Source organism: Vibrio sp. MED222, assembly GCF_000153005.1.
Taxonomy (GTDB): domain Bacteria; phylum Pseudomonadota; class Gammaproteobacteria; order Enterobacterales; family Vibrionaceae; genus Vibrio; species Vibrio tasmaniensis_A.
Genome location: NZ_CH902608.1, coordinates 617439 through 675109, shown reverse-complemented (window position 1 = coordinate 675109; position 57671 = coordinate 617439). Strand labels below are relative to the sequence as shown.

Below are 57671 nucleotides of genomic sequence, written 5' to 3'. Positions count from 1 at the left end.
CATGGTGTATTCGAGATTCTGCTGAATAGCCCTCGTGTGTCTGACTTGATACGTCGTGGTGAACTACACGAACTGAAAGCAACCATGGTTAAATCGAAAGAGATAGGTATGCAGACTTTTGACCAAGCTTTGTATGATTTAGTGATAGCAGGCAAGATCAGCGAAGAGGATGCGTTCCACAGTGCTGACTCCGCTAACGACTTGCGCTTAATGCTCAAAACCAGACGTGGCGATGATGACTACGGGACCGGTGCTTTGGCTGGCGTTAAGATTGATATGGGCTAAGTCACGGCTTTGTTGATAAACACAAAACCCGCTTCTGTGGCGGGTTTTATTCGTTTATAACTTAATGCATGTTAGATGAGTGCATGTTGGAGCGATGGTTATCATATGAGTAACCGCGCTCCTTTTCTAATTTGATTTTTGACGGGTACTGTTGACCGTCGTAACCCGCGGAACCGCTTCCCATTGAGCTGCATGCCGTTATAGATAACGCTATGAATATTGCTAGAAAAATTTTCATATGAACTCCCAAGTTCTTTTCCTTTATCGCTCCTCCATTACGCAGTTAAAATGGCAAGGGATCATAAGCTTGCTCGAGTTTGCTAAATAAATAACTTAGCCATATTGTGCTTCAAACCAGCTCTCTAGAATTACAACGGCTGATTGATTATCGACGTTACCTTTACTTAGCGCTTTATAGCCGCCCATTTCAAAAAGGTCGGCCCTTGCTTCTGTCGTAGAAAGTCTTTCATCATGCAGTTCAACATCCACACCAAAGCGTCCTTTAAGACGGTTAGCGAATTTCTTCGCTCTGGGTGTAATAGCTGCTAGATCTTTACCATGAAGGTCGGTAGGAAGGCCAACCACAATCAGATTCGGTTGCCACTCCTTAATTTGCTTCTCGATATCGTCCCAGTTTGGGATGCCATCTTTGGCTTTAAAGGCTTTCAGGGGGCTTGCTGTGCCTGTGATTTCTTGTCCAATCGCACTGCCGATACTTTTTGTACCGTAGTCAAATGCCATAATTGTTCGTGACATGGGGCTTCCAAATTAATCTGTGTTTGAGTGTTTACTTTATTGAGCTGAGCTGAGCTGGGTTGGTTTAGGCGTGGCCTGCGTCTGCTGAAAGCTGAGCGGCATTAATACCTAACATTTGTACCGCAACTTTCCAGCGGTCCGAGATCGGTGTGTCAAAGATGACCTTTGGATCGGCTTCAACGGTTAGCCATGAGTTCTCGGTCAGTTCTATCTCCAACTGGCCAGGCTCCCACCCAGAATAACCAAGTGCAACCAGATAATTGTTCGGTTCATCTTCAGTCCCTAACACCATCAAGATATCTTTTGATGTTGTTACTGAGATTTGATCCGTCATGTTGATGCTGGATTGATAACTGCCTTTGGGTTTATGCAAAATAAACCCACGATCTTCTGCAACTGGCCCACCATTAAGTACTGGCTTATCAAGACTTGCTTGGTTGGATTTCGGCTGTTCAGAATCAACCTCAACTTGTTTGAGCATGCTGCCGACAGTGACATCAATAGGAGCGTTGATCATCAGACCCATTGCGCCTTCGTCATTATGCTCACAAAGGTAGATCACCGAGTTTTGAAAGTATGGGTCTTTCATTCCGGGCATAGCGACCAGAAAGTGGTTCGTTAAATTCATAGAGCCTCCTGCCAGTGTGTTCCCAGTAAAGGAAAAAGAGCGGCGTAAAGCCGCTCATTGATTCTGTGTCTAAATGTTTGCGAATAGCTAAGACTTTCTTAAGTTTAGGCTATTTAGCGTTAACGCGACGCTCGATTGCATCCATTAATTTACCCGTAACAGAAATATCAAAAGCAGCTTCAATTTCACGGATACAAGTTGGGCTCGTTACGTTAATCTCAGTTAGCTTGTCACCGATAACATCAAGTCCTACAAAGATTAAACCTTTCTCTTTTAATGCCGGTGCAACTGCTCTTGCGATAGCCCAGTCTGTTTCACTCAGCGGGCGAGCTTCACCTGTACCGCCAGCAGCAAGGTTACCTCGAGTTTCCCCTTTCGCAGGAATACGCGCTAGGCAGTAAGGCATTGGTTCACCGTCAACCACAAGAATACGCTTATCACCATTGCTGATGTCTGGAACAAAGGTTTGTGCCATTGCGTAGTTTTGACCGTGGTTGGTCAGTGTTTCAATGATTACCGATACGTTAGGATCGCCTTCCTTCACTCGGAAGATTGACGCGCCACCCATGCCATCAAGTGGTTTTAGAATCACGTCACCGTGCTTCTCGCGGAACGCTTTAATTTTTTCAGCTTTACGAGTCACGATGGTGGTTGGTGTCAGTTCAGGGAACCATGCCGTGAACAACTTCTCGTTACAGTCACGTAGGCTTTGTGGCTTGTTGACGATAAGTGCGCCGTTCTCTTCAGCTCGTTCAAGAATGTAAGTCGCGTAGATGTACTCAGTATCAAACGGAGGATCTTTACGCATCAGAACCGCATCTAAATCGGATAGCGCGATAGTCTGTTCTGATTTGAACTTGTACCAACCGTTTGGATCTTCTTTTAGTTCAACAACCTTAGTGTCAGCAATGGCTACGCCTTGATCTAAATGTAGATCATCCATTTCCATGTAGTGGATTTCGTAACCACGACGCTGAGCTTCAAGCATCATGGCAAAGCTAGAGTCTTTTTTGATGTTAATGGATGAAATTGGATCCATTACGATGCCAAGTTTGATCATTTCTTTCTCCTAGCCTAGATCGCCAAAACGAACTTGTAAGGCGGTAATTGCGGTTAGAGCAGCAGTTTCGGTACGAAGTACACGTGGGCCGAGTAGCGTCTCTTCAAATTTGTATTGTTCTGTCATACCGATTTCTTCAGCGGACAGTCCGCCCTCAGGACCGATCAATAGGCGTACCTTACTGATGGGTTCTGGAAGGGTGTTAATTGAGTATTTTGCTCGAGGGTGCAGGTTTAGCTTCAACGCTTCACTCGGTTCGCTGCACCACTCTTCAAGCTGCATGATTGGGCGAATAACCGGAACCGTATTGCGACCAGATTGTTCACATGCAGCGATAGCAATCTTTTGCCACTGCGCGAGCTTTTTCTCGAAGCGTTTAGTATCAAGCTTAACGCCACAGCGCTCTGAAATCAGAGGGGTAATGGTGTTTACACCAAGCTCAACCGATTTCTGAATCGTGAACTCCATTTTGTCGCCACGTGAAATCACTTGGCCTAAATGTAAGTCTAACGGAGATTCGCTGCTACGTTCGATACGCTCAGTAACATTAACTGTGACGTTCTTTTTTGATACTTCAGCAATTGTCGCAGGGAATTCAGCGCCACTGCCATCAAATAGAAGAATATCTTGACCTTCTTTCATACGAAGGACTCGACCAACATGACCCGCGGCATCTTCGCCTAAAGCGAGTGAACCTAACTGATGAATGCGTTCTGGGTGATGGATACGAGGGATTCTCATGCTGGTAAACCTATAAATAGTGTCATTTGGGTATTTTGTCTCTGCCTAACATGGATGCTTTTAGTTGAAAAAACAAGGGTAGCGCAAGAGTTTCAGGGGCAATTCTGAAACTCTTGTTTGAGATGGAGGCAATTGGAGATGTTGGTTGCCTGAGTCGTGTTATTTACAAGCAGGGAAAACAAATGGGTTGTGATTACCTTGGATCGAATAGATTCGCTCATCACGAGTACATTCCCACTTATCGACAGGGAATTGCTTGTTCCACGCCATCATCAGGTTAGTCTGTTGCTTAGAGAGCTTGAAGCCATACTCTTGGCTCATGTAAAGATAAGTACGCGCGATAGAGCCTTTTGCTCGGTCTGGCGGCATCACTTTGCGCTGCTTGAAGTTGACCTGCATTTCACATTGACCATAGCCAACGCCATCCATTCCATTCCACTGACTGAAATTGTAATTAGAGCGATCACCGTTAACCTCGCCAATTGCCGGAGTTAGATTATGAAGGTCGGCTTCCATCGATTTGAATATTTTGTCATTGCGAGTGCAGTTCTTACGCCCGCCATCTTGCCAGCACTGACGCTGGTGGCCGAATTGCCAAGCTGGAACCACGTGTTCCCACTCAATTCGGGAAGCGCGCTTTTGCTGTTTTCTCACTTGATAACCACAGCCGTCGAGGTCGGGGATACCTTTCTTTTTGTCTTTCCAAGTGATGTCACAACCACAATAAAATGAAGTCGGGTGATCGAGATAAATCTTCACCGCTTCTTTTTTAGCTTTGGAGAACGAACTTGGTGGAGCGGCGAAAACGCTTTGGGTTACCAGTAGGCCAAATACTATTGATAGGTAAAAGGACACCGATAGGCCAAATACTTTTGGAGAGGTTTTTTGCATAGAAAAAGACTGATGAAAGTATGATAAACAACAGTCTAGCACTCAAATGTTAGTTCACTCTATTACATTTATTCGCGTTATCTTATGAGCTCAAGACTTAGCTCAATTGAAGGCCGGTAAAAGCTAAGGTTTGTTGGCATTGTTGGCAACGATACGTTGATTGGTTGCGGATGACTTTGTTGTGTCGTCTTATCGACAGGGGGTAAGTGGTGCAATCACAGCGGTACTCAAAGGTTTTTCCCTGCACTGAGGTGATTTCCAAGCTGTGGGTGGTTCTGGCCGGTACATTGAATACCTTTTCCATTACGTATTTCCACTCATTGCCGTGAGGCCTAACTCGTCCGAAGACCTGATATGTGATCAGATGCGCGAGTTCATGAGGCACGACTTCGTTAATAAAGGCGTCTTCATTTTCGCTGAATAGCACCTGGTTGAGTTTTATCTCGTTTAACTGGAGGTAGGCTTTTCCCGCAGCCTTTCCTCTTAACTTGTAAGTGACGGCTGGGCATGAAAATTCACGAGAAAAATGTTGATTAGCAATAGCTAGGCATTCGCCCAATTTTTTATTTACTCGATGTTGTTGTGGGGTGTAAGACAAGCGTTGTTAACTCCAAAAAAAGCCTCAGCGTTTAAGCTAAGGCCTCATCATAACATTGCTCATCGATCGTGAAACGATTTAAACGTGATGTTTCTTTTTGATGACTTCGTGGTAAGCATGCCATGTTCCGTAACCAAGTAATGGCATCGTTACAATCATCCCCACACCGTAGGTCGCGAAGCCGACTAAGATACCAGTACCAATGATACCAGCCCAAACGACCATCGCAGGGATGTTTGATTTAACAGCGTTGAAGCTAGTAAAAATCGCACTCATTACATCTACACGTCTCTCCATCATAAGTGGAATTGAAAATGCTGAGATACTAAATATCAGGCTAGCGATAACAAAACCAATTACAGACCCTGTAATTAAGAAGGGAGCAAATTCGGTCAATGGTGCCCCTTGTACTGAAGGGTAAAGTGCGTGCAATAATGCAGCGATACGCATCCAGAAAATCATCGCAACCATTAATACAATCGCAAACGCCCATTGGTGGGTTGAGTTGCGTGTGATGGCTTTCATCGAGTGCAGTAGGCTAGCGTTGTGCCCCTTTTCTCTTTCCCAGGCTGCGTCATATAAGCCTAGGGCAAGAAACGGCCCTATCAGCATGTACACAATCAAGCTTGGCATAACGACTAAATGTGTTCCTTGCCATTGGACAAGTTGAACAATGGCGATGGCCGCACCCATAAAGCACAAACCGTAAAATGCGCTGATTAATGGCATTCTCACTAAGTCGTGCAGAGCAAGCGACAACCAATGAAAGGGCGCTGAAATGCTCACCTGATTACATGGTATTGTACGAGCGTATTCTGAGTCTTTGATTTCTTTTTGTTTATCGTCGAAGTCTTGTGTATTCAATGTACGAGGCATAGATCCTCCTTGATCGGTTTTCTACCTGCGCTGCAGTTAAATTGCAGCGAACGAAACTCGATGCCCGACTTGGCGACGTCTTTGATGTAAGCGCGCATCAGCTAAAAAGTTCACGAAACAAAGTCTGATCTTGATTTGTTCGTTAACATTATTTTAACTATTGACCGTGAAGCGGCAAATATCAACTTTTGACAGGCTGTTCTTAGTCGAAGCGTTCAAGGCGTATTTTTTCGCCCATACTTAATAAAGTGCTCCTTTGAATATTTTCGCTACCAAATCAGGGTTATACGGGAAGTACCAATGTGCATAAGAAGCGATGGTGCTTTGTTTTATCCAAACAGGATCGGTTGGCCTACCATATTGAGATTCAGGTTGAGTTAGCACGGTTTCTTTACTGTCTGTTTTTGAATAATGGAAAGTATGACCACGCAGCATTTGACCATTGAAATTAGCTTCTAGGATCCCTAGCGCGGCTAGCTTTTTCTGCATAGTCGCTTTGGCATTTAACGCGCCAACCATGTTTTCTGTTTGGCTTTCTGTATCAGTCAATGCTTTGTTGAGGTATAGCATGCCACCACATTCGGCTAGGCAAGGTTTTCCTTGTTCAATGTGTGTGATGATTTGCTGCTTCAACGCATGATTGAGCGCTAGCTTATCCATATGTAATTCAGGATAACCTCCTGGTAAATACAAAGCGTCACACACTGGTAAATCATCATGTGCAAGCGGTGAGAAAAATGACAGTTTTGCCCCCAATTCGATCAACAAATCAAGGTTGGCTTGATACAAGAAAGCAAAGCTATTATCACGAGCTACTGCAATTGTATGACCAGTCAATGATTCATGTCTGGCTGGTAGTGCTTGCTTTGGTTTTTCAAATGCTTGTGCTGTTGGTAATGGGATATCACCATGTTCTAGTAGTAGCTTGGCTGCGTGATTAAGTCGCTCTTCTATGTCATCTAACTCTTGTGCTTGTACTAAACCTAAGTGGCGTTCTGGCAGCGACAAATCCATGTCTTTTGGTAACCAACCACAAAACTCGGTTTCAGGTTTTAGGCTTTCTTTTAGCATTTCAGCGTGACGTTCAGAACCTACGCGGTTTGCAACTACACCAAATACATCCACGTCATCACGGAATGTCGATAAGCCATTTACAATGGCTCCAAAGGTTTGTGCCATTGCGCCAGCATCGACAACAGCTAACATCGGAAGGTTAAATTTAGCGGCAATATCAGCACTTGAGCATTTGCCATCAAACATACCCATTACGCCTTCAATTAGAATCACATCCGCTTCTAGGGCTGCTTGATAAATTAAGTGTTGGCATTCCGCTTCACCACACATCCACAAATCCAATTGGTAAGTGGGTGTATCTGATGCAATAGATAGAAATTGTGGATCAATAAAATCAGGCCCAGTTTTGAATACTCGAACTTTCTTTCCTTGTTGAACCAAAGCTCTTGCTAGAGCGGCGACCACGGTTGTTTTTCCGCTTCCAGAAGAAGGTGCGCCTACCACTAGGGCAGAACAATAAGCTGTAGACATAATTATTCCTTGAGTTGTTCGAGTGCGCGAGTGAGCGCTTGCCATTGTGATTCGTTGGCGGGTAACCCGAAACGAAGTGCATCGTTTTCATCACAATGACGAGTAAAAACCCCTAACTTGGCGAGCTGATGGTGCCATGATGCCGAATCTGAAATTTCAACTCGGTGAAAGAGTATCTGTGATGTTATTTTTACCGAGCCCGCCATTTGGCCAAAATGTAGTTGTAAGAGTTGGTTCATACGCTGAGCCTCTTCATGTAGGCGTTGGCGGTTTTTCTTTTGCCAATTGGAGTTGAGTAAGGCATGTGTGGTGACATAGCGAGTTGGGCCACTGAGTGTCCAAGGTCCAAGGTGTTGTTTAAGAATATTTAAACGCAATGGCGAGGCAAAACAAAAGCCTGCGCGAATCCCTGCCAGCCCAAAAAATTTACCCACTGATCGCAGGACTATTAGATTGTCAGGTACTCCTGTTGGGAAACTTGGTAACACTGAAAGCTCAGGAGTACAGTCTACAAACGCTTCATCAATCACGAGCGTTGAATGATCTTGGATATGATTTAGCCAAGTCAGTACTTCACTTGGTGGCACATTCAGTGCGGTTGGATTATTGGGATTAATCACTACGACCACGTCTGCCGTTTTCAGCTGTTCGATTGTCGGTTTGTGTAGGTAAAAGTCGAATATGACGGCTTGTATGCTTTGTTCTGCGTACTGCTGCCACGCATGTTGATGTTCTTTGTAACCCGTATGAGGCAATAGGATGTACGTCAATGTTGGCTGTGTCTTTGCAATCATATGAGGTAGCGATTGAATGGCTGCCTGACTGCCAGCTACGGGTAACAAGGCATCACTTTGATAGTAGGTTTGCGCGGCTGTGATTAAGCCATCATCGTCTTCTGGTAGCCGATTCCATACCGATGCAGGGATTTCAGGTATAGGGTAGTGGTGCGGGCTTACTCCAGTTGAAAGGTCGACCCATTGTTTGATTGGCCTTTGATAGCGCAATGAAAACTCGATTAACTTACCACCGTGATGCGGAAGTTCGTTTGAGGTTGAGTGTTGTTTAATCGTCATTAGCGTACTTAAAGTAAAGAGTTAAAATAGACATGAAATCAAAATAAACAAAGAGTTAAAAGAGAAAGCAGTAGCATTACGATGGCCCAAAGCACACTGGTTTTTTGGACCAAAGATATGGCTCGTGGAATATCTTCTAAAGTCGCAATATTACCTTTTCCCATCGGACGTTTTTTCACAAGTTTTCCGTGGTAATAAGTATCGCCACCTATGATGATTTGTAGTGCGCCGGCACCTGATGTCATTACGGGGCCACCGTTTGGACTCGAGCAATGTTTAGCTTGTTCTTTCCAGCATTTCAGAGCCAACTTAGTGTTGCCTAAAAGGCTGTAGCTAAGTGCGGTTAAGCGCGCAGGTGCCCAGCCCATCACATCATCTACTTTTGCTGCCACATAGCCAAATTCTAGCCAGCGTTCATTTTTGTAGCCCCACATCGCATCAAGTGTGTTCACTAATCGGAACAGTAATGCCCCTGGAGCCCCAAGCAGTGCAAACCAAAATAGAGTGCCGAAGATCGCATCGTTACCATTCTCTAATACCGACTCAATCGTCGATGACGTGATCTGGCGTTGATCCATGGCTTCAGTATTACGGCTAACGATCCAACCGACTTTCTCTCGCGCTAAATCAAGATCACCTTGGCTCAGTGGCTGGTGGATCCACTGGGCGTGCTCAAGCAGGCTACGTTGACCTATCGCGATATACAGAACCACGATATTAAATAGCCAAACGCCTAATGTGTTCCCCATGCTTAGTAGCGTATGTTGTAGCCAAAAGCTGAGTAAGCACAATGGAACAGTCGCAGTTATCCACGCGATCAAACCTGAGAGTTTAGTGGCTCGGTTTAACAGCTTCTCGATTTTCTGAACCGCATTGCCAAAACCGATCAAAGGGTGAAATCGTTTAGGCTCACCCAATAAGTGATCAAGCACCAAAGCGGCGATCATCATTAGCGAGATCGCTAAACTTGAATAACCAAAATTTAAATCAAAAAAGATCATTATGTCTGCCAAATAATGCTGCTGACTGGATAGTGAAAATGAATAAACGCACAAACCAGTCAACAGCTAATGAGCGAGGTTAGTCTGCGCTCTTATCGTCTTCCAATGTTCCAGTTTCAGCTACACCCTCTTCAACGACACGTGCTTTTCGGCAAGCGTGTGAGAAGGTCGGATCGTAGAGTTTAGAGTCAACAAAATCATTGTCGCCTAGCACTTTACTGACGATGATCATCGCGGTGGAGCGAATCCCTTCATCATGCATAACTTGGGCGATCGTACCCAATGTAGCACGAAATATTCGCTGTTCAGGGTGGCTGGCTTTTTCAACGACAGCCACTGGCCAATCTTGCGGGTAAACATCCGATAATTCACGAACCACTTTACGAATCAATGTTGCACTAAGAAATAAACACAGTGTTGCTTCGTGAGAGGCAAGGGCTCGTAGATTCTCTTTTTCAGGAACAGGCGTTCGACCTGATGCTCGGCTAAGAATAATGGTCTGGCACTTTTCAGGTAGCGTCAGTTCTTGGCCAAGAGCAGCGGCACTCGCTTGGAAAGAGGACACGCCCGGAACCACTTTCCAATCAATGCCAAGTTCGTTCAAGCGACGTGTTTGTTCTGCAAGCGACGAGTAAATCGAAAGATCGCCAGTTTGAACGCGTGCAACGTTTTGACCTTTTTCGTGTGCGGTTAGGTACACATTGGTCAGATCATCAAGATCCATGTCAGCAGAGTTATAAACCAAAGCGTCTGGATGAGCGCGATCGATAACGGCTTTTGGCACTAAACTGCCTGCGTAAACAATCACAGGACACTCTTCAACTAAGCGTGCGCCTTTCACTGTGATTAAATCAGGGTCACCCGGCCCTGCGCCGATAAAAAATACCGTCATACTAGTTTGCCTCTTCCGTCACTGATTCTGTTTTAGGTTCAACTTTTAATGAATGGCCACGTTTTTGACCTTCTAGTACCTTGCCGTCTTTTAGTTGATATTTATTGGTGTAGCCACGCGGTGTTACGATCCAATCACCAAATCGGTAGCTGTTGCTGTTGCCTATCACGACCGCGGCGTTCATACCAAATTCCACTTTGGTGAATTCAGCCAGTGTTGTCAGTGTGACTTTTTGCTCATCACGATACGCAGCATTCACGATAGCAACGGGAGTATTTGGGTCACGATGTTCCAAAAGGATTTCACGTGCAGTTTCAATGTGCTGAGTTCGCTTTTTAGAGCGAGGGTTGTAGAAGGTAATCGCAAAATCAGCCATTGCCGCAGCTTCAATACGTTTAGTGATTACTTCCCAAGGCGTTAATAAGTCAGACAGAGAAATGGTGCAGCTATCGTGACCAAGAGGTGCTCCAACTAAAGAAGCACAGGCGTTAGCTGCAGTGATGCCCGGAATAATATCCAGTTCAACTTGTGCGTTTAATTCTGCGTTTTGCTCCAATAATTCAAGCACTAAAGGCGCCATCGCGTACATGCCAGAATCCCCAGAACATACCAATACGACTTCTCGACCTTTTGCTGCTTCTTCTACTGCGGCTTGAGCGCGGTCCCATTCGCGAGTCATACCACTTTGAATGACTTCTTGAGTGTCGATTAGTGTGCTGATTGATTCTACATACGGTTTGTAGCCTGCAACGACATCTGCATTCTTTACGGCTTGTTGCGCTGCGGGGGTTACTAGATCAATAGCGCCAGGCCCTAAGCCTACCAGTGTTAGTTTTGCCATGATTATTTCTCTTCCTCTGGTGCGCCTAAACGAATTAAGCCTTCTTTAATTTGCTTATCGATAATCTGTAACAGTTCTGGCATATCGAGCATGCAGAACTTGTCACCTTGGATTGGCTCTGCCACTTGAACGTCAGCGTCTTCTGCCAGCATCTCTTTAATTTCTTTAAGATCGTTGATGAAGTGGTTACCCGATACAAGCAGTAGTGGAACTAGATTAAGAAGCGGTCGGCCTTGGCCTGTATGTTGCTCTTTAATGCGGCGAACCATTTCATCTTTCACTAACTTAAATGGCCATGCGCCTTCGAGCGAGCAAGTGAAGTTACGTTGCGATAATTTGCCGAGTAGATCATCACAGTAATGGATCGATTGGTGGCCCGGGTTATCTAACATAGGCGCACCGTGGTGAACAAACACGTTGAAATGATCTTGTGGAGCAAAACGATCATGGAGGGCTGAAAGCAAGTTGGTCGTCAATTGGCTGTGATGCATAATCGCTGGTGTTTGTTCGATACGTGCAAATGAGAACTGCTTGAAGCCATCAACTATTGATGTCATGTAGCGATGTTCATCGGTGGGGAATAGGTACACTGAAACAATCAAAATACGTTCGTAACCTTGAGTGTCTAGATCGGCGAGTACCTGAGGTAGGCTGAAACATGGCGTGTCTTTACGAGCCAGCTTCTTGATCACCATCTTTGAGCTGGTGGCGATACGCACTGGCACATCTGGGTAACTTTGACGTACGCGCTCTGCTAGAGTTTCATAACGTTGTTGTTCTACAACGCTACCAAAGCAGCTCAGTACAATGGCTGTGCCTTGGTTATAATGACGAAGTCGTTTCATAATTGTCGCTGTCCTTATCAAATCTATATCACAAGATAAACGGGTTATCTCATGTTGGTAATGAGGTTAAAGTGAGCTTTGAAATATCATGTTCATAGCTTGCAAAGTATTTGGCCTACTATGTTCCTAAAGCTCAGTGGTGCCGTCTGCATTTTCAATTGGTGCGATAAACTTAGGATCTAAATAAGCTTTTAATGATTTCCGCTCGACTAGATTTGTGAACAAATCTTTCCAGTCTTGCTCGGTAAATTCTTCGATACCTCGAATCCAAAGCCCGTTGTTAACAGGTGTTTCATGTTCTAGTAAACGTTCGTAAATCACCATTGCAGCGCGGTTTCTGCAGGTGCCCGCACAGTGTGTACGGCTTATCTTGATGCGCTGTTCACCGTCGGAAAAATTGAGCGCTTTAAGTACCTGTCTAAGATCGTGTGCAAGGTTTTTACTGCCTTCTTTCGCGCAGCGGCCACCTTCACATAGCAATACGTGATGGCGGTGGTAGAGCATCGGGCGGTTTAAATCGACATGCTTAGGCTTACACTGAAAACCATCTACCACTTCATTACCGTGAAGGTTGATTTTGACGTTTTCATCTAGCCAGTTTTTCCACTTCTTCTTGGCGAGGGGTTCATCGTATTCGATGCGAGTACAAGATAAAGTCATGTTGAAACCGTCTTGTTTGAACTTCCACTTAGGAACCAATAGTTGATCTCGCTGACCGTGCTTTAGCGCGGCCGCTTCAGAAACCGATGATACGCCCGTAATTTTTTTTACGTATTCTGATGGGTTTTCAATCCCTTCAACGCCGTCGAGTTGCTCGGCTGAATAAGTGTGGAAAGGAATTTGGCTTTCAGACGAGAGTTCTAAAATACCTTTTTCATCCGCTTTTAAAGTGATACTGGCGAAAGCTGAAACACAGGCTTTTGCTAGGTTATATTCAGTCAGGAAAACATCGATACCTGCTTTCAATACATGGAAAGGAGTATTGCGGTCACAGCCTATTCCAAGCACAAGCGATTTTGGTCGCCACAGTACGGTTTTATTTTTTAAGTCGGCGTAACCTTTTGGTTGTGCTTCATCTGAAATCAGAACTAAACCATCCCAATCATCAGCACTGATTTGAGAAAGGTCTGTATCGCTTAGTGCTGGGTGGGTCATGATGTGTCTTGGCATGGAACGTTTGTTCTGCCACCAGTTCTGTTCGCCAGCGTGCTGCACTATTAGAATGCGTTTTTCATTTACAACCGCTGCGCTGGTGGCGGTGATCGCGGGTTCGCATTGTGGATCAAGTGTCCAACCAAATGGCGATCCGAGCATATCAACCGACAAACTGCCGGCAGCGTCAGAAGCGGTGGTGATTACAGGAGTCGCGTTGAGTGCTTGTGAGACTTGTAACGCGATCCCATTTGCGCCACCGCGATGACCAGATAGCATAGGGATCACGAATTGGCCGTGATCGTCAATGCAGATCACGCCGGGGTCGGTGCGTTTGTCTTCTAGCAAAGGGCCGATCATTCGGCTGACAATACCCGTAGCAAAAAAGCAGATATGGTGATCATATTGCTTAAATTGAGGAGGAAGAAAACCAGAAAGCGGCAGGGTTAACTCATCGGCTTCTGGGTATTCTTCTTGTCCAACTGGTGCAATAAAGACATCAGCAAACGGAAACGTTTTAGCTAAGCGTTTGGCTTGCCTTGCTCCGTGTAGCGTGATGGCATAAATGGCGATTTTCATTACGCTTTACCGGCAATAGTTTTATCGATGCCATCTTTACCACTATCAGCTTTACCATCATCAAGAACGGCACATTTCTTTGATTCATTAGTACCACGTAGTACGCCACGACGAGCGCGAACAGAAAGCTGAACCATAGAGAAATAACGGTTTTCATTCGGTACATCACGTAGGTCAGAGTAAAGTTCTTGTTTCTCTGTGGTGGCATGCGACACGTAGGTTGCACAATCCAACATATTCATCGACTCAAGTTGAGTGATCAGCTTAGGGATAACGCGACCTGCTTTGATTAGCATGATGGTGTCAAAATCTTCGACTAGCTTTTCTAAACACTCGATACCCCATGTCGCAGGTACAACACAAAAACGCTCCTGACCGTCAGCAAGTGGAATTTTTGTTTGTGATGGAATAGCGGTAACTGAAGTGATACCCGGAATGATCACCGGATCAAGTTCAGGAAGTAGCTCTGTCAGTTCTTCTTGGATGTATGCCCATGTGCTGTAAACCGATGGATCACCTTCGGTTGCAAATGCCACGTCTTTACCTTGCTTTAATAGTTCAACAATTGTGACGGCGGCTTTACGCCATGCAGGAACGTTGATGCTTGGGTCACGCGTCATTGGGAAGTGCAAAAATAGGTATTCGCCTTTCATGCTTTCAGGGCTAACAGAACCCGCTGCAATTTGTTGAGCAAAAGAGTGGTTACTGCCCGCGTCTTTTTCTGGAAACGCGACAATGTCGACGGTGCTGAGTAGTCGGTGAGCTTTAAGTGTTAATAATTCTGGGTCTCCAGTGCCGACACCAATTGCGTACATAGTTCCTAATTTCATCTGTGCTTTCTCTAATTATGTTTTTATTTAATATGTTGAGTGGCGCTTAATTAAAAAATTAAGCGCTTATTTCTGAATAAACGGCTTGGTAAAAATAAATAAGTGAATCGGATTTTCGGATTGATAACGGGTGTAGTGAGCGAGTGGTACGCCTGTTGATATAGAGACCAGTTGAACCTGTGTCGGAGCATTGCTGTCTTTACTCCATTGATGAAGTTCGCAAACTGAATCGACAGTCACTGCAGAACCGATCACAACGCCGCCCGGTTTTATTGCTGACCAACAGAAATCTAAAATGGTGTGCATGTTGCCGCGGCTTCCACCAATAAAAATACTGTCTGGCTGAGGCAAGGTGTCGAGCTGTATTGGGGCTTTATCTCGAATCAGTTGCACGTTGTCGGTACCGTGCGCTCTAAAGTTAGCCTCGACCGACTCATAACATTCTTGGTTTGATTCAATGGTGAAGACTTGTCCTTGATAGCACTGTTTAGCGGCTTCTATCGCAATAGAACCTGAGCCTGTGCCTATATCCCACACCACAGATCTTGGCTGAATACGCATACTTGCTAACGCTAAGTGACGAACGGGCTGTTTGGTAATTAAGCCGCGCTTAGGCATGCGCTTCATGAAGTCATCATCGTTGGCGTATTGGCCCAATTCACCCCACGCATGAGGTAGCGTTCGGTGCAGTACCATTACATTGAGCGTAGAGAAGTCGTCGGAACTTTTTAGTGCGAGGTCTTCGAGAGTCCACTGGCTTATCTTTTCGTCGGTGCCACCTAAGTTCTCACATACCCAAGCCGTCGAACCTTGTTGATTAAAGTCGACTAAGTGTTTCGCAATACGAGCTGGGTTGTTTTGAACATCGGTTAGCAAGCAGTAGCTAGTTCCCCATTGCATTTGGCTTGCGATACCTTTAATGCCATCGTAATGCTGCTTTCTTCCATGTAGTGAAATTGCTTTGGTTTCTTGCCATGCAATGCCGACTCGGCTGCAAGCGAGTTGCATTGAACAAGGGGAGGGAATAAAGCGTACTTCATCATTAGGCAGTTTTTTTAACAACGATTCGCCGATGCCAAAGAACAATGGGTCGCCAGAAGCTAATACGACGACGCCGCCTTCCTCGCATTCATCAAGTAACTTAGCGAACCAAGATTGATAGCCTTCTTGCATCGATAAGCGTTGACCTTTGAATTGGGGGAACCAATCCAATAGTCGGTCGTTACCTGCAACAACGCGTGCAGATTCAACTGCATTAACAGCTCGACTGGTTAGGCTTAAACACCCATCTTCGGGTACTCCGACTACCGTGATAGCCGATTGATAGCAATCGATAAGCTGAGAGTGAGTACTTACATTGTTCATTTTACTGACTCAGCAAGTAGGGCGTGAATAGTCGATACCACTAACGGGCTGCCACCTTTACGGCCTAGGCTGGCAATGTAAGGCACTGTGTTTTGTTCAGTTAATGCTTGCTTCGATTCATCTGCTTTTACGAAACCAACAGGAATGCCAATGATCAATGCAGGTTTTGCTTCGCCTGCTTCTATCATGCGCAATAGCTCAAGTAATGCGGTAGGCGCATTGCCTACACCTATGATAGAGCCGTCGAGTAGGCCGTTATCGCGGGCATAACGCATTGAGTGAATAGCACGTGTTTCTCCTGTCTCTTTGGCCGTGCTAATGACGTCTGGATGACTAATGAAGCACTGTGCTTTATTGCCGTAAGCGTTGAGGCGAGTTTGATTTAAACCTGTCACGATCATGCTGACATCGGTAATGATGTTGGCACCGTTTTTTAAAGCGGTAATGGCAGACTCAATCGCGTTGTCGCTGAATTGATATAATTTAGCGTATTCAAAATCACCCGTAGTATGAATGGCACGACGAACCACATTCCATTCACCTTGATTGAAGTTATGTCCCCCATGGAGAGTTTCTATTTCTTCATCGATGATAGAGAAAGAGTCACTTTCAATTTGACGGCCTTGCTTGGTCATTTGACGCATATCGTTAGTCATGGAGTTTTCCTTGTTCATGCTTATTCATCATGAAAGTGAGTATTGGTATCACTTCCTTTTGAGCAGAGATGTTCTGCTAATAGATCGCCGTTAAAATCGATCAATTTGAATTCAATGCTGACGTGATGTTTGACATACACAGCAGCGTGCTCTGCAGCTTGTTTGCAGAGCAAGGTAAGAAAGTCGTAATTGGGAATCTCTTGGCCCGATTGGGCTTCTTTCCATGTGTCGAGTACGTGGCGGCCTGTGTTGGCTTGGCTAACAGCTTCGGTAAACTCACTCGATGCACCCGATTGAATGGCGAGGTCGGCCAGCAATGAAAAGTCGATAGCTTTACCGGATACGTGAGTCATCATGTGCCCAGCGACCATCTTGCCGAGTTTGCCTATCATGGCGACGACGGTGATTTTGCTTACTTGATAACGTTTTGCTGCGCGCAGTCCGACCCCAACAAAATCACCCGCTTGGATAAAACACATCGAGTCATAACTTGGTAGCATGGCCATCGCTGATTTTTCGGTTCGAGATCCTGTCGTGAGAACCAAGTGGTTTTGGCCATTTTGTTTCGCTATTTGTACCGATTGACGCACTGATGCTGAAAACGCTGAAGTGGAGTAGGGTTTTACCGTTCCGCGTGTCCCGAGAATGGAAATACCACCGATTAAACCGAGTCTTGGCCCAATGGTTTCCTTGGCTCGCTCTTCTCCATCTGGGACGCAAATTTCCAGTGATATACCGACGTGTTTTTTCTGTTGACTGGTCGCTTGGTTCCATTCCAAAGTCACCATATCGAGAATGTTTTTTCGAGGAACGGGATTAATCGCCGCCTGACCGACGGGAAGTTCTAATCCGGGTAGAGTCACACGAGCTACGCCAACACCCCCATCGATGTGAAAACCGGGCTCTGAATGCCAGCGGGCAATACTCTGAATATGGGCTTCGTGGGTACAATCAGGATCGTCCCCTGCATCTTTAACAATGCTGGCGGTCACCGCATCATTGGATGTTTGGATAAACGCAACCTTAAACGTAGCGGGCTCACCATTAGGTAGAGTGATGGAGATATAGTCAGGCTTTTTTCCGGTCAATAGTGTTTGAACTGCCGCTCTGCTTGCTGCAGCTGCGCACGCTCCGGTGGTAAACCCACTGCGGAGATCGGACTTATTTTTGGAACGTTTAACTTTTGTGACCACAGTATTCTTCATCTACGTTTGAGGTATTGACGAATACAGAGCGTTCCCTTGTTAGACAAGGTATGGATGGGTGTTGAGTTTTCCCGCTCGATATTCATGTGTGTCCAGGTATTCTGACTTACGATGTTGAGGTTCTCATTGCGCTTTACTCCTTCCCAAGTCGTGTGACTCAGTGGCTTGTAAAGGGCTCATCGCTTACAGCTGCGGGTACAGTTCAGGAGTTACACCTGATTCCCTGATGTGACGTTATACTTCGATATCTATCCTGAGGATTTCTCCGTTGTTTGGTGTTTCTATTATTTGCTTTGGTGTCCCTAAACTGGCTAATGTTTTTATCCAGTCACCATGTCCGAGCAGCAAAATAGGGTTCTCATTGTTGTGGTGATGAGAAACTCGTTGGATCCACTGAATCGCCATTGTTCTTCGTTGCTGTTCTGAATCGAACTCACTGAGCTCCATTTGAGAAATGACGGGCACTTTCAGGTAGCGTGCGATGGTTTTAGCACTGGAAATAGCACGGCCTAATTGACTGGTGTAAATAGCATTGAGGGTCAATGATTTTTGAGTTGCAAGATAACGACCGACGTTATGCATCTGTCGTTTGCCTTTCATTGTCAGAGGGCTATCCAGTTGATTCTGTGCTTTGCCTATTCGATTCCATTCGGTTTCGCCATGACGAATCGCAATGATGGTGAAGCGTTCAGCTTTCATTACTTTTCTCCATCAGAATGGAAACAATGAATAGGGCGCCAAACGCGGTGGTGACAACACCAAGAGGCAGTTCTTGAGGAGCAACTAAGGTTCTCGCCAAAATATCACTTAATAGCATAAGCAAAGCCCCAATCAGCCCTGAAGTGATGAGTAACTTTTTGTGTAATGGGCCGATGATTTTCTTCGCGATATGAGGAACCATCAAGCCAATAAATCCGACAACTCCGATGATAGAAACAAAACATGCAGTTGCAAAAGCGCAGACAATAAAGACACCGCTTTGCAGGCGTTTTGTGTCTACGCCCATGGTTTGTGCTACGTCGTCTCCTGCAAGTAAACAATCTAACTGGCGATGTTTTAATATACCTAGGACTATCAAGGCGATAAGTCCAGCAAGCACAATTAGCACATTGTCCCAGCGTGCGTTTCCTAGGCCTCCTAGCGACCAAAATAGGATCGAATGGGCTGCTCGTTGATCGCCGTGGAAGACTAAAAAATTGGTCAAAGCTGTAAATAAGAATGAGATAGCCAGCCCGGCTAAAACAATTTGAGAAGACGCTTGCCCATCCACTTTTCTGACTAGAAATAGCACTGCCGAAGCCGAGATTATTCCACCGATAAAAGCGGCGAGTGGAAGTGTCCAAATGCCGATAGCGCTGCCGATGACTGTAATCACAAAGACTGCTCCAGTTGCGGCACCGGATGACAATCCAAAAATGAAAGGGTCGGCAAGATCGTTTTTTGTCACGGTTTGTAATAACGCCCCAACAATACCTAACCCAGCACCGCAAATAATAGCGATGATTGTTCTAGGTAAGCGCAGGTGCAGTACCACTTGATCTATCGGTGAGTCGATCTGTTGACTCATCGCCGCTGAAAAAATCGTAGCGACTTGTGCAAAAGATAGCTGAACGCTGCCTAAACTCAGAGAAAACATCGCTAAGAGGGCAAAAACAGAACTGAATACGCAGGTGTTCAGTGCGGTTCGGTTCAGGTTAGTACTAAGACTTGTCATGGATTTCTTGGATGCGCTGTGCCAATTTTTCAATTGCAGCTATGTTTGCTGGCCCGGGAGTAATTTCCTCATAACGCAGAGGAAGATATTGGGTGGTCTTTACCGCTGTGGTCAGCTTCATCGCTGGGTGCTGTTCCAAAAAGGCTTGCATGCCTTTAGCGCCTGTCCCATTTTGATAATCGAGAAGAATAATGACATCAGGGTTATGCATCGCAACTGACTCCCATGATGTGGTTCCCCAGCTGATATCCAGATCGTTCATTACATTGGCGCCACCCGCTGCTTCTATCATGGCGCTCACTGTCGCGTACTTTCCTGCTGTGAATGGTTTCTCTTCCCCTGAATCATACAGAAAGACTTTAAGCGGGGTTTGATTCTGGGTTTGCTGTTGAATCAATATTAATTGCTCTCTCCAAGTGGAGATAAGAGTTTGAGCTCTGTCTTGCTGACCGAATAAAGTCGCAAGGCGTGTCACGTCATCGAACATCTGTTCCATGTTAGCTGGCTGCTTATCTTTACGGATATGGCTGCAACTCTCATTAAGAATCAGAGTATTGATACCAAACTCTTTCAGAGAATCAGGCGTGACTGAGCCGCCCAACCGCATACCGTAATTCCATCCTGCAAAGAAAACATCAGGGTTGGCATTAACTAACACCTCTAAAGAAGGATATTTCGGTGCGAGCTCCGGAATGCTGCCCTGGAGGCGATTAAATTCAGGGGTCGTTTTGTAGTACCCGCTAATACCGGTCACTCCGATCATATTCTCTTCAAGCCCGAGAGAAAATGCCATCTCAGACATATTGATATCGTGAGTGATTAAGGTTTTCGGCGCTTTATCTAAGGTAAGTGTAGAGTCGCAGTTTTCTACCATAATTTGGGCTTGTGCGGACACGGTAAGTAATAAAGTTAATGCTGATAGTTTTTTCATGAAAGCTCCTGTCCTTGGTCGAGTTCAATGTCGAAAAATTTGCTTGTTTTCTGTGTGCGCTTATTGGTCGTGCTGATTAAATCGACTTCAAAGATCGGCTTAAGTTGATTGTGAGTTAGTAGTTCTTCTACCTTTCCTTTCGCGACTACCTGGCCGTGTTCCAAAATCGCAATGTGCGTCGCGAACTTGGCCGCAAGGGAAATATCATGCAGTGAGCAAATCAGTGGTTTTTCTTGCTCTTTCAATAGTGATAAAACTTCCCCTTGAGCACATGGATCTAGATGGTTTAGAGGCTCATCCAACACCAGAAACTCGGCGTTCTGACATAAAGATCGTGCAATATGCGCTCGCTGCCTCTGGCCACCTGAGAGCTGCCCCATTCTTCGTTCGAGGAAAGTATCGATCTTTAGTGCTTTACTCATTTGGTCAAGTGAAAAGCTAGAAGTGGCTTGATTGGAAGCGGTTAGTTGAATGTACTCTCTTAGTGTTAAACGACCATCCACTTGACTGTGTTGTGGAAGGTAACTGATTTGTTTTGCTCTTTGCTGGCAAGTTAACTTACGTAGCGGCAATTGGTTTATGACGACTTCGCCTTTGAAGGGAAGCAAATTAACCAGTGCTTTTAATAACGTGGTTTTTCCGGAACCATTGCGTCCAATGACTACCCAGCGCTCACCTTGATTAATTTTCAGATCGAGTGGGTGCAGTCGTTGAGTGTTTTGTTGTTGAACTGAAAGTTTGTGGCAAAGAAGCATGAGTTACTGAGAATGGTTTGTTTTTAACAAGTGCTATTACATTAAAATTTAAACGTTTGCGTAACATTGATCTCAGCACGTAAAATCCCCACTATTATCAAAATAATCTATAAGTTAACGCTTGTGCTACGTGAAAGGGTTCGGGTTTATTAGTGAAAGAATAGAAGAATAGAAGAATAGAAAGAAAAAAGCCTCTGAGAACAGAGGCTTTTAAAATTACGTTTCAGCTAAGCGTGTTGCGTAATGCTTACAGGCCTGCGAAGTCCGCAAGGATAGCTGCTTTGTCAGTTGCTTCCCAAGGGAACTCTTCGCGACCGAAGTGGCCGTATGCAGCAGTTTGCTTGTAGATAGGTTGAAGAAGGTTGAGCATCTCTTGAAGACCGTATGGACGTAGGTCGAAGTTTTGACGAACTGCTTCAATGATGATTTCGTGCGCTACTTTCTCAGTACCAAACGTTTCAACCATGATAGATGTTGGATCTGCAACACCGATAGCGTAAGACAGTTGAATCTCACAACGGTCAGCCATGCCAGCAGCAACGATGTTTTTCGCAACGTAACGAGCTGCGTAAGCTGCAGAACGGTCAACTTTTGATGGATCTTTACCAGAGAATGCACCGCCACCGTGACGAGCTGCGCCGCCGTAGGTATCAACGATGATCTTACGACCTGTTAGACCACAGTCACCCATTGGGCCACCGATTACGAAACGGCCTGTTGGGTTGATGAAGAAGTTAGTGTCTTTATTGATCCACTCAGCAGGAAGTACTGGCTTGATGATCTCTTCCATTACCGCTTCACGTAGGTCAGGTGTTGTTACTGAATCACAGTGTTGAGTTGAAAGAACAACAGCGTCGATACCAACGATCTTACCTTGGTCGTATTGGAACGTTACTTGAGATTTCGCATCTGGGCGAAGGAAGTCAAGCTTGCCGCTCTTACGTACTTCAGCTTGCTTCTTAACAAGAAGGTGAGAGTAAGTAATTGGAGCTGGCATTAGGATTGGTGTTTCGTTAGTCGCGTAACCAAACATGATACCTTGGTCGCCTGCGCCTTGATCTTTAGGATCGGCTTTATCAACACCTTGGTTGATGTCTGGAGACTGCTTACCAATTGTGTTTAGTACTGCACAAGAGTCAGCGTCAAAGCCCATATCAGAATGAACGTAACCAATTTCACGAACTGTTTCACGAGTGATTTCTTCGATATCAACCCATGCAGACGTGGTTACTTCACCGCCAACCATAACCATGCCGGTTTTTACGTAAGTCTCACAAGCAACACGTGCTTTTGGATCTTGTTCAATGATGGCATCAAGAACAGCATCTGAGATTTGGTCTGCAATTTTATCTGGATGGCCTTCTGAAACAGATTCAGAAGTGAATAGGTGCTTAGCCATGAGAGCTCCACTTTTAGTTTAGTTTTTAGTTGCAAATAGTTAAATGCAAATAATTTATGCCGTCGCAATCGAGGAAGCGCCGCCATTCAATACAGTATATTTTGTAGGTGTTTCTACATCTAGACGGCTATTTTAAATTCCAACGGTCGAATTACAAGCTCTTTTTTAGGATATGTCATAACTAAACGTTTGCGTGTTGATAGGGGGAAGCCATTGTTAAGTGGTGTAAATGATCGAAAATTGCGGGAAATGACCGTTAAAGTACCAGTAAAACGTTTGCAGTCGCTATAGTCGTTTGAGAGAATACCCGCGCTAATAAAAATGAAAACTTTAGCATCTATCTCTTTTTTAAATCGCTTATGTATCCAGGAGCAGACATGCCTTCTCGTAAAGATCTAGCCAATGCAATCCGCGCACTTAGCATGGACGGTGTTCAACAAGCAAACTCAGGCCACCCAGGCGCACCTATGGGTATGGCTGACATCGCTGAAGTTCTTTGGCGTGGCCACTTGAACCATAACCCAGCAAACCCAGAGTGGGCTGACCGTGACCGTTTTATCCTGTCTAACGGTCATGGTTCTATGCTGATTTACTCTCTGCTTCACTTAGCAGGTTACGAGCTTTCAATTGAAGACCTAAAAAACTTCCGTCAACTGCACTCTAAGACTCCAGGTCACCCAGAGTACGGTTACGCTCCTGGTATCGAGACAACGACTGGTCCTCTGGGTCAAGGCATCACCAACGCTGTTGGTATGGCGATGGCTGAAAAATCATTGGCTGCACAGTTCAACAAAGAAGGCCACGACATCGTCGATCACTTCACTTATGCGTTCATGGGTGATGGTTGTCTGATGGAAGGTATTTCTCACGAAGCATGTTCTCTAGCAGGTACGCTAGGTCTTGGTAAGCTGGTTGCTTTCTGGGATGACAACGGCATCTCTATCGATGGCGAAGTTGAAGGTTGGTTCTCTGACGATACACCTAAGCGTTTTGAAGCATACGGCTGGCACGTAATCCCAGCAGTTGATGGTCACGATGCTGACGCAATCAATGCGGCTATCGAAGCGGCTAAAGCGGACCCTCGTCCAACACTTATCTGTACTAAGACTATTATCGGTTTTGGTTCACCAAATAAAGCGGGTACGCACGACTGTCACGGTGCTCCACTAGGCGCTGATGAAATCACAGCAACTAAAGCGGCACTGGGTTGGGAACACGGTCCTTTCGAAATTCCAGCTGATATCGCAGCTGAGTGGAATGCGAAAGAAGCAGGCGCAGCGAAAGAAGCAGCGTGGAATGCTAAGTTTGACGCATACGCAGCGGCTCACCCTGAGCTAGCAGCTGAATTCAAACGTCGTACTAACGGCGATCTTCCAGCTGAGTGGGAAGAGAAAGCAAACGCAATCATTGCTGATCTTCAAGCTAACCCAGCAAACATCGCATCACGTAAAGCATCTCAAAACGCACTAGAAGCGTTTGGTGCTATGCTACCTGAATTCATGGGCGGCTCTGCTGACCTTGCGCCTTCTAACCTGACTATGTGGTCTGGTTCTAAGTCGCTTGAAGCGAACGACTTCTCAGGTAACTACATCCACTACGGTGTACGTGAATTCGGTATGACGGCTATCATGAACGGTATCGCTCTGCACGGTGGTTTCGTACCATACGGCGCAACATTCCTAATGTTCATGGAATACGCTCGTAACGCGATGCGTATGGCTGCTCTGATGAAAGTTCAGAACATCCAAGTTTACACGCACGACTCTATCGGCCTAGGCGAAGATGGTCCTACTCACCAACCGGTTGAGCAGATCGCTTCTCTACGTCTGACTCCAAACATGAGCACATGGCGCCCATGTGACCAAGTTGAGTCTGCTGTTGCTTGGAAACTAGCAATCGAACGCAAAGATGGTCCTTCTGCACTTATCTTCTCACGTCAAAACCTTGCACAGCAAGACCGTGACACTGAGCAAGTAGCAAACATCGTTAAGGGTGGTTACATTCTGAAAGATTGTGAAGGCAAACCAGAGCTTATCCTTATCGCTACAGGTTCTGAAGTTGAGCTAGCGGTTAGCGCTGCTGCTGAACTAACAGCTGAAGGCAAGAAAGTACGCGTAGTATCTATGCCTGCAACTGACGCGTTCGATAAGCAAGACGCTGAGTACCGTGAGTCTGTACTGCCATCTGACGTTACAGCGCGTATCGCAGTAGAAGCTGGTATCGCTGACTTCTGGTACAAATACGTTGGTTTCGGTGGCAAGATCATCGGCATGACAACGTTCGGCGAATCTGCACCAGCAGGCGAGCTATTCAAGATGTTCGGTTTCACTACTGAAAACGTAGTAAAGACAGCTAAAGAGTTATTAGTTTAAACAGAACTGTATAGTTAGCGTAAAAAGCCTCTATCCTAGATAGAGGCTTTTTTTTTGTGAGGACGAAATGGAATTCTCATCAGTTCAGGGTAGGCGCTTAATTTTTTGGTTTGCTATTGGGAGCATGTTCTCTCTTTATTTTTCTTATATCGACACGATAGACCTTCTAAAAGGGGAGCTATCTAGAGGACAAATGATAGGGCGAGACTTTTTACACTCATGGACAGCAGCCAAATTAGCGATGAGTGGCGATTTTTCAGAAATATATAATGTTAATGCTTTTCTTAATCACGCGCCTATCGCTGTAAAAGAAAGCGGAGTTGCTTTTAATTTTGCATACTCACCTCAAATGCTCGTCGTTCTTGCACCATTTAGTTATTTTGATTACGTATCGGCTTATATTATCTGGTGCTTATTATGCGTTCTGGTCTTTCTCCCAACGGTTCTTATCGGTAGTAAAAGTCGATTGGACGTCGTTGTATTCATTGCCCTTTTAGCTCCTACAACAATCATCAATATTACCTCTGGACAGAATGGCTTGTTGGTTGCAGCCCTCTTTGTTGGTGGATGTCGCTTTTTACCAAAGTTTCCCGTGTTGTCAGGTGTAATGTTTGGTCTTCTAACTATTAAACCCCATTTAGGTCTACTTATTCCCATCGCCTTAGTCGCTGGAGGGCATTGGAAAGCGATCTTAAGTGCTTCACTTACAACCATAATATTTGTTGGTTTTTCAGTTGTATTATTCGGAATTTCAGCATGGGAATCATGGTGGAGGGAGGGAGCTCTTGAATATGCTAAGCACTTTATTGAAGAGGGAGAGGGAATGGGTATTCTAATGCAAGTTTCCCCTTTCATCGCAATAAAGGAGAGTTTCGGGAGTGTAGCAGCAGCTTGGTATATTCAAGTTGGAACGATGTTGATGGCTGTTGGAGTTGTTGTATATGCTTTTCGAACGACAGTCGATTATTATATTAAGATGTTTATCCTAATCACGGCGACTTATCTCGTAAGTCCTTATCTACATAACTATGATATGGCAGCTTTAACGGCAAGTGTGCTTTTACTGTTAACAAAGTATGACATTACGACCATGACCCAAATTGATGTGAGTGTAATTATCGCTGTTTGGTTGATTCCTATAGTTGGTATGTATGCCGCTCTATATGGTTTGTATGCTACTCCTTTAGTTACTGTTTTTTATATTATCTTACTGACGAATCAAATTTTACAAGGGGATAAAGGTTGGACACTAAAAAGGAGCTAGCCCTATCTGTAATTTATTCAAGGCTAGGGTGATTTTTACTAGAGTGATGGATAGAGTTGATGCGATTTCCATAGGATTCAGTTATCATCTGTTGCACGAAATTTTGGTTAGATGTACGGAACTATGCTAAAAGTCGCGATAAACGGATTTGGACGAATAGGGCGTAATGTATTACGCGCTGTCTATGAAAGTGGCAAAAGCCAACAAATCAAAGTAGTAGCTGTCAATGAGCTTGCTCAGCCTGACGCTATGGCTCACCTATTGCAATACGACACCAGTCACGGCCGCTTCGGCAAGAAAATCTCTAACGATCAAGAGCACATCTATGTTCATCATGGCATTGGTGCTGAAGATAAAGGAGAGTTTGATACGATTCGTATCTTACACCTTGCTGATATTGAGTTGTTACCTTGGCGTGACCTTGAGGTTGATATTGTTCTCGATTGTACTGGCGTTTACGGTTGCCGTGATGACGGCCTAGCGCACATTGCTGCTGGGGCGAAAAAGGTGCTGTTTTCACATCCTGGTGCTAACGATCTGGATAACACCATTATTTACGGTGTGAATCACGACACTATTACCGCTGACCATCGAATCGTTTCCAATGGTTCATGCACGACTAACTGTATTGTCCCTATCATCAAGGTGCTTGATGATGCTTTTGGTATTGAGTCCGGCACAATTACGACCATTCACTCTTCTATGAATGACCAGCAAGTTATCGATGCATACCACAGCGACCTTCGTCGAACTCGAGCAGCAAGCCAATCAATCATTCCTGTCGATACCAAATTGCATAAAGGTATTGAAAGAATCTTTCCGAAATTTTCTAACAAATTTGAAGCGATATCCGTGCGTGTGCCAACGGTAAACGTCACTGCGATGGATTTAAGTGTCACAATTAATGCAAATGTGAAAGTTAATGACGTAAATCAAACCATTGTTAATGCATCCCAGTGTACATTACACAATATAGTTGACTATACTGAAGCGCCGCTCGTTTCCATCGACTTTAATCACGATCCCCATAGCGCAATCGTTGATGGTTCACAAACTCGAGTGAGCAATGGCACCTTAGTGAAAATGCTGGTGTGGTGTGACAATGAATGGGGCTTTGCGAACCGGATGCTGGATACGGTTCTTGCAATGCAAGCTTCAGAAGGCAAGAAGTAAGACCTAGAAGCAAATGTGTGGATTATTTATTTTTTATCTTGAAATAAATGCTATGTGTCCACATATTATTAGCAGTTAAAGCATTACCAGTTGAATAATTTATAGGCTTAGCAGGGTTGCTGAGTTTCCAAAACTTTATTTTTATTTAAATTTGAGAGGACAAATCATGTCTGTGATCAAGATGACTGACCTGGAACTTGCAGGTAAACGCGTATTCATCCGTGCTGACCTAAACGTACCAGTAAAAGACGGTAAAGTAACTTCAGATGCACGTATCCTTGCATCTCTACCAACTATCAAACTTTGCCTAGAAGCTGGCGCAAAAGTTATGGTTACTTCTCACCTTGGTCGTCCTACTGAAGGCGAGTACAACGAAGAGTTCTCTCTAGCTCCTGTAGTTAACTACCTAAACGACGCACTAGACTGTGACGTTAAACTAGCGAAAGATTACGTAAATGGTCTTGAGCTAAACGCTGGTGAACTAACTGTTCTTGAAAACGTTCGCTTTAACAAAGGCGAGAAGAAGAACGAAGAAGCTCTTTCTAAGCAATACGCTGCACTATGTGACATCTTCGTAATGGATGCATTCGGTACAGCTCACCGTGCTCAAGCGTCTACACACGGCGTTGGTACTTACGCTCCTGTAGCATGTGCTGGTCCTCTTCTAGCTGCTGAGCTTGAAGCTCTTGGTAAAGCAATGGACAACCCAGCTCGCCCACTAGTGGCTATCGTTGGTGGTTCTAAAGTTTCTACTAAACTAACCGTTCTAGAATCTCTTTCTAAAATCGCTGACCAACTTGTTGTTGGTGGTGGTATCGCGAACACGTTCATCGCTGCTGAAGGCCACAACGTAGGTAAGTCTCTATACGAAGCTGACCTAGTTGAAACAGCTCAGAAGCTAATGAAAGAGTGTGCTATCCCAGTAGCGACTGACGTTGCATGTGCTAAAGCATTCGACGAAAACGCAGAAGCTGAAATCAAGCACGTTTCTGAAGTTCAAGACGACGACATGATCTTCGACCTTGGTCCAGATTCAACTGCAGCTCTAGCTGAAATCATCGGCAACGCGAAAACTATTCTTTGGAACGGCCCTGTAGGTGTATTCGAATTCAAGAACTTTGAAGCGGGTACAGCTGGTATTTCTAAAGCAATCGCTGATTCTGAAGGTTTCTCAGTAGCGGGCGGTGGTGACACGCTAGCAGCTATCGACAAGTTCGGTATCAAAGCAGATGTTTCTTACATCTCTACTGGTGGCGGTGCTTTCCTTGAGTTTGTTGAAGGCAAAGTACTTCCTGCAGTAGCTATGCTTGAAGAGCGTGCTAAAGCGTAATTGATTTAGAAAGGCGAGATACGAATCTCGCCTTTTAACGTTTGCTGCATATCACACTTATTTGCTAGAATAGCGGAAGTTGTGAGCAAACGATTGCAAACTTTTAAACTTAAGTTTTTTATCTTAAAACGAATAGAATAAATAGGACTATTTCCATGTCTAAGATCTTCGATTTTGTAAAACCTGGTGTAATTTCTGGCGATGACGTACAGAAAGTATTTGAAGTAGCAAAAGAAAACAAATTTGCTCTTCCTGCAGTAAACGTTGTTGGTACTGACTCTATTAACGCAGTACTAGAAGCGGCTGCTAAAGTTAAGTCTCCAGTTGTTGTTCAGTTCTCTAACGGCGGCGCTGCATTCTTCGCAGGTAAAGGCGTTAAACTTGAAGGTCAAGGCGCACAAGTTCTTGGTGCTGTAGCTGGTGCAAAATACGTACACGCTGTCGCTGAGTCTTACGGTGTTCCAGTTATCCTGCATACTGACCACGCTGCTAAGAAACTTCTACCATGGATCGACGGTCTACTAGACGCTGGTGAAGAGTTCTTCGCACAAACTGGTAAGCCTCTATTCTCTTCTCACATGCTAGACCTTTCTGAAGAGTCTCTAGAAGAGAACATCGAAACATGTGCTACTTACCTAGCTCGCATGGCTAAAATGGACATGACAATCGAGATCGAACTTGGTTGTACTGGTGGTGAAGAAGACGGCGTTGATAACTCTGATATGGACGCATCTGAGCTTTACACTTCTCCAGAAGACGTAGCATACGCATACGAGAAGCTAATGGCTGTTAGCCCACGTTTCACTATCGCTGCATCTTTCGGTAACGTACACGGTGTTTACCAAGCTGGTAACGTTGTACTTACTCCAACTATCCTACGTGACTCTCAAGCATACTGTGCAGAGAAGTTCGGTATTGCACCTAACGCTCTAAACTTCGTATTCCACGGTGGTTCTGGTTCTTCTGAAGCAGAAATCCAAGAGTCTATCGGCTACGGTGTTATCAAAATGAACATCGATACTGATACACAGTGGGCAACTTGGGATGGTATCCGTCAGTACTCTGCTGATAACTTCGATTTCCTACAAGGTCAAATCGGTAACCCAACTGGCGAAGCTGCGCCAAACAAGAAGTACTACGATCCACGCGTATGGCTACGTGCTGCTCAGTCTTCAATGGTTACTCGTCTTGAGAAAGCATTCGCTGACCTTAATGCTGTAGACGTACTATAATTCTTTGAATTAAGTACTCTTTAAGTTTTAAAAACCCGCTCATTGAGCGGGTTTTTTTATGTCTGATAAAAATTTGTATTAAATATGTGAAAACCCTAGCCTACGGTGAATAAATTTCGTAGTCTTTTAGTTATCGGTATTTGCGTTTATTGGTAAGTTTTATTAATTCAAAAGCTTACATAAATATGACTTTGCAATCGGTCAAAGATAGGATATCGTGCCGAAAAACTGGACCTGGTTCAGTTTATAAAAAGGACTTGGCTTTAATTTACTTTTAACACAGTGACTTAACAGGAGTTAAACTGTTTATTATTGTTAAAGTAAGTTTGGCTTAAGACAGTTTAGCTCATAGCATATTATATAGAGGATGCACATTATGGCTGATAGTTCGACAGCGCTTGAGACTCCAATTGTGGATGGTTTATCTCAGGCCGAGCAGTGGTTAACAAATAATTCAGATCTATTTATCCAATACGGTGTAAACATTATCTCTGCACTGATAATTCTATTTATTGGTAACTTGATTGTTAAAGCAGTCGCGAATAGCGTATCTAAGGTTCTTGAGAAGAAGAAGATGGATCGAGCTGTTGTGGAGTTTATCCACGGTTTAGTTCGTTATTTACTGTTTGTTATTGTTCTTATCGCTGCACTTGGTCGTTTAGGCGTTCAAACTGCATCTGTAGTTGCTGTTATTGGTGCGGCTGGTTTAGCCGTTGGTCTTGCGCTGCAAGGCTCACTATCTAACTTTGCAGCGGGTGTACTTATCGTTGCATTCCGTCCATTCAAGTCTGGTGACTACGTGGAAATTGGTGGTGTAGCGGGTTCAGTTGATTCAATTCAGATCTTCCAAACTGTTTTAACAACACCAGACAACAAAATGGTTGTAGTACCTAACGGAAGCGTTATCGGTAGCCCAATCACTAACTATTCTCGTCATGCGACGCGCCGTATTGACCTAATGATTGGTGTTTCTTACAACGCTGATCTTCAGAAGACAAAAGCGCTACTGACTAAGATCTGTGAATCTGATGAGCGCGTATTGAAAGATCCAGGTGTTCAAGTAGGTGTTCACACGCTAGCTGATTCTTCAGTTAATTTTGTTGTTCGTCCATGGGTTAGCACTGCTGACTACTGGAATGTTTATTTCGACCTTATGCAAGCTATCAAAGAAGGCTTGGACAACGAAGGTATCGAAATCCCATTCCCGCAAATGGATGTACACATGAATAAAGTTGAAGCTTAATTTCTAGTTAGTTTTTATAGCTATTAGCTTCTATAAGGAAAGGCGGATAACTTAGGTTATTCGCCTTTTTTGTTGGATGAGTAAAGTTTGTTTGATGACTAAAGAAGAATAGGTTTACCCGTATTGCTCAATGAGTCCATTGGCGAGCACAAGTGCAATAGCGAACATCATGGTTGCTACTGCGATATCGATGCCTTTCTTAACTTTAGGTTTCGATAGCGTTGGACCTAGCTTTGCTGCGCCTAATGATAAGGAATAAAACCACACGAATGAAGCTAAGATAGTCCCCATCGCAAACGCAATTCTGTCGTTGCCTTCAAACTGCCCGCCAATGGATCCTAGAATCACCACGGTATCCAAATAGAGGTGTGGGTTTAATACTGTTACAGCTAATGCACCCAAAATAACGGTGCGCTTGCCACGAGCCAATACCTCACTTTTTGATTCATCACTGGTGCGCGTTTTGAATGCACTGCGCAGTGATAGCAAACCATATACCGTTAGAAAAGCGATACCGCCCAATGTCACAGAGGTAAGCAGCAATTCATTTTGAGACAGAATTGCTCCGCCACCAAAAATACCCAATGAGATAAACAGGGTATCGAGCAGGCTACAAATCGTTGCAGTCGTTAAATGATGATTGCGTTTTATGCCTTGATTTAGGACGTACGCATTTTGTGCGCCTATCGGGATTATCATACTTGCCCCTAGACCAAAACCTTGTAATAAAACCCAAAAACTCATTTTAACCTCCACTTAATTAACGATATTTACGTGCTATGTGGCGAAGATACTCCGACCCTTTAAATAAGTATAATTAATGATTTTAATCCATTATTAGAGTTGCTAATGTGGTATTGGGTTAGCTTAAAAAGGAAGCAAATTGATGCGTGGATTGGATTATAAATGGATTGAAGCACTGGATGCCGTTGTGAAACAACGTAGCTTTGAGAGGGCCGCTGAGCAGTTATACATCTCCCAATCAGCGGTGTCCCAACGTATCAAACAGCTAGAAAAGTGGTTAGCCCAGCCAGCGCTTGTGAGAGAAAACCCACCAAGGCCTACACCAGCAGGAAAAAAGCTGTTGGGTTTGTATCGTCGTGTTCGCTTGTTAGAGCACGAGCTTGTGCCGGAGTTAATGAATGAAGAGGGTACTCAACCACTATCTATATCCATAGCCACCAACGCTGATAGTTTGGCGACATGGTTGTTACCTGCACTGTCGGATGTGATGAAGTCTCGTCAAGTCGAGTTGAACCTCGCGATTCATGGTGAGTCTAGAACCATTGAAAAAATAAAAAGCGGTGAGGTTGCCGGTGCGATCAGTTTAGAGCCCCAAGCGATTCCTGGATGCAGTGCTGACTACCTCGGTCGTATGGACTATGTGTGTGTGGCGAGTCCTGATTTTCATCAGCGTTACTTTTCAGAGGGCGTAAACTACGCCACATTAAGCAAAGCGCCTGCGGTTTCTTATGATCAATACGATGATCTGCATAAGAAGTTTCTGCATGACCATTTTAACGTACCGAGAGACAGTGTGATCAATCATACGGTCGGCAGTTCAGAAGCATTTGTGCGCTTGGCACTATCGGGTGTTGCCTATTGCTTGATTCCTCGATTGCAGATTATCGAGGAACTAGAGTCTGGTGCTCTGATTGATATTACCCCTGGCTTTCTGCTGTCTTATCGCATCTATTGGCACCATTGGCAGCTTGAGAGTGGGGTGCTAAAAGAGGTATCCCAGGCGATATTAAGTTTTGCTCACAATCATTTACCTCAGTAAGTTGTTGGTTTTTTCAGCGTCAAAGTTCTGTTAGATGTGCACAATCAGGATTGGCTAAACGATAAATTACTCTATGATGGAAGGACATTTGTTTAGCATAGGTCTACCTAATGAAGTTTGTACCAAAGATGTTAGCAACGTCTCTTACTCTTACTGCTGCGTTGAGTGCTGTGAGCTTTCCATCACTGGCTGACTCTCCATCCTTTCCGCATATTTCAACAACAGGTTATGGTGAAGTCATCGCGACACCAGATATGGCGACATTCTCAGTGAGAGTGGTAGAGTCAACGATGACGGCTGAACAGGCTAAAAGTACTGTTGATAAAGTGGTAACGGGCTTTCTAAATAAGCTGCACCAAGCCGGCGTAGATGAGGCGAGCGTACACAGCTCTAATCTGTACCTATCTCCTCAGTACCATTATCCAAAAGATGGCAAACCAGAATTGGTTGGCTACCGCGCTTCACGTAATGTGAGCGTTCAAGTGAATGAACTCGCTAATCTCAATGAGTACATGGATATTGCAATAGGACAGGGTATTAACCAGATCGATAACATCCAGCTGCAAGTTCGTGACCAAGCTAAGTATCAAGAGCAAGCACGCTTAGAAGCGATCAAAGATGCGACATCAAAAGCTAAATCATTAGCGAGTGGTTTTGAGCGTGAGCTAGGTGATGTTTGGCGTGTTGATTACAATGCACAATCTTCTCAGCCTGTGCTAATGCGTTCAATGGCGATGGATGCGAGAACAGAGTCGAACTCTTATGAAGACTCAACGATCACCATTCGTGATCGTGTCAATGTGATCTATCAGATCGAAGAATAAGATAGCGCTATAGAGGCTTTTGGATCATGGTGATCTAATTACCTACGATAGGCCAAATACTAGAAAGGCTCTCATGATGAGAGCCTTTTTTATGCATTTTGAATGTGATGATTAGTGAAGAAGACGAGCACGGATTGTGCCTTCGATCTCTTTCAGTTTAAGCAGTGCTTCTTCAGAGCGATTCGCTTCCACGTCGATCACAACATAACCCATATCTGCTGCAGTCTGTAGGTACTGACCCGCGATGTTGATCCCTTCTTCTGCGAAGATGGTGTTGATCTGAGTTAGGATACCTGGGCGGTTTTCGTGAATGTGTAGCAAGCGAGATGTGCCCGTATGCAATGGCAGTGATACCTCTGGGAAGTTAACACTTGATAGCGTAGAGCCGTTATCAGAGTATTTCGCTAGTTTTCCTGCAACTTCAACTCCGATGTTCTCTTGTGCTTCTTGAGTTGAACCACCCACGTGAGGCGTTAGAATCACGTTATCGAACTGCATTAATGGAGACTCAAACGGGTCTGCATTGGTTTTTGGTTCTGTTGGAAAAACATCAATAGCCGCACCAGACAGGTGACCAGAATCCAGAGCGCCACACAGAGCAGGGATGTCAACTACCGTGCCACGAGCTGCATTGATAAAGATAGAGCCAGGCTTCATACGCTCGAACTCTTCTTTACCCATCATGTCTTTAGTTTCATTGGTTTCAGGTACGTGTAAAGAGATCACGTCACACTTGTTCAGCAACTCGGTCATAGTATGAACTTGAGTGGCATTACCTAGAGACAGCTTGTTTTCGATATCGTAAAAGTAAACACGCATACCAAGGTTTTCAGCAATAATACCCAGCTGAGTGCCGATGTGACCGTAGCCAATAATACTAAACGCTTACCACGAGCTTCGTAAGAGTTGTCTGCACTCTTTTTCCAGATACCACGGTGAGCAAGAGCATTCTTCTCTGGGATACCGCGAAGCAGTAATAGAACCTGACCTAGAACGAGTTCGGCAACACTTCGAGTGTTGGAGAACGGTGCATTGAAAACAGGGATACCGCGCTTTGCTGCTGCTTGAAGGTTGACTTGGTTAGTACCAATACAGAAACAACCGACAGCAACCAGCTTTTCAGCCGCATCAATAACTTCTTGGGAGATGTTGGTGCGAGAACGGATACCAATGAAGTGAGCATCTTTAACTGCTTCAAGAAGTTCATCTTCAGGTAGTGAGCCTTTGTGGTACTCAATGTTTGTGTAACCAGCGGCTTGCAGTACTTCTACAGAAGAAGGGTGAAGACCTTCTAGAAGTAGAATTTTTATTTTTTCTTTTTCCAGTGAAACTTTGGCCATTGTTCTCGTCCTTAAAATGGAAAGGTTGGGCAAATGCGGCGCACGTGCTACAAAATGGCTGAAAGGGGAACAAATTCACCACTTTGTTAGGAGACAAACGTTTTCCCTGTGCGTCTTCTGAACAATAAAGTAACAAAAAAAAAATGTTTTGGGTAAGAAAATTACGGAATAAGACATAATTTTACAGCAATAAAGCAAAAAAAACGGCGCCCTAGGGCACCGTCTGTAATGAAGTAACAGAAAAACTCAATCTTCTATTATTTATTCTTCGATTTTTGCACCTTCAGGCGTGCCAGTGATAACTACATCAGCACCACGGTGAGCGAACAGACCAACCGTTACCACACCAGCGATACCATTGATGATATCTTCTAGCTGTTTTGGGTTTTCGATCGCCATGCCGTACACATCTAGGATCACGTTGCCGTTATCGGTTGTGCAGCCTTCGCGGTAAACTGGGTCACCACCAAGTTTTACTAATTCACGAGCAACGTATGAGCGTGCCATTGGGATAACTTCAACAGGCAGTGGGAATTTACCCAACACATCAACTGCTTTGGTACCATCAACGATACAAATAAACTTATCAGAGATAGCTGCTACGATTTTTTCACGAGTCAAAGCAGCGCCGCCGCCTTTGATCATATCGCGAGAACCGTTAATCTCGTCAGCGCCATCAACATAGATGTCTAGCTTGAATACGTCGTTGCATTCGAATACTTTGATTTCTAGCGCTTCTAGTTTTTCAGTAGAGGCTACAGAGCTTGAAACCGCACCCTTGATTTTGTCTTTCATTGTGCCAAGTGCGTCGATGAAGTGATTTACTGTTGAGCCAGTACCTACACCTACAATGCTGCCTTCTTCAACATATTGAAGTGCTGCCCAGCCCGCTGCTTTTTTCATTTCATCTTGAGTCATGCCATTCTCCTGAATAAGGTCTTGCGCTTTGAATTAATCGTTTGCGTAATGATGAAGTTAACGTTTAGATATTGGGGTAACTTTTGGATATCGAGGTTAACGTTTGCGGCGCGATTATAGCGCTTTAATGGTTGTTTTCCCATTGCCAAGTTTTACTCGGAGTCACGATTTTAGGTAACGGAATGTCCCAACCTTCAATTGGTAAACGATCGACATGCTGGCAATCATGAGCCAAACCAATTGGCGTTGCGCCTTCACCCGTCTCGAACCATCGAGCCAAGGTGCGATCGTAATATCCGCCGCCCATGCCTAAGCGATGCCCTTGAGAGTCAAAGCCTACAAGGGGAGTCAGAATGAGATCGAGTTGCTGACAAGGTTTAACCAGCATTTGATTGAGCTGAGGTTCGACAATGCCGTACTTATTCAAAACAGTGGGTGTGGTTGGAGAGTAATGTAGAAACAGCAGATGTCCGGTAGAGAAGGGGTGTAATACTGGTAAATAAGTTTGCTTGCCTTGCGCCCATAACCATTCAATTAAAGGCTGGGTATCGAGTTCGCCATCAATGGAAATATAGAGGGCGATATGTTGAGCTGACTGAATCTCATCAAGCTGAGAGCACTGCTTAACTAAGTCTATACCGGATTGAGTTTGTTGGTCGCCAGATAAGGCATTGCGTTTGATACGGATCTGTTTGCGAAATTCGCTGCGTGTGAGCGTCTTCATAAGAAGGGATACCCCAAAGTGCCGTTGAGAATAGATGGCCCTTGAACCAGCGAGTTCAAGGCGGATCAGCAATGATTACCGTAGGCTTCTCGGCGGACCGAGCATGCTCAATAGCACTCAAGTACTAACCCTTAGGGATTGCTTATCGGCTCGGGGACGTGAATCCTCTGACAAACACTCCAGGGTAAATTTTGTGTACGCTATTGCTGTCCGTGCTTAACTTTACTGAGGACATCTGAAAGTGATGTCGTGAGCTGTTCCATTCGCTCGGTCAGTGCGTTTTGTTCATCATTTGCTTCAAACTTCTTGGTTTGTAATTCATAGCAAATGTTCAGAGCTGCGATCGTTAGCAGCTTCACTTCATTGGTTACCTTAGTACGTTCAGCCATCTCTTTCAATCGATTATCAAGATCGGCCGCCGCTGCAATCAATGACTCTTCTTGCCCTGGGGGACAATTCACTCGAGTCAGTTTTCCTAATATTTCAACGTCTACCGCTTGATTACTCATGATGGATGAACTCTTTAACGCACTATTTAAGGCTGTTGCTCTTTATCATTTTTTGAGAAAGAAAAAGTGCAAGTACCGATGAGGAAGCAATCTCCTCTGAGGGAGAAACTATAGGTAAACCGCTATTAAGATTCAAGCTTTTCAGAGTGACTGTTTGTAAATGAGAGCTTGAGCACACAGTAATTCAGCAAATTGAACAATTGGTAGTCAGTCGTCCTTCAATTGCTCAGGATCGACGCTTACCAGAATTGGGGTGAAGTGGTACGATTATACTATCGATATAAAGAATAACTGAGCGAGCTATCTGATGAGCGAAACTACTTTACCTGACTACCTAACGGTTGCGACTGAACTTCAATCGGCAAGCCTAGCCGTAAACCCTGCTGAGATGCATGGTTTATTAACGGGTATGTTGAGCGGAGGCTTAAACCTAGCAGATAAAAGCTGGCAACCACTTATCTTTGATTACACCAATGAAGGCATGGGGTGGCCAGATCGCGCATTAACGTTAGCGGAAGCTACATTAAAGGTGACGACCAGCGAAATCACAGGTTCAGGCATGGAACTGTCTATGTTGCTGCCTGATGAAGACGCAAGCGCAAGCTTGTTTGATTTGGCTGATGGTGTGTCAGATTGGATCAACCACTTTATTTCTGGTTTAGGCTTGGTTGGCGCTCAATTGAATAAAGCGTCTGACGGTACCAAAGAAGCATTAGCTGATCTTGAAGAGATGGCAAAGCTAGGCATTGACGAAGACGATGATATGGAAGAGCAAGCGCAGCTTCTAGAGCACGTTATTGAACACGTAAAAGCGTGTGCACTAACGATTCATGCTGAATTCGGTGCTCGCCCATCTGAAGATGCGGCTCCAACCATTCATTAATCCGCTTGTCGGTTTGAGGTTATAATGGCTCAGTATGATGTTGTAATTGCTGGTGGCGCAATGGCGGGGGCGACCTTAGCCCTTGCTCTGAATCACCTCAGTCAAGGTTCTCTATCGATTGCGGTAGTAGAGCCTTATCAGGTTGATCATCAAGCTCACCCAGGCTTTGATTCTCGTTCGATCGCTCTGTCTTATGGCACGGTGCAGATCCTTGATTCTTTGCGCCTTTGGCAATCTATCGCTCCGGTAGCGACCCCAATTAAAGATATCCATGTATCAGATCGAGGTCATGCTGGGATGACAGACATCTACAGTGAAGATCTTGCTGTTGATGCGCTCGGCTACGTGGTGGAGTTAGCGGATGTTGGGCGGATCTATCAGCAGAAATTAGAATCAGAAGCTGCAATTACGATGCTTTGCCCTGAGTCTGTTAGAACCGTTGAACGTGATGAATCGTTAACGACGATTGAGCTGACAAGTGGGCAAACCGTCACGACTAAGTTATTGGTTGCTGCTGACGGTGCAATCTCAACCTGTTGTCAGCAACTCAATATCTCATTGAGTGAGCATGACTTTGAACAAGTCGCTGTGATTGCCAATATCGTTGCTAGTGAGCCCCATCAAGGTCGAGCCTTTGAGCGTTTTACTCATCATGGGCCAGTTGCTCTGTTACCGATGAGCGACAACCGTTTATCGCTAGTTTGGTGTTTGTCACCGGAACAAGCACAAAAAGTGGTGGCCTTAAACGACAAGGAATTTCTTGAGCAGTTACAGAATGACTTCGGTTGGCGACTTGGCCGACTAGAGAAAGTCGGCAAGCGTGCGAGCTACCCACTGATTCTTCGCCACCGACAGCAAAATATCTCTCATCGATTTGCCATTGTTGGCAATGCTGCTCAAACACTTCACCCTATTGCGGGGCAAGGTTTTAATCTTGGCATTCGTGATGTGGCTTCTTTGGCTGAAGAGTTATGTAACCAACTGGATGATGTTGGGCGTTACACTGGTCTTGTTAACTTTAGAAAGCGTAGAGAACAAGACAGAGACACGACGATTACGTTGACTTCAAGCCTAGTTCATCTGTTCTCAAACGATTTTTTGACCGCTCGTATTGGGCGAAACCTTGGGTTAGCCGTAATTGATAACCTTCCACCACTTAAAGGTCCACTTTTGCGTCATACGCTTGGCCTAGTAGAAAGATAAGGTAATAAATAATGATGCAAAGTGTTGATATCGCGATTGTTGGCGGTGGCATGGTTGGCCTAGCGCTTGCGGCTGCACTGAAAGACAGCGATCTAAGAATTGCGGTCATTGAAGGCAGAGCGCCTAGCGAAGGGCTTAGCGAATTGCCTGATGTGCGTGTGTCGGCATTGAGCCGCTCGAGTGAAGTGATTCTTCGCAATCTAGGCGCATGGCAAGGTATCGAACAAAGACGTGCTGCGCCCTACCAAGCGATGGAAGTGTGGGAACAAGACAGCTTTGCTCGCATTGAGTTTGACTCAACACGCTTAGCACAGCCTAACCTAGGCCATATTGTAGAAAACCGCGTAATCCAATTAGCGCTGCTTGATCAGGTTAAGAAGCAAGATAATGTCAGCCTATACATGCCTGCAACGTGTAAAACGATGGCGATTGGTGAGAGCGAAGCATGGCTAACGTTAGACAACGGCCAAGCGCTGACAGCAAAGTTAGTTGTTGGAGCTGACGGTGCAAACTCTTGGGTTCGCAAGCAACAAGATATCCCATTAACTCATTGGGATTACGGCCACAGTGCGATTGTCGCGAACATCAAAACCTCAGAGCCGCACCATAGCGTTGCTCGTCAAATATTCACACCGCAAGGGCCGTTGGCGTTCCTGCCAATGCAGCCAAGCAAAATGAGCTCGATAGTTTGGTCTACGGAGCCTAATCGTGCCGAGAAGCTTGTATCAATGTCGGATGCTGATTTTAATAAGCAGCTAACGGCAGAGTTCGACTCAAAGCTTGGATTATGCGAAGTGGTTGGTGACCGTTTTGCCTTCCCACTGCGCATGCGTTATGCACGTGACTTTGCTGTAGAGCGTGTCGCTTTGGTGGGTGATGCTGCTCATACTATTCACCCATTAGCAGGGCAAGGTGTGAACCTTGGTCTATTAGACGCAGCAAGCTTAGCGCAAGAGCTGTTAACGCTATGGGCTTCTGGTGAGGATATTGGTACCAAGCGCAACCTTCGTGGCTATGAGCGCTGGAGAAAAGCTGAGGCGGCGAAAATGATTGCTTCAATGCAGGGCTTTAAAGATCTGTTTGAAGGCGATAATCCGGCTAAGAAGCTAATTCGTGGTATCGGTATGAAGCTTGCTGGTCAATTACCGGGTGCGAAAGATGAGATAATGAAGCGAGCGCTGGGGTTGTCGGGCAACCTTCCGGATTTAGCTAAGCGCCCCGTAGTACACCGATAGTCGCGTGAGATGGATTGCTGTTGATGGTCAGTAGCTAAAGTTGATAGCAATTAACGACATCACGAACACGAAAAAAGGGTTGGCATAATGCCAACCCTTTTTGTTTTTAATTCTTTAGACTATCAGATCATGCGTACGCGCAGCGCAGTTTCATGATTTCACTATTTATTTCTTTTACGGTTTGGAAGTGACGCTTCTCTGCTCGGTCTGGTAGTACGAGTTTACCGTTATCAAACTCAAATTTACCTACGCCGTAAATGTAGATTCGTCCTTTGAAAAGTCGACTTACATGTTTAGCAATCATACTCGGTGTATAGCGCTTAAACAGTCTCATTTTTAATTATCCTTATATTTACCTAGCCTGCATATTATAGAAAAACTCCGAGATAATTATTGTGATAAGCATGGAGTAATATGCAGTAGAGTTGACGTTAATTAGATATTTGTGCTGTTCTAAGCACTTTCTTCAGTAAATATCTATTTTTACGTGAGCTCCTCCCCAAAATAGTACTGAGTAGTGAACTGCTACGAACTTTCCTGTCCGGTATTAAGCAGTGCTAATGTTACAAGTATAAGAATAGGCGGAATTTTTTTGTTTGTGTAATCAAATTGTAAATTTTGAACAAAAAAAAGCCCGTCTAAAACGGGCGAATAGTCACAGATGCATTACACAAAAGTGGATACTGATGTTACTCAGTGGATTCACTTGTACTGATTTGCTTAAAGGCTAGTCAGTAAAATAACAATAACGCAAATTCAACCTTGTGACTACTTATGCTTTTATTTTGAGTAACTATTTAAGGTGGGTGTGTTTTTCTTATGACGAAGTTCACACTAAAAATGTACTCAATGAAATATTAAAATGAAGTTTGCGAAGCATGATCTGTTCGAAACGTTCATCGACTGATGTCAGCGACGATCGGTGCACATAGTGCTATGAGATCATTGGGATCCAACGCAACGCCAGCCATTCGATCACCCGAGCTAATGGTAACGGTCGAGTTGCTCTGAATGGAAGGATCAAAAATGATCGGCATGTATCTCTTTAGAGCAATAGGCCCAACACATCCAGCTTTAAAGCCGGTGATGGCTTCAACATCAGCGAGTGATACGCAGGTCATTCGACGGCAATTCAGTACCGAGCGTACTTTCTTTGGATCGATAGAGCGATCGCCAGGAGTACAGGCCAACGCATACTGGTTTCCCATATCCTTAAGCAGGATGCACTTGACCATTTGAGAGGCATTAATACCTCGTTCTTGCGCTGTCTCTTCGATGCTGGTGGTTGGCTTGCTTTGCACCAACAGGCGATAGTCCACCTGCTGTTGATCTAACCATTGTGTAATCAGTGTTTCCACGTGGCTACTCTTCGTCAAGGCTGTAAGGCAGTGGCAGAATGTTCCATATTTGCTCAGGTTGCGCAGTCAATCGAAGCTGAACATCGTCATCAAGGTTGTTTGGCAACACCATCAAACCAATCGCCTGATTATCAGCAAATTGATAGACGTTTAATAGTCGGCCTGCACCGCGCCAGTTCTCACCTACGCTGCGCTCTAGTTCAATCGTATTCTCTAGAGACAATATATCTGAACTCGTTCCTGAAACAATGCGCATTTCACGCTTGTTCATGCCACGGTATTTAGCACGAGCAACTGTTTCTTGACCTGTGTAACAGCCTTTTGAAAAGCTGATACCGCCAATCGCTTGCAGGTTGAGTGCTTGAGGGATGTGTTCGTTTTGCTCTGCTTTCGATAGGTTCGGCTGAGCATCAAGAATTTCATGATACTGCCAAAGCGCTTCTGATACTTTTTCTGCAGTGCTGCTTGATACCAAGGCTTCTGCTGCTTCTTGCGTAACAAGTAGAGCCCAACGGTTGTCAGAGACTTGAACAGCGGTGCCACCAGAGATTACACGCACTTTACCTTGGCTTTCTGAAATTGAGTCAATGTATTGATCAGCTGACGCGCCCATCACACCGATAACAACGTCAGACGTTTGCTCGATATCAACCTTAGAGAATACGGCGTATTTTTTAATTTCAACTAATTCGATTTCAATTGCAGACTTAGGCTGCATAAGAGCGTAGCCACCATTGTGGTGGAACAAACGAAAGATACTCCAAACCTTTCCTTTCGCATCACAATGCGCGCCTAACGTGGATTCATCATTAGGAAGAGTGACGACATCGCACGTTACTTGACCTTGTAGGTACGACTTTTTGTCATCGCCTATCATGGTAATTGCGCTCCAATCTGACACGTGTGTCATCATCAGTTCTGGAAGCGATTCATTTTGCGTATGAGCGAGCGGCTGAAATGTGTTTTTCCAATCCATTTTATCTTTCCTAAGAATTTTATTTGGCTCTATGTTAATCCGGTTCTGTTTCTTTGTCAGCTTAGGTTTTTTTGTGAGCTTAGATAGGGACTGTGACTCACATAGTAGTTGCAGAGCGTATGACTTGTTACACTCCGAGAAAGAAAAATTATAGGTGAGGATAGCCAATGTACACTGCAGAGCAGAAAGCACGAATTAAATGGGGTTGCCGTCGTGGCATGTTGGAACTTGACGTAGTTATCATGCCATTTTTCGAAGAGTGTTTTGATTCATTGCAAGAGCAGGAGCAGCGTGAGTTTGTTTCTCTATTAGAGTGTGATGACCCAGACCTGTTTACTTGGGTAATGGGACACGGACGCAGTGAAAACCTAGGCCATGCTTCAATGGTTGATAAAATTGTCGCGCATAACCTCAGCAAGGTTCGTTAAGCTTCAGCTTAACCCTTCGTATTCCGCATTATTTGCAAAAGGCACTGTTTTTGGGTGCCTTTTGTTTTTCATCGTTTTCTCTTCTATTCCACTCGCTGTTGCCCTCTATTGTTTAGCTTTAGTGTTCAGTTTGTTTAAAGCCAATCATGTAATCTTGAATACAGCACATGGGTGCTTTGACTATAAAGAAGATGGCGAGTTCCGACTCAATGAGCAAGCCTACACACTTAAGTCCGTTGATAAGATCTGGGCGCAGTTCTTCGTTAAATTGCAGTTTGAGTGCGGATATTCAGTCTTGTTGTGGCGAGATAGTTGCAATGAACGTGAATATCGACACTTCTTGGCACATTTACAACGAGTCCGTTTGATAAACGAAAGCATTGGATAAACAAGAACCAAAGATAAAAGAAAGGGAGCTCTAGGCTCCCTGTCGTCTTTTTCCATGACCAAAAATTAAGACTGGCTTTTCTCTGGTGTCAGAATGGTTGGGCCGCTGTCTTCAGCAAGTTCTGGGTAATCCAGCGTGTAGTGTAGGCCGCGGCTCTCTTTACGTTGCATTGCACAGCGAACCATCAACTCAGCGACTTGTAGTAAGTTACGCAGTTCTAATAGGTTATTTGAAACCTTAAAGTAGCTGTAGTACTCATGAGTTTCCTGCTGCAACATCTGAATGCGGCGCATTGCACGTTCAAGGCGTTTGTCCGTTCGAACAATACCCATGTAATCCCACATGAACAGTCTTAGCTCGTGCCAGTTGTGTTGAATGATCACTTCTTCATCACTGTTGGTGACTTGGCTTTCATCCCATGCCGGAAGTTCAGCGCACAGTTGAGATTGATCGATGTTTTCAACGATATCTTTTGCGGCTGCCCACGCGTATACCACACACTCAAGCAGTGAGTTTGAAGCCATACGGTTTGCACCGTGCAAGCCGGTATAACTCACTTCGCCAATCGCATATAGGTTAGTGAGGTCAGTTTGACCTTGCTTATTCACCATCACACCACCACAAGTGTAGTGAGCAGCCGGTACGATTGGAATCGGTTCTTTGGTCATATCAATCCCCAAATCCATCAAGCGAGTATGGATCATTGGGAAATGCGTCGTGATGAATTCTTCAGGCTTGTGGCTGATATCAACATACATGCAGTCAGCACCTAAGCGCTTCATTTCAAAGTCAATCGCACGAGCAACCACATCACGCGGAGCCAGTTCACCGCGCTCATCGAAGTCCTTCATAAAGCGAGAACCGTCTGGACGACGCAGGTAGGCACCTTCACCACGCAATGCTTCCGTTAGTAGGAAGTTACGCGCTTCTGGGTGGAATAAGCAAGTCGGGTGGAACTGATTGAACTCAAGGTTTGCCACACGACAACCCGCACGCCAAGCGATAGCAATACCATCACCTGAAGAGACATCTGGGTTAGAGGTGTATTGGTAAACCTTTGAAGCGCCGCCTGTTGCTAATACAACAAATTTAGCGCGCACGGTTTCAACGTGCTCTTGGTTACGGTTCCAAATGTAGGCACCGATAACCTTGTCTTTCGAACCACCTATCTTATCTTCGGTGATTAAATCCAGCGCATTGTGACGCTCGAAGATCTCGATATTTGGGTGATTCTTGACGTTATCTTGCAGTGAGGTTTGCATCGCCATGCCAGTTGCATCGGCAGCGTGCAGAATTCTGCGGTGACTGTGGCCGCCCTCACGAGTGAGGTGATATTTTGGTTGGCCTTCTGTGCTGTTCTCATCTTTATCAAATGGAACACCACCATCAATCAGCCATTGCACACACTCTTTAGCATTTTCAGCAATGAATTGAACTGTATCTTCTTCGCATAACCCAGCCCCAGCAATTTGAGTATCTTCTACATGAGACTCAATACTGTCCGATTCATCGAACACCGCCGCAATACCACCTTGTGCGTAATACGTCGATCCTTCGCTGCGTGGTCCTTTGCTTAATACAATTACTTTTGCATGTTCTGCTACGCGTAAGGCTAATGACAAGCCTGCCGCACCACTTCCTACCACTAATACATCACACTGATGTTCACGGTTTGCGTTCATAAAACTTATTAAATCCCGGGCTATAGTCGAGTTGTCCATGCTCAATTGACTTCGTCTTGTTTTAGGAGTTTGGGTAAGACTGTTATAATCTTTCCCTAGTCATCCTAAAACACGACACAAAATCAATATATAGACAGCTATCTAGAAATATTTAATTGCTCAATACCATTGCTTTTGCTCAAGTTTCCCCAAATTGATAGGGATAACTATTTTTATTACATCACATTGTGAAACAATAATGGCAAATAATTTTAGGAAAGTTGGAACTTTCGGTATTTGGCTTAGTCACAATAGTGCTCTTGTAGACGGTGGTGTCAATACTACATTTCGCATAATTAGTACCCATATCTGTGAAGGTAAGGGTTATAACAATAGGAGTACCCGCTCGAATGAACGAGCAGCTAACCGATCAAGTGTTGATTGAGCGAGTTCAGAGTGGAGATAAGCAGGCATTTAACTTATTAGTGGTTAAGTATCAAAACAAAGTTTGTAATCTTATCTCTCGATACGTGAATAATTCCGGTGATGTACCTGATGTAGCACAAGAAGCTTTTATTAAAGCTTACCGCGCGATACCTAACTTTCGTGGTGAGAGTGCTTTCTATACATGGTTGTACCGAATTGCCGTGAACACCGCTAAAAATCATATTGTTGCCCAGAGCCGCAGGCCGCCAGCAACAGATGTAGATGCAGAAGATGCAGAATATTACGAAACAGGCAGCGCGTTAAAAGAAATATCGAACCCTGAGAACTTAACGCTGTCAAACGAATTGAAACAAGTTGTTTTTGGAGCGATTGAAGCGCTACCCGAAGACTTAAAAACTGCAATGACGTTGCGTGAGCTCGAAGGTTTGAGCTACGAAGAGATTGCAGAAGTAATGGATTGCCCTGTAGGAACCGTACGTTCGCGTATTTTCCGAGCTCGTGAAGCGGTAGAAAAGAAAATTAAACCTCTTTTACAACGCTAGAACTTGTAATAATTATGGTGAAAATAATGGCTGATAAAGAAAAGCTTTCGGCACTCATGGATGGTGAAACGATCGATAAAGCTCTCATAGTAGATCTCGAATCTGATCAAGAAAGCATGGATACCTGGCAGAGTTACCATTTAATTGGTGATGTTATGCGTGGGGATGCGCCAGAAACTCCAGAGTGGAACATTGCTAACAGTGTAGCTGCAGCGCTTGATGATGAGCCTGCACATGGTTCAATGTCGAACCTGCACCAATTGAATGTTGAACCTACTGTTGCTCCAATTGAAGAGCAGCCTAAACCTCAGCAAGCGAAGCGTCAGCTTCCTGCATGGTTACAACAGTTTGGACAAGTTGCCGTGGCAGCGTGTGTTTCATTAGCAGTTGTATTGGGTGTTCAGCAATATGGTGGCAGCGATCCCGCAGCTCCAGAGCAGTTGCCTGTACTCCAGACGATTCCATTTGCAGGTTCTGCGGAACCAGTAAGCTTAACGCGTGACTCTGTTGAGAGACCTGCATCTGAAGCTAACATGCAAGAGCAACGCAAACGCGTTCATGCATTGTTAGAAGATTATGAGCTACAACTAAGATTAAACAGTGATGCATCGCCAATGGAAGATGCACACCTAGAATCGGATATTGAATGAAGAAAATCCTGGTCAGTGCACTGACACTGTTCAGCTTGATGTCTCCAACAGCCTTTGCAGAGGAAACCACTGCAAAGGCCTTGTTACATCAAATGAACGAGGCCAGTCAGCATCTAAATTACGAACTCTCCTACATATTGATAAAGAAGAGCAGCATTGAACCTCTGCTTTATCGTCATGCAGTTAACGACGACCAACAACTTGCACACCTTGTTTATCTAAGCGGCCCTGTTCGTGAGGTTATTCGACGTGGCAATGAAGTTAGCTACATCGAACCGGGTACAGAGCCATTTACTATTCAGTCTGGCAGTATGGTTGCACCTGTCATTCCGATGATTAATCGAGATATCGATTCTCTCAACCAATACTACGATTTTGTAAAAGTTGGGCGTTCTCGTGAGGCGGGCAGTACCACGCAAGTATTACGCGTCGTGCCGAAAGACGGCCTTCGATACTCTTACGTGGTTTGGGTCGACGAGAAAACCAACCTTCCTTTGCGTGCCGATCTTTTGGATCGTGATGGCGAAGTGCTTGAGCAGTACCGCACTATCTCTTATGTCGTGAACGATAAAATTGCAGAAGCAATGGGCGGTTTGAATCAAGCTAAATTGCCGAAGGTTTTGTCATTGCCAGAAGGCTTGGTGAGCGAGACCGACTGGCAAGCCTCGTGGGTGCCAGAAGGATTTAAATCGAAAGAACTCAGCCGTTACCAAATGGCTGCGACCGAAAAAATGGTTGAAAGCCAGCTTTTCAGTGATGGATTATTTAGCTTTTCGGTTTATATCGCCGATAAAGACGAACATTCATTGAAAGGACAGCTGGTACGCCAAGGGCGAAGAACCTTGCACAGCTTAGTGATTGGCGACAAAGAAATCTCTGTGGTTGGTGATATTCCGCCAGCAACGGCCAAGCGTATCGCTCAATCCGTCACGTTCAATAAACCGGCACCAGCGCAATGATGACTGCGTTGGCGACCGTTAGCTCAGTCGAACAAAAAGGTAAGCAATATTTTGTTCAGCTGAGTTGCGAACAACAAACCAGTTGCAGCAGCTGCTCATCTCAAAAAAGCTGCGGAACGGGTATTGTGACGAAGGCTGTTGGCAATAAATCCTTGTTTTGGCAGCTTAAAACCCAAAGCTTAGTTAAAGCAGGCCAGATCGTAGAAATTGGCTTTCCAGAAAAAAGCCTACTTCAGTCTGCGGCTATTGTTTATCTTATCCCGCTTTTCATGTTGATGGTTGGTGCTGGTTTTGGACAACTCTTGTTACAACCCTTACTCCAAGGGGGCGAGGGCATTGTTATCTTAACTGCAGCGCTGTTTACTGCTGGTGGTATTGGTTTGGCGAAGCGCTTAGCTAAACCAATGGAAGACAAATCCAAGCAAGAAGTTGTCTTGATTAGAATCCTAGGCAAGTCTCTCATCTAATTTATGATGCTTATTGCCCTTAAATTGGGTAGAATCTGCCAACTTGATTGAAATGCCGCCACCAATGCTGACTGTAGATTGGACGCGTTGCGGCTTTCTTATTATCCCTATTCAAAGAGTTTAGTCACACCAAGCCTATGAAGCACATTCGTAATTTTTCGATTATCGCCCACATCGACCACGGTAAGTCGACCCTTTCTGACCGCTTAATCCAAGTTTGTGGAGGGTTAAGTGAACGTGAGATGGCAGCTCAAGTCCTCGATTCTATGGATATAGAACGCGAGCGTGGTATTACAATTAAAGCGCAGAGTGTGACTTTAGATTACAAAGCTAAAGATGGTGAAACTTACCAACTTAACTTTATCGATACCCCTGGACACGTAGACTTCTCTTATGAAGTATCTCGCTCTCTAGCCGCTTGTGAAGGCGCGCTTCTTGTAGTGGATGCCGGCCAAGGTGTTGAAGCTCAAACTCTAGCAAACTGTTACACCGCGATCGAAATGGAACTGGAAGTAGTGCCAATCTTGAACAAGATTGACTTACCTGCTGCTGAACCTGAACGAGTTGCTGAAGAAATCGAAGAGATCGTTGGTATCGATGCGATGGAAGCGACGCGTTGTTCTGCAAAAACCGGTATCGGTGTTGATGACGTTCTTGAAAACATCGTAACGGCTATCCCGCCACCGGAAGGTGATCCAGAAGCGCCACTACAAGCTCTGATCATTGACTCTTGGTTCGATAACTACTTAGGCGTTGTTTCTTTGGTTCGTATCAAGAACGGTAAGCTGAAGAAGAACGACAAGATTAAAGTAATGTCGACAGACCAAGTTTGGGGTGTTGACCGTCTAGGTATCTTCACACCTAAGCAAATCGACACAACTGAGCTAAATACTGGCGAAGTTGGCTGGGTTGTTTGTGGTATTAAAGACATCCTTGGCGCACCTGTTGGTGATACGTTGACGCTTGCAAAAGGCGGCAGCACAGAACGTCTACCTGGTTTCCAAAAAGTGAAGCCTCAGGTATACGCAGGTCTATTCCCAGTATCGTCTGATGACTACGAAAACTTCCGTGACGCACTAGGCAAACTAAGCCTGAACGATGCATCACTATTTTACGAACCAGAAAGTTCAGCAGCACTTGGCTTTGGTTTCCGTTGTGGTTTCTTAGGAATGCTTCACATGGAGATCATCCAAGAGCGTTTAGAGCGTGAATACGACCTAGACCTAATCACAACGGCACCAACCGTAGTGTACGAAGTTGTAAAAACGGATGGCACAATTCTCTATGTTGATAGCCCGGCTAAACTGCCTGCTATTAATGACTTAGAAGAAATTCGTGAACCGATTGCTCGCTGTAATATTCTGGTACCTTCGGATTACCTAGGCAACGTGATCACACTGTGTGTTGAGAAGCGTGGCGTGCAAGTCGACATGGTTTATCACGGTAACCAAGTTGCTGTGACGTACGATCTTCCAATGGCTGAGGTGGTTCTAGACTTCTTCGACCGTCTGAAGTCAACGTCTCGCGGGTACGCATCATTGGATTACAACTTCCAACGTTACGAAGCATCAAACATGGTACGTGTAGATGTATTGTTGAATGGTGAAACGGTTGATGCACTGGCGATCATTACACACAAAGATATTGCCCAGTCTCGTGGTCGTCTACTGGTTGAGAAGATGAAAGAATTCATCCCTCGCCAGATGTTTGATATCGCGATTCAAGCCGCGATTGGTAACCACATTATTGCTCGTTCTACAGTGAAACAACTGCGTAAGAACGTAATCGCAAAATGTTACGGTGGTGATATCAGTCGTAAGAAGAAACTTCTTAAGAAACAAAAAGAAGGTAAGAAGCGTATGAAGCAGATCGGTAACGTTGAACTGCCTCAAGAGGCATTCTTAGCAATCCTTCATGTTGGCAAAGACTAGGTATCAATCGCACTAACTATCTGCTGAACATTACTGGTTAAAATCGTTTATTTCTTTGTTGCAAAGATTGCAATTAGGCCCGCTAGTCACTGCACTTTGCGCCTCGAACTAAACGATTTTTCCTGCGTAATCTTCCCAGCATTTAGTCAGCATGATTGATACAAATTAGAAATATTAAGCAGAGTGAAAGAGTTATGCTCTTTCACTTTCGTTATTTTTAAAGAAATGAAATTTAAGGGATATCAATGGCTAATACATTTTCGCTTATCTTAGTGATCGTAACTCTAGTGACTGGCATTGTATGGGCGTTGGAAAAGTTTGTGTGGGCGAAGAAGCGCCAACAAAAACTGGCTGACGTTGAAGCACAGTCGAATGGCCTAGACGCTGCAACCAGCGCAAAAGATACGGCTCAGCCTTGGTGGGTTGAGAACAGTGTGTCCATTTTCCCTGTAATTGCATTTGTTTTGGTTTTGCGTTCATTTATTTATGAACCGTTTCAAATTCCATCTGGCTCGATGATGCCAACACTATTGGTTGGTGATTTCATCTTGGTAGAAAAGTACGCTTATGGTCTAAAAGATCCTGTATGGCGCACTCAATTGGTAGAAACAGGCAAACCAGAACGTGGTGATTCAATCGTATTCAAATACCCACCTCAGCCGAATATCGACTACATCAAGCGTGTTATTGGTATGCCGGGTGATACCATTCGCTACAGCAGCAATAAAGAAATCTGTATTCAAGCGAAGGGTGGCAGTAGCTGTAAACCAGTGAAGTTGAGTAACGTTGAAGAAAGCCAATTTATTCAAGATGGTGTGCCTCTAATTCAGTTGAATGAACAACTGGGTGACGTGGAGCACCAAATCTTAGTTAACCCATTACGCCGTGATCGTGTGCAAGCATATCAACCTCGCAATGGTGTTAACGAGTGGATCGTTCCAGAAGGCCAATACTTTGTTATGGGTGATAACCGTGACAACAGTGCTGACAGCCGTTACTGGGGCTTTGTCCCTGAAGCAAACCTTGTTGGTAAGGCCGTTGCTATTTGGATCAGCTTCGAATTCGAACGCGGTTCAGACAGTGTACTTCCAACATGGATTCCTACTGGTGTGCGTTTTAATCGCATCGGTGGGATTCACTAATCGATCACATAACACATCGAGAGAGCATGAATTCTCCAATTGATAAACTAGAGAGAAAGATTGGCTATCAGTTTAATGATGCCGATCTTATCCATTTGGCGCTGACTCACCGCAGTGCCGCAGGTAAACACAACGAACGTCTTGAGTTTCTGGGCGATTCAATTTTAAGTTTTGTTATCGCTGATGATCTTTACCACCGTTTCCCTAAGGTAAACGAAGGTGATATGAGCCGCATGCGCGCAACATTAGTACGTGGTCATACATTGGCAGAACTAGGTCGTGAATTCGAACTAGGAGATTACTTAAAATTAGGTCCAGGTGAGTTGAAGAGTGGCGGTTTCCGTCGTGATTCTATTCTAGCGGATGCGGTTGAAGCGATCATCGGCGCTGTCTATTTAGATAGTGATACCGAGGTTGTTCGCCGTATTATTTTAAGCTGGTACCAATCTCGCCTAGAGTCTATTCAGCCTGGTGTATCTCAAAAAGATCCAAAAACTCGCTTACAAGAGTTTTTACAAGGTCGAAGAAATCCCCTACCTGTCTACACAGTGACTAATATTAAAGGTGAAGCACACAACCAAGAGTTTACGGTTGAGTGTGAAGTGGCAGGTGTGGATAAACCTGTTATCGGTAAAGGCACTAGCCGCCGCAAGGCAGAACAAGCGGCTGCTGAAACAGCATTAGAGCAACTAAGCAATGTCTGATAACAATCAAGATTTCGATATCGATGCATTCTTTTCATCTGATAGCAAAAAAACGGGCCTACCGGAAAACCAACACTGTGGCTTTATCGCTATTGTGGGTCGACCAAACGTAGGTAAATCGACGCTTCTGAACCATATTTTGGGTCAGAAAATCTCGATTACATCACGTAAACCTCAGACAACACGCCACCGTATTATGGGTGTAGAAACTGAAGGTGATTACCAAGCGATCTACGTTGATACTCCTGGACTTCACATCGAAGAAAAGCGTGCAATCAACCGTTTGATGAACCGTGCGGCGAATAGCTCACTGAGCGATGTGAACCTAGTATTTTTCCTTGTTGACGGTACTCACTGGACTGACGACGATGAGATGGTACTGAACAAGCTGAGAAAAACAGATTTCCCAGTTGTCCTTTGCATTAACAAAGTAGACAACGTTCAAGACCGTACAGACGTGATGCAACACATGATGGAAGTGTCTAAGAAGATGGACTTCCTTGATGTTGTGCCAATCTCGGCGAAGCAAGGTAAGAATATCGATGTACTGCGTAAGCACGTTCGTAACTCTTTACCAAAAGCGACGCACCACTTCCCAGAAGAGTACGTAACGGATCGCTCACAGCGCTTTATGGCCTCTGAAATCATCCGTGAAAAACTGATGCGATTCACAGGCGAAGAGCTACCTTACTCAGTAACGGTTGAAATCGAGCGTTTTGATTACAACCCAGATAACGATGGTTTCCACATCAATGCTTTGATTCTTGTTGAACGTACTGGTCAGAAGAAGATGGTGATTGGTAAAGCGGGCGAGAAGATCAAAACGATTGGTCGTGAAGCTCGTATCGACATGGAAGAACTGTTCGGTCGTAAGGTTTACCTAGAGACTTGGGTTAAAGTTAAGTCTGGTTGGGCTGACGATGAGCGTGCACTTCGCTCGTTAGGCTACATCGACGATCTATAATATATTGAACGTCACTTTCTGATATTAAGAAAGTTGAATTGAATATAAATACAAGAGAGAGTGCGAACTCTCTCTTTTTGTATCTGTAAGAAGGGTAAGTGATTGAGCGAAGGGTTACAGCGATGCTTTGTGTTGCACCGTCGACCATACAGTGAGTCGAGCCTGATTCTGGACGTCTTCAGCGAAGAGTACGGTCGGGTGACGTTGATGTCTAAAGGTGCGCGGAGTAAGCGTTCTAATTTGAAAGGTGCATTGCAACCTTTTACGCCGCTACTGCTTAAGTGGTCTGGCAATGGTTCAATGAAAACGTTGCGCCAAGCTGAACCGATCAGCTTGGGGCTTCCTCTTGCCGGCATTAATCTGTATTCAGCAATGTACGTTAATGAATTAGTTGGGCGAGTGTTGATGGCCGAAGTGGCCATGCCCGCATTTTTTCATGACTATCTTCATGCCTTAACAGAACTCGCTCATAATGAGAACCCTGAGCCAGCACTGCGTCGTTTTGAATTGGCTCTACTTTCCGCTATGGGGTATGGCGTCGACTTTTTACACTGCGCGGGCACTGGCGAAGCGATTGATCCGAGCATGACTTATCGCTATCGAGAGCAGAAAGGCTTCATCGCTTCGGTGCGTCGAGATAACCTGACTTTTATGGGCGATGAACTTATCGCAATCAGTGAGCGTAGGTTTATCACTAAAGAGCAGTTAAAAGCGGCAAAACGCTTTACACGCATAGCCTTAAAGCCGTATCTTGGCGGCAAACCATTAAAAAGTAGAGAGCTATTTATGCCAACAATAGCCCTCTCTAGAGCACGGAGTATTGGAAAATGAGCTCAATCCTTTTAGGCGTTAATATCGACCATATTGCAACTCTACGTAATGCACGTGGTACTAAATATCCAGACCCAGTACACGCAGCTGAAATTGCTGAACGTGCGGGTGCTGACGGCATTACGATTCACTTGCGTGAAGATCGCCGTCATATTGTTGATCGCGATGTACGTATTCTTGCTGAGACAATCCAGACTCGCATGAACTTAGAGATGGCCGTAACGGACGAGATGGTTCAAATTGCACTTGATACTAATCCTGAGTTCGTTTGTCTGGTTCCAGAAAAGCGTGAAGAGCTGACGACGGAAGGCGGCTTGGACGTGGTTGGTCAACTTGAAAAGATCAAAGCGGCGACCGAAAAATTGTCGGCTGCGGGTATCAAAGTATCTCTGTTTATCGATGCCGATCGTGAGCAAATCGATGCTGCGAAAGCGTGTGGCGCACCGTTCATTGAACTGCACACTGGCCACTATGCTGATGCTAAAACTGAAGAAGACCAACAAGACGAGCTTAAAAAGATTGCTGCAGGTGCAAGCTACGCAGACGACCTTGGTATTACAGTGAATGCGGGTCATGGTCTGACTTACCATAACGTAGCGCCGATTGCGGCACTTCCTGAGATTTACGAGTTGAACATCGGTCACTCGATCATGGGCCGCGCAGTCTTTGATGGTTTGAATAAAGCCGTTGCAGATATGAAAGCCGTGATGGAAACAGCGCGCAACAACGCTTAGTTCTTTAACTCGGCATTCGTTTAGTTGTAAGCGTTAAGCGGTTAATCAGTAGAATCGAAAAGTTAATAGATAGAAGTTGGTAGTAGGGTAAACATGGCTGTTGTTGGATTAGGTACAGATATCGCAGAAATTGAACGTGTTGAAAAGGCATTATCACGAAGTGGTGAGGCTTTCGCTCAGCGTATTTTGACCGATTCTGAATTTGAAGTATTCCAGCAACTTAAGCAAAAAGGGCGTTATCTTGCAAAGCGTTTTGCTGCAAAAGAGGCGGCGTCTAAGGCATTAGGCACAGGCATCGCTCTTGGTGTGACCTTCCACGACTTCGAGATTTCAAACGATGAGCATGGCAAGCCAGTTCTAAGCCTGCATAAAAAAGCGCGTGAAATCGCAGATGCGAGTGGTACAAAGTCAATTCACCTGACTATCTCTGATGAGCGCCATTATGCGGTGGCGACGGTACTACTCGAGTCGTAAATAGATTACCGCTACTTTATACCAATCGTAGTAAATAACTGTTCACCCTAGCTTGTTAAAAAACTCGATAACTTCGTTAGAATTTTTGATTGTAGAATAACTACTTATCGAAAAATCCTGCCTTGTTCTCAAGCTTTTTTCCTACGCTATTTTTGATCACTTACTTACTGTGATTGGTATTATATCTGGTGCTCTAGGTTCTAGACAGAAAAAAGCAGAGCTCATGAGCTCTGCTTTTTTATTGGCTGGTAAACCGTTTAATGAATATTTGTGAGTAAGAAATATTCGCTAGGTCTTGGCTGGTTTCAAATAATGAATCGCGGTTGCTTGAACCTTATCTAATTCATCCTGAAGTTCAAAAAGCTCCGGTTCAATGTCTTCAACAGAAGTGCCTGAACGAAGTTCTTTCTCTATCGTTGCACATACCGACTTAAGCCTTGGTACCCCACTGTATGAGCTGCTGCCATGCATCTTGTGGATGATGTGTGTCAGCGCTTCAACGGGGTAGTCACTGTCTTCTATCGCCTTGTCTGCAGCCTCATAAACTTCAGGAATAAAATCTACGAGCATTTGCAGCATATCGCGTGCGAGGTCTTCTTTATTGGCGGCTTGTTTCAAAGCAGCTTGCCAATCAATGATGATGTTCTTGTGCTCGCTGGCTTCAACTTCTGAAACAGAGCTGTGGTCGATTTCAGCAGAGACCGCCGGGTGATCTGGGTCTATTTTATCAATGTGCTCAATCTCAGAGGTAGGGCTCCAATGAATAAGAACCTGTTGTAACACATGCTCTTCGATAGGCTTGGTTAGGTAGTCATCCATACCTGCTTCAAGTAGTCGGTCACGCTCTCCCATCATTGCATGCGCAGTAACAGCAATCACAGGCGTGTTTGCATTGTTCGCCAACGCCTTAATTTTTTGGCAAGCGGTCACGCCGTCCATCTGCGGCATTTGAATATCCATGAAAATGACATCAAATGGAGTCTCTGTCGCTTTGTCGAGAGCTTTCTGACCACTAGTACAACTGATCACTGTCTCTACGCGCTCTTTTAGCAGCGCAGTAATCAGTTTAAGGTTGGCAGGGTTGTCGTCGACCGCCAATACCGTAAGCGGTAGTTTCTCTTCTGAATGTGTTTCAATAGCGGGTGCAATTAAGGTTGGCGCTTGATTTGATACCAAAGTTTGCAGCAACTTCTTGCGAGAGAGAGGCTTAGTAATGCACTGAACATCGACCTCTTTCATCAATTGCTCACCCAACGCTAGCTCGGTACTTGGTGTACCAATAATCACGTTCTGAGCGATCTTCTTCGCGCCAATCGCCCAACCACTTACGGTATCAAATTGATACTCTTGGTTCGCGGCTAAGTTAAGTAGAACGTAGTCATACGAGGTAGATTCGTCAGGCATAACCGAACGGTACGTTACCACTAAGCCTTCTTGGGTTAGGATCTGCTGAGTAATTGATGCCGCTTGCATGTTTGGTTCGATAAGCAGCAGTTGCTTGCCTTGCAGGCACTGAGTCTCTATTAGTTCTGTCATCGGCATATCGGTAGTCGATAGTCTCAGGGTGAACCAGAAGGTGGAGCCTTGGTGAAGACGACTGGTTAGGCTGATCTCTCCGCCCATTTGGCTGACCAGTTTTTGGGTGATTACCAGACCTAAGCCTGTACCACCATAACGACGAGAGATGCTCGCATCGGCTTGGCTGAAGGCTTGGAAAAGTTGTGCTTGTTGGCGCTCTGAGATACCAATGCCCGTATCTCGAACCATAAACTGCAGCTCAATGCTGTCTTCGCTTTGTGAACGAAGTTCAACGCTGATGTCAATGTTGCCACGCTCGGTAAACTTGATCGAGTTACCCACGAGGTTAGTCAGGATCTGTTGGATACGCAGTGGATCACCAACAACGCCTGGTGGTACTTTTGGGTCGATCTTAAGCGTAAGCTCAAGACCTTTTTCATGAGCATTAGTGGCTTGAAGGTTAACCACCTCTTCTAGGCTCGCTTGGAACTCAAATGGAATATTTTCTAGAGCGAGTTTGCCGGCTTCAAGTTTCGAGAAGTCCAAGATATCGTTGATGATGCTGAGTAGGTTGTTGGCCGAACGCTCAATGGTCTGCAGGTAATCGGTTTGGCTGTTCGATAGGTGTGTCTTGAGCATCTGACGAGTAAAGCCAATTACACCATTGAGTGGTGTTCTAAGTTCATGAGACATATTCGCCAAGAACTCGGATTTAACACGAGCGGCTTCTTGAGCTCGTTTTTTCGCAATGTCTAACTCAACGTTTTGAATCTCTAATTGCTCTAGGGTTTCACGCAGATCAGATGTTGCTTGGTCGATGCTGTGCTGCATCTCGACGTGATATTC

The 57671-nt window shown here is 44.8% G+C and carries 57 protein-coding genes, 1 other RNA gene, 1 pseudogene and 1 riboswitch (2 of these 60 cut by a window edge); of the genes and pseudogenes, 25 read left to right on the top strand and 34 right to left on the bottom strand.

The annotated features are described in order from the left end of the window. On the top strand, positions 1-285 hold the 3' end of the coding sequence (locus MED222_RS07605) for a PilT/PilU family type 4a pilus ATPase (protein WP_009847699.1). Its footprint begins 825 nt before the window's first position; the window shows 285 of its 1110 coding nt (coding positions 826-1110); its start codon lies off the left edge, out of view; the stop codon is at positions 283-285. A 333-nt stretch (positions 286-618) separates the two neighbouring features. Here the strand turns inward: MED222_RS07605 and ruvX are convergent, their stop codons facing one another. The 23 genes from ruvX to metK all read right to left on the bottom strand — a co-directional run bounded on the left by ruvX (position 619) and on the right by metK (position 22618). Continuing rightward, positions 619-1041, bottom strand: a complete 423-nt coding sequence (ruvX, locus tag MED222_RS07610) for a Holliday junction resolvase RuvX (RefSeq protein WP_009847698.1) — start codon at positions 1039-1041, stop codon at positions 619-621. A gap of 64 nt (positions 1042-1105) precedes the next feature. Beyond that, positions 1106-1669, bottom strand: coding sequence for a YqgE/AlgH family protein (locus MED222_RS07615; protein WP_009847697.1), 564 nt, complete (start codon positions 1667-1669; stop codon positions 1106-1108). 109 nt (positions 1670-1778) lie between these two features. Further along, positions 1779-2729, bottom strand: a complete 951-nt coding sequence (gene gshB / locus MED222_RS07620; protein ID WP_009847696.1) for a glutathione synthase — start codon at positions 2727-2729, stop codon at positions 1779-1781. Positions 2730-2738: 9 nt separating this feature from the next. Continuing rightward, on the bottom strand, positions 2739-3470 hold the full coding sequence (gene rsmE / locus MED222_RS07625) for a 16S rRNA (uracil(1498)-N(3))-methyltransferase (protein ID WP_009847695.1): 732 nt from the start codon (positions 3468-3470) through the stop codon (positions 2739-2741). A 159-nt stretch (positions 3471-3629) separates the two neighbouring features. After that, entirely contained in the window at positions 3630-4361 is a 732-nt protein-coding gene (locus tag MED222_RS07630; protein ID WP_009847694.1) for an endonuclease, read from the bottom strand. 97 nt (positions 4362-4458) lie between these two features. After that, complete coding sequence (locus tag MED222_RS07635) at positions 4459-4959, bottom strand: SprT family zinc-dependent metalloprotease (RefSeq protein ID WP_009847693.1); 501 nt, start codon at positions 4957-4959, stop codon at positions 4459-4461. A 78-nt stretch (positions 4960-5037) separates the two neighbouring features. Next, positions 5038-5835, bottom strand: a complete 798-nt coding sequence (locus MED222_RS07640; RefSeq protein ID WP_009847692.1) for a DUF2189 domain-containing protein — start codon at positions 5833-5835, stop codon at positions 5038-5040. A gap of 240 nt (positions 5836-6075) precedes the next feature. Further along, positions 6076-7380, bottom strand: coding sequence for a cobyrinate a,c-diamide synthase (locus tag MED222_RS07645; protein WP_009847691.1), 1305 nt, complete (start codon positions 7378-7380; stop codon positions 6076-6078). Between the two features lie 2 nt (positions 7381-7382). Next, positions 7383-8453 (bottom strand): threonine-phosphate decarboxylase, encoded by a 1071-nt coding sequence (locus tag MED222_RS07650; protein WP_009847690.1) that lies wholly within the window; start codon positions 8451-8453, stop codon positions 7383-7385. A 38-nt stretch (positions 8454-8491) separates the two neighbouring features. Next, positions 8492-9454, bottom strand: coding sequence for an adenosylcobinamide-phosphate synthase CbiB (cbiB, locus tag MED222_RS07655; protein WP_009847689.1), 963 nt, complete (start codon positions 9452-9454; stop codon positions 8492-8494). Between the two features lie 79 nt (positions 9455-9533). After that, positions 9534-10346, bottom strand: coding sequence for a precorrin-4 C(11)-methyltransferase (cobM, locus tag MED222_RS07660; RefSeq protein ID WP_009847688.1), 813 nt, complete (start codon positions 10344-10346; stop codon positions 9534-9536). Position 10347: 1 nt separating this feature from the next. Continuing rightward, complete coding sequence (cobJ, locus tag MED222_RS07665) at positions 10348-11187, bottom strand: precorrin-3B C(17)-methyltransferase (protein WP_009847687.1); 840 nt, start codon at positions 11185-11187, stop codon at positions 10348-10350. A 2-nt stretch (positions 11188-11189) separates the two neighbouring features. Then, the gene (locus tag MED222_RS07670; protein WP_009847686.1) at positions 11190-12032 is read right to left on the bottom strand and encodes a sirohydrochlorin cobaltochelatase; all 843 of its coding nucleotides are present in this window, start codon (positions 12030-12032) and stop codon (positions 11190-11192) included. 126 nt (positions 12033-12158) lie between these two features. Then, positions 12159-13763, bottom strand: a complete 1605-nt coding sequence (locus MED222_RS07675) for a cobalamin biosynthesis protein (protein ID WP_009847685.1) — start codon at positions 13761-13763, stop codon at positions 12159-12161. Continuing rightward, on the bottom strand, positions 13763-14593 hold the full coding sequence (gene cobI / locus MED222_RS07680) for a precorrin-2 C(20)-methyltransferase (protein WP_009847684.1): 831 nt from the start codon (positions 14591-14593) through the stop codon (positions 13763-13765). The genes MED222_RS07675 and cobI overlap by 1 nt, the downstream gene beginning before the upstream one ends. Before the next feature lie 66 nt (positions 14594-14659). After that, positions 14660-15958 carry a bifunctional cobalt-precorrin-7 (C(5))-methyltransferase/cobalt-precorrin-6B (C(15))-methyltransferase gene (locus tag MED222_RS07685; protein WP_009847683.1) on the bottom strand — a complete coding sequence of 433 codons (1299 nt, stop codon included), beginning with the start codon at positions 15956-15958 and terminating at the stop codon, positions 14660-14662. Further along, the gene (locus MED222_RS07690; protein WP_009847682.1) at positions 15955-16614 is read right to left on the bottom strand and encodes a precorrin-8X methylmutase; all 660 of its coding nucleotides are present in this window, start codon (positions 16612-16614) and stop codon (positions 15955-15957) included. The genes MED222_RS07685 and MED222_RS07690 overlap by 4 nt, the downstream gene beginning before the upstream one ends. A 20-nt stretch (positions 16615-16634) precedes the next feature. Continuing rightward, positions 16635-17819, bottom strand: coding sequence for a cobalt-precorrin-5B (C(1))-methyltransferase (locus MED222_RS07695; RefSeq protein WP_009847681.1), 1185 nt, complete (start codon positions 17817-17819; stop codon positions 16635-16637). A 94-nt stretch (positions 17820-17913) separates the two neighbouring features. Then, positions 17914-18044, bottom strand: a riboswitch (cobalamin riboswitch). A gap of 9 nt (positions 18045-18053) precedes the next feature. Next, positions 18054-18518 (bottom strand): phosphoglycerate mutase family protein, encoded by a 465-nt coding sequence (locus MED222_RS07700; protein ID WP_009847680.1) that lies wholly within the window; start codon positions 18516-18518, stop codon positions 18054-18056. Further along, entirely contained in the window at positions 18508-19566 is a 1059-nt protein-coding gene (locus MED222_RS07705) for a FecCD family ABC transporter permease (RefSeq protein WP_032555273.1), read from the bottom strand. Before MED222_RS07705 ends, MED222_RS07700 begins: the two co-directional genes overlap by 11 nt. Then, positions 19520-20464 carry an ABC transporter substrate-binding protein gene (locus MED222_RS07710; RefSeq protein WP_009847678.1) on the bottom strand — a complete coding sequence of 315 codons (945 nt, stop codon included), beginning with the start codon at positions 20462-20464 and terminating at the stop codon, positions 19520-19522. The genes MED222_RS07705 and MED222_RS07710 overlap by 47 nt, the downstream gene beginning before the upstream one ends. Continuing rightward, positions 20461-21219, bottom strand: coding sequence for an ABC transporter ATP-binding protein (locus MED222_RS07715; RefSeq protein ID WP_009847677.1), 759 nt, complete (start codon positions 21217-21219; stop codon positions 20461-20463). The genes MED222_RS07710 and MED222_RS07715 overlap by 4 nt, the downstream gene beginning before the upstream one ends. A 247-nt stretch (positions 21220-21466) precedes the next feature. Further along, positions 21467-22618, bottom strand: coding sequence for a methionine adenosyltransferase (gene metK, locus MED222_RS07720; RefSeq protein ID WP_009847676.1), 1152 nt, complete (start codon positions 22616-22618; stop codon positions 21467-21469). Between the two features lie 377 nt (positions 22619-22995). On the opposite strand from metK, the gene tkt reads away from it, so the two are divergent. The 6 genes from tkt to mscS all read left to right on the top strand — a co-directional run bounded on the left by tkt (position 22996) and on the right by mscS (position 31232). Then, positions 22996-24990 carry a transketolase gene (tkt, locus tag MED222_RS07725; RefSeq protein WP_009847675.1) on the top strand — a complete coding sequence of 665 codons (1995 nt, stop codon included), beginning with the start codon at positions 22996-22998 and terminating at the stop codon, positions 24988-24990. Positions 24991-25057: 67 nt separating this feature from the next. Further along, a complete protein-coding gene (locus MED222_RS07730) occupies positions 25058-26254 on the top strand; it encodes a glycosyltransferase family 87 protein (protein WP_009847674.1) in 1197 nt (398 codons plus the stop codon). A 123-nt stretch (positions 26255-26377) separates the two neighbouring features. Then, positions 26378-27427, top strand: a complete 1050-nt coding sequence (gene epd / locus MED222_RS07735) for an erythrose-4-phosphate dehydrogenase (RefSeq protein ID WP_009847673.1) — start codon at positions 26378-26380, stop codon at positions 27425-27427. 166 nt (positions 27428-27593) lie between these two features. Continuing rightward, a complete protein-coding gene (locus MED222_RS07740) occupies positions 27594-28757 on the top strand; it encodes a phosphoglycerate kinase (protein ID WP_009847672.1) in 1164 nt (387 codons plus the stop codon). A gap of 155 nt (positions 28758-28912) precedes the next feature. Then, a complete protein-coding gene (gene fbaA, locus MED222_RS07745; protein ID WP_009847671.1) occupies positions 28913-29989 on the top strand; it encodes a class II fructose-bisphosphate aldolase in 1077 nt (358 codons plus the stop codon). A gap of 376 nt (positions 29990-30365) precedes the next feature. Further along, positions 30366-31232, top strand: a complete 867-nt coding sequence (gene mscS / locus MED222_RS07750; protein ID WP_009847670.1) for a small-conductance mechanosensitive channel MscS — start codon at positions 30366-30368, stop codon at positions 31230-31232. Positions 31233-31346: 114 nt separating this feature from the next. Here the strand turns inward: mscS and MED222_RS07755 are convergent, their stop codons facing one another. Further along, positions 31347-31976: a LysE/ArgO family amino acid transporter gene (locus tag MED222_RS07755; protein ID WP_009847669.1), complete on the bottom strand. Its 630-nt coding sequence runs from the start codon at positions 31974-31976 to the stop codon at positions 31347-31349. A 142-nt stretch (positions 31977-32118) separates the two neighbouring features. On the opposite strand from MED222_RS07755, the gene MED222_RS07760 reads away from it, so the two are divergent. After that, a complete protein-coding gene (locus MED222_RS07760; protein ID WP_009847668.1) occupies positions 32119-33015 on the top strand; it encodes a LysR family transcriptional regulator ArgP in 897 nt (298 codons plus the stop codon). Between the two features lie 110 nt (positions 33016-33125). Then, entirely contained in the window at positions 33126-33839 is a 714-nt protein-coding gene (locus MED222_RS07765; RefSeq protein ID WP_009847667.1) for an oxidative stress defense protein, read from the top strand. Positions 33840-33950: 111 nt separating this feature from the next. On the opposite strand, the pseudogene serA reads toward MED222_RS07765, so the two are convergent. The 5 genes and pseudogenes from serA to zapA form a co-directional block, all read right to left on the bottom strand. Then, positions 33951-35179: pseudogene (gene serA, locus MED222_RS21555) on the bottom strand (phosphoglycerate dehydrogenase). Between the two features lie 261 nt (positions 35180-35440). Further along, complete coding sequence (gene rpiA, locus MED222_RS07770) at positions 35441-36097, bottom strand: ribose-5-phosphate isomerase RpiA (RefSeq protein WP_009847664.1); 657 nt, start codon at positions 36095-36097, stop codon at positions 35441-35443. Positions 36098-36221: 124 nt separating this feature from the next. Continuing rightward, positions 36222-36821, bottom strand: coding sequence for a 5-formyltetrahydrofolate cyclo-ligase (locus MED222_RS07775; RefSeq protein ID WP_009847663.1), 600 nt, complete (start codon positions 36819-36821; stop codon positions 36222-36224). A gap of 6 nt (positions 36822-36827) precedes the next feature. Further along, a non-coding RNA gene (gene ssrS / locus MED222_RS22050) (6S RNA) lies at positions 36828-37010 on the bottom strand. Positions 37011-37021: 11 nt separating this feature from the next. Beyond that, positions 37022-37330, bottom strand: coding sequence for a cell division protein ZapA (gene zapA / locus MED222_RS07780; RefSeq protein ID WP_004735366.1), 309 nt, complete (start codon positions 37328-37330; stop codon positions 37022-37024). Between the two features lie 307 nt (positions 37331-37637). Here zapA and MED222_RS07785 point away from each other — a divergent pair, with 307 nt between their 5' ends. The 3 genes from MED222_RS07785 to MED222_RS07795 are packed head-to-tail and all read left to right on the top strand — an operon-like array spanning position 37638 to position 40651. Further along, positions 37638-38213, top strand: coding sequence for a YecA/YgfB family protein (locus tag MED222_RS07785; protein WP_004735367.1), 576 nt, complete (start codon positions 37638-37640; stop codon positions 38211-38213). A gap of 24 nt (positions 38214-38237) precedes the next feature. Continuing rightward, positions 38238-39416: a 2-octaprenyl-6-methoxyphenyl hydroxylase gene (ubiH, locus tag MED222_RS07790; protein WP_009847662.1), complete on the top strand. Its 1179-nt coding sequence runs from the start codon at positions 38238-38240 to the stop codon at positions 39414-39416. An 11-nt stretch (positions 39417-39427) separates the two neighbouring features. Further along, positions 39428-40651 carry an FAD-dependent 2-octaprenylphenol hydroxylase gene (locus MED222_RS07795; RefSeq protein ID WP_009847661.1) on the top strand — a complete coding sequence of 408 codons (1224 nt, stop codon included), beginning with the start codon at positions 39428-39430 and terminating at the stop codon, positions 40649-40651. Positions 40652-40778: 127 nt separating this feature from the next. Here MED222_RS07795 and MED222_RS07800 read toward each other — a convergent pair whose 3' ends face one another. From MED222_RS07800 to ygfZ, 3 genes are all read right to left on the bottom strand, one after another. Beyond that, positions 40779-40985, bottom strand: a complete 207-nt coding sequence (locus tag MED222_RS07800) for a DUF1107 domain-containing protein (RefSeq protein WP_009847660.1) — start codon at positions 40983-40985, stop codon at positions 40779-40781. Positions 40986-41547: 562 nt separating this feature from the next. After that, a complete protein-coding gene (locus tag MED222_RS07805; protein ID WP_009847659.1) occupies positions 41548-42009 on the bottom strand; it encodes an aminoacyl-tRNA deacylase in 462 nt (153 codons plus the stop codon). A 4-nt stretch (positions 42010-42013) separates the two neighbouring features. After that, positions 42014-42985 (bottom strand): tRNA-modifying protein YgfZ, encoded by a 972-nt coding sequence (gene ygfZ / locus MED222_RS07810; RefSeq protein ID WP_009847658.1) that lies wholly within the window; start codon positions 42983-42985, stop codon positions 42014-42016. A gap of 167 nt (positions 42986-43152) precedes the next feature. Between ygfZ and MED222_RS07815 the strand changes: the two genes are divergently transcribed. Then, complete coding sequence (locus tag MED222_RS07815) at positions 43153-43413, top strand: FAD assembly factor SdhE (protein WP_004735374.1); 261 nt, start codon at positions 43153-43155, stop codon at positions 43411-43413. Further along, positions 43361-43801, top strand: a complete 441-nt coding sequence (locus MED222_RS22045; RefSeq protein WP_332251964.1) for a protein YgfX — start codon at positions 43361-43363, stop codon at positions 43799-43801. Before MED222_RS07815 ends, MED222_RS22045 begins: the two co-directional genes overlap by 53 nt. 65 nt (positions 43802-43866) lie before the next feature. On the opposite strand, the gene nadB is transcribed toward MED222_RS22045, so the two are convergent. Then, the gene (gene nadB, locus MED222_RS07820; RefSeq protein WP_009847657.1) at positions 43867-45483 is read right to left on the bottom strand and encodes an L-aspartate oxidase; all 1617 of its coding nucleotides are present in this window, start codon (positions 45481-45483) and stop codon (positions 43867-43869) included. Between the two features lie 389 nt (positions 45484-45872). Here nadB and rpoE point away from each other — a divergent pair, with 389 nt between their 5' ends. The 11 genes from rpoE to acpS all read left to right on the top strand — a co-directional run bounded on the left by rpoE (position 45873) and on the right by acpS (position 55307). Continuing rightward, positions 45873-46451 (top strand): RNA polymerase sigma factor RpoE, encoded by a 579-nt coding sequence (gene rpoE, locus MED222_RS07825; protein ID WP_004735377.1) that lies wholly within the window; start codon positions 45873-45875, stop codon positions 46449-46451. Between the two features lie 26 nt (positions 46452-46477). Next, a complete protein-coding gene (locus MED222_RS07830; protein WP_009847656.1) occupies positions 46478-47101 on the top strand; it encodes a sigma-E factor negative regulatory protein in 624 nt (207 codons plus the stop codon). Further along, positions 47098-48060 (top strand): sigma-E factor regulatory protein RseB, encoded by a 963-nt coding sequence (rseB, locus tag MED222_RS07835; protein ID WP_009847655.1) that lies wholly within the window; start codon positions 47098-47100, stop codon positions 48058-48060. The genes MED222_RS07830 and rseB overlap by 4 nt, the downstream gene beginning before the upstream one ends. Beyond that, positions 48057-48527 carry a SoxR reducing system RseC family protein gene (locus tag MED222_RS07840; protein WP_009847654.1) on the top strand — a complete coding sequence of 157 codons (471 nt, stop codon included), beginning with the start codon at positions 48057-48059 and terminating at the stop codon, positions 48525-48527. The genes rseB and MED222_RS07840 overlap by 4 nt, the downstream gene beginning before the upstream one ends. Before the next feature lie 137 nt (positions 48528-48664). Beyond that, a complete protein-coding gene (gene lepA, locus MED222_RS07845; RefSeq protein ID WP_009847653.1) occupies positions 48665-50458 on the top strand; it encodes a translation elongation factor 4 in 1794 nt (597 codons plus the stop codon). A gap of 245 nt (positions 50459-50703) precedes the next feature. Beyond that, on the top strand, positions 50704-51600 hold the full coding sequence (lepB, locus tag MED222_RS07850) for a signal peptidase I (RefSeq protein WP_009847652.1): 897 nt from the start codon (positions 50704-50706) through the stop codon (positions 51598-51600). A gap of 26 nt (positions 51601-51626) precedes the next feature. Beyond that, on the top strand, positions 51627-52304 hold the full coding sequence (gene rnc / locus MED222_RS07855) for a ribonuclease III (protein WP_004735383.1): 678 nt from the start codon (positions 51627-51629) through the stop codon (positions 52302-52304). Further along, complete coding sequence (gene era, locus MED222_RS07860) at positions 52297-53268, top strand: GTPase Era (RefSeq protein ID WP_004735384.1); 972 nt, start codon at positions 52297-52299, stop codon at positions 53266-53268. The genes rnc and era overlap by 8 nt, the downstream gene beginning before the upstream one ends. A 102-nt stretch (positions 53269-53370) precedes the next feature. Further along, positions 53371-54099 (top strand): DNA repair protein RecO, encoded by a 729-nt coding sequence (gene recO, locus MED222_RS07865; RefSeq protein WP_012604785.1) that lies wholly within the window; start codon positions 53371-53373, stop codon positions 54097-54099. Further along, positions 54096-54833: a pyridoxine 5'-phosphate synthase gene (gene pdxJ / locus MED222_RS07870; protein ID WP_009847651.1), complete on the top strand. Its 738-nt coding sequence runs from the start codon at positions 54096-54098 to the stop codon at positions 54831-54833. The genes recO and pdxJ overlap by 4 nt, the downstream gene beginning before the upstream one ends. A 93-nt stretch (positions 54834-54926) precedes the next feature. Beyond that, the gene (acpS, locus tag MED222_RS07875) at positions 54927-55307 is read left to right on the top strand and encodes a holo-ACP synthase (RefSeq protein ID WP_009847650.1); all 381 of its coding nucleotides are present in this window, start codon (positions 54927-54929) and stop codon (positions 55305-55307) included. Positions 55308-55595: 288 nt separating this feature from the next. Here the strand turns inward: acpS and barA are convergent, their stop codons facing one another. Continuing rightward, positions 55596-57671 carry the 3' portion of a two-component sensor histidine kinase BarA gene (gene barA, locus MED222_RS07880; RefSeq protein WP_009847649.1) on the bottom strand. It continues 738 nt past the right edge of the window, so 2076 of the gene's 2814 nt are visible here — the last part of the coding sequence; its start codon lies off the right edge, out of view — the gene reads right to left on this strand; its stop codon occupies positions 55596-55598.

Bases quoted from the DNA above. Each gene is read 5' to 3' on its own strand.
- rpoE (WP_004735377.1), top strand. From the start codon at position 45,873: ATGAACGAGCAGCTAACCGATCAAGTGTTGATTGAGCGAGTTCAGAGT.
- rpiA (WP_009847664.1), bottom strand. From the start codon at position 36,097: ATGACTCAAGATGAAATGAAAAAAGCAGCGGGCTGGGCAGCACTTCAA.
- MED222_RS07690 (WP_009847682.1), bottom strand. From the start codon at position 16,614: ATGACTAACGATATGCGTCAAATGACCAAGCAAGGCCGTCAAATTGAA.
- MED222_RS07800 (WP_009847660.1), bottom strand. From the start codon at position 40,985: ATGAGACTGTTTAAGCGCTATACACCGAGTATGATTGCTAAACATGTA.
- tkt (WP_009847675.1), top strand. From the start codon at position 22,996: ATGCCTTCTCGTAAAGATCTAGCCAATGCAATCCGCGCACTTAGCATG.
- ubiH (WP_009847662.1), top strand. From the start codon at position 38,238: ATGGCTCAGTATGATGTTGTAATTGCTGGTGGCGCAATGGCGGGGGCG.
- zapA (WP_004735366.1), bottom strand. From the start codon at position 37,330: ATGAGTAATCAAGCGGTAGACGTTGAAATATTAGGAAAACTGACTCGA.
- MED222_RS07755 (WP_009847669.1), bottom strand. From the start codon at position 31,976: ATGAGTTTTTGGGTTTTATTACAAGGTTTTGGTCTAGGGGCAAGTATG.
- rseB (WP_009847655.1), top strand. From the start codon at position 47,098: ATGAAGAAAATCCTGGTCAGTGCACTGACACTGTTCAGCTTGATGTCT.
- MED222_RS07685 (WP_009847683.1), bottom strand. From the start codon at position 15,958: ATGAACAATGTAAGTACTCACTCTCAGCTTATCGATTGCTATCAATCG.
- pdxJ (WP_009847651.1), top strand. From the start codon at position 54,096: ATGAGCTCAATCCTTTTAGGCGTTAATATCGACCATATTGCAACTCTA.
- MED222_RS07715 (WP_009847677.1), bottom strand. From the start codon at position 21,219: ATGCTTCTTTGCCACAAACTTTCAGTTCAACAACAAAACACTCAACGA.
- rsmE (WP_009847695.1), bottom strand. From the start codon at position 3,470: ATGAGAATCCCTCGTATCCATCACCCAGAACGCATTCATCAGTTAGGT.
- lepB (WP_009847652.1), top strand. From the start codon at position 50,704: ATGGCTAATACATTTTCGCTTATCTTAGTGATCGTAACTCTAGTGACT.
- MED222_RS07760 (WP_009847668.1), top strand. From the start codon at position 32,119: ATGCGTGGATTGGATTATAAATGGATTGAAGCACTGGATGCCGTTGTG.
- metK (WP_009847676.1), bottom strand. From the start codon at position 22,618: ATGGCTAAGCACCTATTCACTTCTGAATCTGTTTCAGAAGGCCATCCA.
- MED222_RS07630 (WP_009847694.1), bottom strand. From the start codon at position 4,361: ATGCAAAAAACCTCTCCAAAAGTATTTGGCCTATCGGTGTCCTTTTAC.
- MED222_RS07815 (WP_004735374.1), top strand. From the start codon at position 43,153: ATGTACACTGCAGAGCAGAAAGCACGAATTAAATGGGGTTGCCGTCGT.
- nadB (WP_009847657.1), bottom strand. From the start codon at position 45,483: ATGAACGCAAACCGTGAACATCAGTGTGATGTATTAGTGGTAGGAAGT.
- epd (WP_009847673.1), top strand. From the start codon at position 26,378: ATGCTAAAAGTCGCGATAAACGGATTTGGACGAATAGGGCGTAATGTA.
- MED222_RS07740 (WP_009847672.1), top strand. From the start codon at position 27,594: ATGTCTGTGATCAAGATGACTGACCTGGAACTTGCAGGTAAACGCGTA.
- MED222_RS07730 (WP_009847674.1), top strand. From the start codon at position 25,058: ATGGAATTCTCATCAGTTCAGGGTAGGCGCTTAATTTTTTGGTTTGCT.
- ygfZ (WP_009847658.1), bottom strand. From the start codon at position 42,985: ATGGATTGGAAAAACACATTTCAGCCGCTCGCTCATACGCAAAATGAA.
- MED222_RS07700 (WP_009847680.1), bottom strand. From the start codon at position 18,518: ATGAAAGCTGAACGCTTCACCATCATTGCGATTCGTCATGGCGAAACC.
- gshB (WP_009847696.1), bottom strand. From the start codon at position 2,729: ATGATCAAACTTGGCATCGTAATGGATCCAATTTCATCCATTAACATC.
- MED222_RS07765 (WP_009847667.1), top strand. From the start codon at position 33,126: ATGAAGTTTGTACCAAAGATGTTAGCAACGTCTCTTACTCTTACTGCT.
- cobI (WP_009847684.1), bottom strand. From the start codon at position 14,593: ATGAAATTAGGAACTATGTACGCAATTGGTGTCGGCACTGGAGACCCA.
- MED222_RS22045 (WP_332251964.1), top strand. From the start codon at position 43,361: ATGCTTCAATGGTTGATAAAATTGTCGCGCATAACCTCAGCAAGGTTC.
- MED222_RS07775 (WP_009847663.1), bottom strand. From the start codon at position 36,821: ATGAAGACGCTCACACGCAGCGAATTTCGCAAACAGATCCGTATCAAA.
- MED222_RS07650 (WP_009847690.1), bottom strand. From the start codon at position 8,453: ATGACGATTAAACAACACTCAACCTCAAACGAACTTCCGCATCACGGT.
- fbaA (WP_009847671.1), top strand. From the start codon at position 28,913: ATGTCTAAGATCTTCGATTTTGTAAAACCTGGTGTAATTTCTGGCGAT.
- era (WP_004735384.1), top strand. From the start codon at position 52,297: ATGTCTGATAACAATCAAGATTTCGATATCGATGCATTCTTTTCATCT.
- ruvX (WP_009847698.1), bottom strand. From the start codon at position 1,041: ATGTCACGAACAATTATGGCATTTGACTACGGTACAAAAAGTATCGGC.
- MED222_RS07695 (WP_009847681.1), bottom strand. From the start codon at position 17,819: ATGAAGAATACTGTGGTCACAAAAGTTAAACGTTCCAAAAATAAGTCC.
- MED222_RS07830 (WP_009847656.1), top strand. From the start codon at position 46,478: ATGGCTGATAAAGAAAAGCTTTCGGCACTCATGGATGGTGAAACGATC.
- cobM (WP_009847688.1), bottom strand. From the start codon at position 10,346: ATGACGGTATTTTTTATCGGCGCAGGGCCGGGTGACCCTGATTTAATC.
- MED222_RS07710 (WP_009847678.1), bottom strand. From the start codon at position 20,464: ATGAAAAAACTATCAGCATTAACTTTATTACTTACCGTGTCCGCACAA.
- MED222_RS07670 (WP_009847686.1), bottom strand. From the start codon at position 12,032: ATGAAACGACTTCGTCATTATAACCAAGGCACAGCCATTGTACTGAGC.
- MED222_RS07645 (WP_009847691.1), bottom strand. From the start codon at position 7,380: ATGTCTACAGCTTATTGTTCTGCCCTAGTGGTAGGCGCACCTTCTTCT.
- acpS (WP_009847650.1), top strand. From the start codon at position 54,927: ATGGCTGTTGTTGGATTAGGTACAGATATCGCAGAAATTGAACGTGTT.
- MED222_RS07615 (WP_009847697.1), bottom strand. From the start codon at position 1,669: ATGAATTTAACGAACCACTTTCTGGTCGCTATGCCCGGAATGAAAGAC.
- MED222_RS07795 (WP_009847661.1), top strand. From the start codon at position 39,428: ATGATGCAAAGTGTTGATATCGCGATTGTTGGCGGTGGCATGGTTGGC.
- MED222_RS07840 (WP_009847654.1), top strand. From the start codon at position 48,057: ATGATGACTGCGTTGGCGACCGTTAGCTCAGTCGAACAAAAAGGTAAG.
- cbiB (WP_009847689.1), bottom strand. From the start codon at position 9,454: ATGATCTTTTTTGATTTAAATTTTGGTTATTCAAGTTTAGCGATCTCG.
- cobJ (WP_009847687.1), bottom strand. From the start codon at position 11,187: ATGGCAAAACTAACACTGGTAGGCTTAGGGCCTGGCGCTATTGATCTA.
- rnc (WP_004735383.1), top strand. From the start codon at position 51,627: ATGAATTCTCCAATTGATAAACTAGAGAGAAAGATTGGCTATCAGTTT.
- MED222_RS07640 (WP_009847692.1), bottom strand. From the start codon at position 5,835: ATGCCTCGTACATTGAATACACAAGACTTCGACGATAAACAAAAAGAA.
- MED222_RS07785 (WP_004735367.1), top strand. From the start codon at position 37,638: ATGAGCGAAACTACTTTACCTGACTACCTAACGGTTGCGACTGAACTT.
- mscS (WP_009847670.1), top strand. From the start codon at position 30,366: ATGGCTGATAGTTCGACAGCGCTTGAGACTCCAATTGTGGATGGTTTA.
- MED222_RS07675 (WP_009847685.1), bottom strand. From the start codon at position 13,763: ATGAAAATCGCCATTTATGCCATCACGCTACACGGAGCAAGGCAAGCC.
- lepA (WP_009847653.1), top strand. From the start codon at position 48,665: ATGAAGCACATTCGTAATTTTTCGATTATCGCCCACATCGACCACGGT.